The following is a 56,435-nucleotide window of genomic DNA, read 5'->3' on the forward strand; positions in this document are numbered from 1 at the left end:
GGCGAAGCGCTGGACCAGGTTGAGGCCGGCGAACGTCGCCATGAGGTGGGAGACCTGCACTGCCTTGGGATTTCCGCTCGTCCCCGAGGTGAAGATCATCATGAAGGCGTCCATCGCGGTGACCTCGCGGTGCGGGTTGAGCTCACCGGCGGCGTCGACGAATTCGCTCCATTGCGGTGTCGAGGAGTCGAGGATCTGCGTGGCGCCGAGGTCCAAGCCGTCCAGCAACGGCCGGTGTTCGGCGTCGGTGACTACGAACTGGCAGTCCGCGCGCCGGACGTCGGCGGCCAGCGCCTCACCGCGCCGGGTGGTGTTCAGTCCGCACAGGACGTAGCCGCCGAGCCCGGCCGCCGCCATCTGACTGACCATCTCGGGGGTGTTTCCCAGCAGGGCGCCGATGTGCATCGGGCGCTGCGGATCGGCGGCGGCCAACAAGGCGGCGGCCCGTGCCGCGGCGCCGGCCAGATACTGACGCCAAGTCCATTGCAAGTCAAGGTATTTCACCGCGACCCCGGGGTCGGACAGGCGCTTGCGCAGTAGCGCCTGAATCGTGTCGTCAGCCATCGGTCGAATTCACCTTCACTCCGCCCGTACTACGAGACGAGACGGTCCGTCTTATAGTAGCGGGCGGCTCGTCGCCGCCAAACCGCAGCGGCAGGCAGTTCCGGTGGACGCATGCTCTGCACCACCTCGCGTTGTGGAAATTTTCATGGCCATTTCGCCCAGGATTCCCGATCGGGGACCGCGTGTATAGCCGTTCCGTTCGCATTCCACGGCCATCATTGGACCCATGCTCTTGGAGTTGCACAGGTCGTTGATCCTGCTCAGGAATCGAGCGCGCGAATATCGCCTCGAAGTCGCACAATCGCGGTTGATGGGCGTCTCCGGCCGGCGGCGCCGCCGCGCTCAGACTGCCGGGCCGAAAGACCACGACCAAAGCTGGTGCCGCTCAACGCCGTTGGTAATCGAACCCAGCGCCCGTCGGCTGCCTAACCGCCCACCATCATCAGGCCACCGTCCACGGCCAGCAGTTGGCCGGTGATGAAGCCCGAGCCGGGGCCGGCCAGGAAAACCAGCATCGGACCGACGTCGCGGGCGGGCTCACCCAGCGTGCCGCCGAGCGGGATCATCATCTGCATCTGCTGGTCGATCAGGGCCGCGGCGCCCGGGCCGAGGAAATCGCGGAGCCGGTCGGCGCCCGCCGTCTGCACTGCGGGCGCAAGGGCGTTGACGGTGATGTTGTCGGAGGCCCAGGCCTTGGCGGCCGATCGCGTCCACGCCTGCACCGCGCCCTTGGTCGCGGCGTAGACGGCCGAGATCGGGCTGCCCATCACGGCTTCGGACGACCCGAAGTTGATGATGCGACCACCCTTGGGGTCTTGGTTCTTCATCACCGCGTAGGCGGCCTGGTTGGTGAGGATGGTCGCCTTGATGTTGGTGTCCAACAGAAATGAGATGTCGTCGGCGCCGATGTAACCCGGAATTCCCGCCTGCCACAGCCCGGCGGCGTTCACGAGTACGTCGAGTCCACCGAGGCGCTGCGCCGCCTCGCCGACCATCGCCGAGACGGCCTCGGCCTCGCGCACGTCGCACTGCAACCACTCTGCCGTCAGGCCGTCCGGCGGTGGCGTCTGGTGATAGGTCGCGGCGACGCCGGCCCCCGCCTCCGTCAGGACCGCAACGGCGGCCGCGCCGATACCGGTGGCGCCGCCGGTGACCAGGATTCGCCTGCCGAACAGGGGAGACGTCGGATCTGACATGACCAAGACGCTACCGCGAGCGGGGGCATCCGCCGCGGCGGCGTCACGCAGGTGAGCTGCGCACGGCGATCGTCGAAAGCAGATCGGCGAGCCGGTCGGGCTGATCGACCATGGAAAAGGTCCTGGCCCCCGCGATGACTTCGAGGCGGGCGTTGGGGATGGTCGCGGCGAGCCGCGCCCCGTCTTCCTGCTCGAAGAACACGTCGTCGGCCGACCACGCGATGAGGGTCGGCTTGTCGAAGTCGTACAGCCTGGCCGCCACCGTCGTCGTCACCTCCGTGCGCATCGAAAGTGTGAACTGCCGCAGATCTTCCGCGACCGCGGGAAGCGACAGCGTCGGGCGCACCCAGACCTCAGTGAGCTCATCGATGTTGCTATGCGCCAACCCATCGAACGCGCGCTTGCGTACCGCCGGCACTCGCATGGCCTGGGCCACGGCCCGGAACGTCGTCTTCGACTTGGCCGCCAGGATCACCGGCCTGAGGATCGGCGGCGGAAAGTGTTCGAACGCATCGCAACTCGTGAGCACCAGCGCGCCCAGCCGCTCGCGATGATGCACGGCCACCAGCTGGGTGAGGACGCCGCCGGTGTCGTTCCCGACCAGCACCACGTCCCGCAGGTCGAGCGCGGCGAGCACTTCGGCGACCATGCCGGCAACGCCGGTGATGGTCTGGTCGGCGCCGCGCCGCAGCGGCTCCGGATGCGCGCCCAACGGCCAGGTCGGCGCGATGCAGCGCAGACCGCGGGCGGCCAGGCGCTCACTGACCTGGCGCCACAACTGCCCGCCCATCATGTATCCGTGCACGAAGACCACCGGCCTGCCGTCCTCGGGTCCGGTTGCTTCGTAATGGATGGTTCCGGCACTAATGTCGATCGTCGACATAGCAAACTCCTAATTCAGAGATACACTTACAAACAGGCTGTCTGTTCGTAAGTTACCAACAGGTTGTATGGAAAGCAAGAGACGGACCCAGGAAGAGCGCTCCGCGGCCACCCGCGACGCGCTGATCGCGGCTGCCCGCAAGTTGTGGGGGCTGCGGGGCTACGCCGACGTGGGGACGCCGGAGATCGCCACCGCTGCCGGGGTCACCCGGGGGGCGATGTATCACCAATTCGCCGACAAGGCAGCGTTATTCCGCGAGGTCGTCGAGGTCGTCGAGCAGGATGTGATGGCGCGGATGGCCGTCGTGGTGGCCGAGTCCGGGGCCGCCACGCCCACGGAGGCGGTCCGGGCCGCGGTCGACGCGTGGCTCGACGTCTCCGGCGACCCCGAGGTGCGCCAGTTGATCCTGTTGGACGCCCCGAGCGTGCTCGGTTGGGCCGAATTCCGTGACGTCGCGCAGCGATACAGCCTCGGCATGACCGAGCAGATGCTCAGCGAAGCCATCCGGGCCGGCGAACTGGCCGAGCAGCCGGTGCGGCCTTTGGCGCACGTGCTGATCGGCGCGCTCGACGAAGCGGCCATGGTGATCGCCACCGCCGACGACCCGCGACGGACCCGTCGGGAAATCGGTCAGGTGCTGCATCGACTCATCGCCGCCATGTTTGCCGCTCGGTGACACCCAAAACCCGCAGGGGCCGGCCAACTTCCGTCAGTCTTCGCGGACACTGGCGACGCCCGCGATGACGCCTTGGATCAGCCGGTCCAGGTGCTCGGCATCGTCGACGGCCGGCTGGCCCGCAACGAAGGTCAGCATGATGCCGTTGATGAACGCGAGCGTGGCGATCGCCTGGTCGTCGATCAGTGCCGGATCCGGCGCGCTGTCGGCGGGATGCCACTGGGTGACGACATCGCGCGCCAGCGCGTAGAGCCGGTCGGCGGAGTCGCTTAGGGCTGCGGCCAGTTCCGCGTCCCGCCCGGCGAGCAGCGCGAGTTCGTAGCGCGCCTTGGCGCGGGTCAGCCAGGGTTCGCTGTTGACGTACATGACGATGCGGGCCAGGCCCGCGGTGCCGGTGAACTGTGTGCCGTGACCCTCGGCGAGTTCGGCCATCATCGAGAAGTCTGCGAGGTCGAGTTCGGCCAGCCGCGTCGCCATGGCGTGCATCAGCGCCTTGCGGGTCCGGAAGTAGAACGACGTGGTGCCGGCCGGCACGCCGGCGTGGCCGTCGACTTTCGGGTGACTGACCCCGTGCACCCCGTTGCCGCCCAGCAGTTCAATCGCGGCGTCGGCGAGCTGGCGGCGCCGCTCCGCCGCGTTGTGCTTTCTACGTGCAGCGATAACCCACAGTTTAGAACTGGCCGCAGTTCGGTGCCGTGGGCTCGCCGTTGAAGCGGGCGGCGATCCATTGCATGGCGGGTTCGCCGTCGACCAGCATTGGCAGCGCGTGGTTGATGATCAACTTGTTGAGAAAGGGCGGCTCTTCGTTGGTGCGGAATTCCACGTCGGCGCCCTGCGCGCACCAGTCGCGGCCCAGCTGATTGGCCGCGGTCCACGGCACCAGCGGGTCGTACCGGTTGCTGTCGATCATCACCGGCGCATTGGGTTTGAAGCGCCCGATCCGCTGCGCGTCGAACAGGGTGTTGAACGGTTCCTCGTTGACCAATTTGTAGATGTCTTCGGTGAAGTAGGGCTGCAGGTGACGAAACATGAAGTCCAGCAGGGTCTGTCCCACGCATTGGCGCGACACCGACTCCAGCATCGCCAGCCCGCGCGGCGTCATCTTGGAGCGGATGGTATCGGCGAATTCCGGGTAGGCGGCCATCACGCTGTTGAGCGCGTACCCGACGACACCGACCAGGACGCTGCCGTCGGCGTAGGGGAACAGCTCCTTGAGGTCGGCCGGCGGGGCGCCGGCGTAGGTGCCCACGATATGAAGGTCGGGGGCATATTGCGAGGCGAGTTCGGCGGCCGACGCCGAGGCGCCACCGCCCTGCGAGTAGCCCCAAAAGGCCACCGGGCCATGCGGATCCAACGACGTTCCGGGAAGCCGCATGGCGGCGCGGGCGGCATCGAGCACGGCCTGGCCCTCGGCCACCCGGCCCACATAGGTGTGCATCGACGGGGTGCCCAGGCCCTGGTAATCGGTCATCACGATGGCGAAGCCACGGGCGACCATGGTGGCGACGAACAGCTCCTCGTAGTTGAACATGATGTCCCAGCCACCCGAATAGTGGATGCCCTGGTTGAACATTCGCGACGGGGCGCACTGATTGCCCTGGCCCTGGGTGCCGGGCGCGTAACTGATCAGCGGCCGCGGTCCGCCGCCGGGCCAGTCGTTATAGGGCTCGAAGTAGGTGCCGGTGACCGCGATGGGGTTGCCGCGGGTATCGGTGCTGCGGTACATGATCCGGGTGCCGGTGGCCATGATCGCGCCCAGCTGGCCGGAGGGCTCCAGCACCAGCCGCGACGGCTCGGTGCGGATCAGGTCGCCGGGCTGGCCGGGCGGCAGGGGATCCGGCGGAAGATAGAAGTCCGCGTACTGCGGTTCGTCCCCGCCGTCGGCCCGCGCATCTCCGACTCCCACGAGTGCGGAAACAATTACCAGCAGTGCTGCGAAAACTCCCCCGGCCCGACGCATTACGGAACGGTAACAATCAGCGGGTCGCCAGCGGAAGGGAAATCTCTAATTTTTTAGAGATTGGTTTTCGCTACCGATGTTTCTGGCTGAAGAACTGCCAGATGGTGTCCGTGGCATCCAGCGCCGCTGACGGCGCCGGAATGCCGGCGACCTTTTCCGCCAGGGGACTCGGCTCACCGCCGGGCCATTGATGGCCGGCCCCCGCCACCGAGATCAGCTGCACGGTGCGCCCGTCGGCGCAGCCCGCAGTCTGGGTGGTTACGTCGCCGGCGGTGGTCGAGCTCGGCGCCCCGCATCCGTCGATGGCGCGCCAGGTGGAGTTGACGGATTCCACCGACGGGCCGTCGACGCGCGGGGATCCGTTGATCGCGAACGCCTTTCCGGGACCGCCGTCATACGGCACGCGGTCGTCGGCGGTGCCGTGGATCTGCAGGACGGATGCCGGCCGTGCCGCAGAGCAGTCGGTCAGCAGGGTGCCGGCCACCGGTGCGATCGCCGCGAAGGTGTCGGACTGGCAGCCCAGGCGAAGCGCCATCATGGCGCCGTTCGACATGCCCGTGACATAGATCCGCGCGCGATCGACCGGGATCTCCCGCTCGATGGCGCCGACCATCGCGGAGATGAATCCGACGTCGTCGGTGTTGAGGTGTCCGGGCTCGCCGCAACAGGTGCCCGCGTTCCAGGCCCGGTTGAGGCCGTCGGGGTAGGCGACCAGGAAGTGTCCGTCGTCCGCCTCGGCGTCCCAGTGGTAGGAACGCTCGGCCTGCGCGCCGTTGCCGAAGCCGCCGTGCAGCATCACCACCACCGGCACGGCCTCGCCGAGCCCCTGGGGCCGATAGAGGTGGAAGGTCCTGTTCGCTCCGCCCGACGAGATGCTTTGCGTGGATTGGCCCACCGGGATCGATTGCGCGCCCGGGATTCCCATCGCATGACCGCCACCGAGACATCCGCCCAGCACGACAACCAGAACGGGTGGCAGGCAAACGCTCGCCACCCGGATCCATCCCCATCGCATGAGCACAGCGTGGCACCGATCGCGAGTTTCGACAAGTAACTTGTCAATCTGCCTCCGGATGGCAGACTGTCGACATGGCACAGGAACCGGGTTCCGGGTGGGAGCCCACCGTTCCGGCGCTGGTGAACCTGGTCGCCGCCGCCGGGGGCCCGCACTTGCGCGCGGCCTTCGCCGCGGCCGGCCTCGACGGGATCCGCCCCGCGCAATCGGTCGCCCTGGTGCCACTGGCGGCGGGCGGATTGCACGCATCAGACCTGGCCGATCGCCTCAGGGTGAGTCGGCAGGCGGTGGCCCAGGCGATAGCGGCCCTGGAGCGGCATGGCTACGTCACCCGAGTTCCCGACCCGGTGGACGCGCGTGCCCGCATCATCGAGCTGACCGCGCGCGGCCGCCGGGCGCTGCAGGTAATGCGTTCCAACGCACTGGCTGTGGAGCAGCGGTGGACCGACGTGCTGGGCGAGCGACGGCTGGGGGAGTTACGCGAGACCCTGAAGGCGCTGCTCGCAAGTGAGGCCGAGACGACGCCGAAATCGGTTGACTAGCCGCCCGTTACGGCGTTTTGAGGAACACGTCGTTGAGCGTGACGGTGCGAAGGTTCCGGTCGCGGATGATGTCGACGAGTTGCGGATAGACATGCGTCACCGGCAGATGATTGAGGTGCCCGATCACGATGGACTGCGGTGTGAAGTACTGATCGGCCATCTGCACGATGTACTCCTCGGTGATCAACGTCGAGTCCGACAGCGATCCCGACCACAAAGTCGGGACCTTGTAACCGAGGTCGGCGGCCACCGCGTCGACGGCGGCGTTGCGCTTCCCGTACGGCGGCCGCCAATACGGCTTGGCGCCGATCCCGTAGGTGTTCTTCAGAAACCCATCGTTGCGTGAGAGCTGTTCGGCGGCTTGCTCTTTCGTCAGCGTGGTCAAGTCCGGGTGTGACCAGGTGTGGTTGCCGAGCTGAATCTGCCCGCTGTCCACTAACGGCCGCAGCATGTCCAGGTTCTCGGTCCACGAGTCGTAGATGCCGTTGACGAAATAGGTGAGCCGGATGTCGGTGTCCTTGGCGAACTGCGTGTAGGCCCGCACCACCTCGCTGTTGACGCCGTCGTCGACGGTCAGCGCGAGCAGATCGCCGTCGCCGGGAATCTTCATCAGGGCGCCGCCGCCGGGCAGCGGGATGCGGGCGCTCGGTGGCGGAGGCGGCAGCAGGGCCTGCGGGGCGGTCGGGCCGGAGGTCGGTATGTCGGCCGCCGGAGTCTGGGCGAACGTGCGTGGCTGCGGATCGACGATGAGCCGCGCAGCGCCTACCCCGGCGACGACCGAGGCGGCGAGCGATCCGAGGAACTGACGACGGTTCATAACTGACAAGCGAGGGCGTCGAACAAATGCGATAACAGAAATGGCGAATTCGGCCCGAGTATTCGCGCATTTATTGTGGCGTGCTGCCCAACCAGCGGGTCCGCGTGGGAACCGTCGTCGGTGCGAAACATCGAGGCCACAGCAGCGAACCGTACCATTCGTGGTGCTGATATGTCGGCTGCGTTACGGGAGGGTCAGCTGTGAATTCTCGCCGACTTCGGTTCGCGTCAGTGAACGCGAGTCGACCAGCGGCAATTAGCGCGGTTCGCCGGCGGCCCGTTGCGGCAGCTGGACCGGTTCGGTATTAGGGGTGCCGAGCGTCGAGGCCAGCCAGGGTAGCGCCGTGGCAAACGCCTCGGCGGCGAACGGCCAGTCGTGTTTGCCCGGCTGGGTGACCACAGCGCAGGCGATGCCGTTGGCGGTGCCGACGGCGCACAGCGAGTTCGCCGCGATGTCCTGGCCCTCGGGGTTGGCGGCCGGATCGCTGCTGGACGCGATCAGGGCCGGATTGCCTTCCTGCGCGACGTTGTGCGCCCCGTCCGAGCCGGGCACGTCGAACCAACCCGACAGGCCGTCGTAGTGACCGTGCTTCGTCATGACGGTGACCGGGTCGAAGGCGGCCCAGGCGTCGTGATTGCCGCCGAACAACCGGGCGACGGTTTGATCCTTGGAGCCGCCGTTGGGTCCGCGATCACCCGCGATGTCCACGAACGCGCTGAACAGCTCGGGATGCATGACGGCCAGGGTCACGGCGCAGGTCCCGCCCATCGACCATCCGGCGACGCCCCAGTTCGCCCGGTCGGCGCTGACACCGAAGTTCGACACCATGAAGGGCTCGATGTCCTTCGTCAGATGGTCGGCGGCATTCCCGCGGGTGCCGTTGACGCACTCGGTGTCGTTGTCGAAGGAACCGGTCGGATCGACGAACACCAACACCGGGGAGAAGCCGTGGTGTGCGGCCGCGAAGTTGTCGATGGCGGTGAACGCGCCGCCGGGGCCCAGCCAGTCGGCCGGGGTGTTGAACGCGGAGCTGATCATCATGACCGCAGGCAGCCGAGGCGGCGGATTGGTGTTGAACCATGCGGGAGGCAGGTAGACCAATTCGCGGCGGTGGGCGAAGTGCGAGCCGTTGTCGTCGATGTCCACCGGCACCACCACGCCCTTGGTCGGCTTGGTTCCGGCGACCTGCATCTCGGTCACTCGCAGCCGGTCGATCTGGTCGGGCAGTGGGACGGACGTCAGCTGATTCCACGCGGCGAGCGCGGTGGGGAAGTAGCCCACCCAGCCGTTCAGCGCCATGCCCGCGCACAGGACACACAGCGGTATCGCCAGCACCGCCACCCCGCGCCGCCACCAGCGGATTCCCCGCCACCCCACCAGGAAGACGGCGGTGGCCAGGCCACTCATCGCGATCCAGAGCCACAGCGTGGTCGGTGCCGGATCGCCAGCCACCCCGAGCGAAGTGATGTACCACCGGGCCAGCAGCGTCACCGCGACGCCCGCGGTCAGGGCCACCGGCAGCACCCGCTTGAGCCAGCTTCGTGTGCGCCATTGAATCGCGACGAGCAGCACGAGCAGCGCCAGGCCCTGCACGGCCGGTGGAAACCAGCCGTGCAACAGGGACAGTTGTCCGAAGAACTGCTCCAACGGTCGTGACCTTTGCTAGATCGATCGCTGCGCGCGGGTGAGGTGAGTATCGAAGGGCCGGTCGGGGTCACCGAAGGCGGCGGCCGGACCAACTATCCCACACCAACGTGGCCTGTCAGCCGACCGTTTCTGCGTGTGGGCCGACCGGATGCGCGCGGACCTGGATCCGCTGCTCACGCGTCGCCGATGACGCTGGTGAAAGAGCGCAGCCGCAGGCTGTTACCGACGACGAGGAGGCTGGAGGCCGCCATCGCGGCGCCGGCGAACATCGGGTTGAGCATGCCCAGCGCCGCGAGGGGGATGGCGGCCAGGTTGTATCCGAAGGCCCACACCAAGTTGGTCTTGATGGTGGCCAGGGTTCGCCGGGACAGCCGGATCGCGTCGACGGCGGCACGCAGGTCACCGCGGACCACCGTGAGGTCGGCGGACTGGATCGCGACGTCGGTGCCGGTGCCCATAGCCAGGCCCAGGTCGGCGGCTGCCAACGCCGCGGCGTCGTTGATGCCGTCACCGACCATGGCTACCACTTTGCCCTCGGATTGCAGGCGTTTGACCGCAGCGACCTTGTCTGCGGGCGTTGCGTCGGCGATGACCTGCGCGATGCCGAGTTCGTCGGCGATGTGGGCGGCGACGGTGCCGTTGTCCCCGGTTAGCAGCACCGGCGTCAAGCCCAGCGCGGTGAACTGCCGCACCGCCTCGGCGCTGGACGGCTTGACGGCGTCGGCGACCACGAGGATGCCTTGGGCCAGGCCGTCCCAGCCGACGGCGACAGCGGTCTTGCCCTCGCTCTCGGCGCGGTTTTTGGCCGCCGAGAGGGTCGCGTCGAGGCGGATTCCGCATTCGGTCAGCAGGCTCTCGCGCCCGACGACGACGGCACGACCGTCGACCATTCCGCGCACACCCTTGCCGTTGACCCCGATGAAATCGGCGGGTGCCGGGAGCGCGCCGAGTTGCGCCGTGGCGCCCCGGGCGATGGCCCGCGCGACGGGATGCTCGGAGGCGTCTTCCAGGGCACCGGCGTAGCGCAACAGGGTGGTGCGGTCGGTCCCGGCCGCGGCGATCGCGTCGACCAGGGTCATCTTGCCGGTGGTGACGGTGCCGGTCTTGTCGAGCACGATCGTGTCGACGTTGCGGGTCGACTCCAGCGCCTCGGGCCCGTTGATGAGCACGCCGAGCTGAGCGGCGCGGCCGGTGCCGACCAGCAGGGCGGTCGGGGTCGCCAGCCCGAGGGCGCACGGGCAGGCGATGATCAGCACCGCGACGGCGGCGGTCAGGGCGGTGGTGAGCGAGAAGCCCGCCGCGAGCCAGCCGGCCAGGGTCGCTACCGCCAGCGCCATGACCACGGGCACGAACACCCCCGAGACGCGGTCGGCGAGGCGCTGTACCCGGGCCTTGCCGGATTGCGCCCGCTCGACGAGCTTGGCCATCTGTGCGAGCTGGGTGTCGTCACCGATCCCGGTGGCCCGGACGACCAGCCGACCGCCCGCGTTGACGGTGGCGCCGGTGACGGCGTCACCCTCGCCAACCTCGACCGGGACGGACTCGCCGGTCAGCATGGAGGCGTCCACGGCCGAGGCACCCGCGACGACGATCCCGTCGGTGGCGATCCGTTCGCCGGGACGCACGACGAACTCGTCGCCGACCGCGAGCCGTTCGATCGGGACGCGGGTTTCGCTGCCTTGAAGGTCGGGGCGCAGCACCGCGACGTCCTTGGCGCCCAGCGTCAGCAGCGTGCGCAGCGCGGCGCCGGCCGTCCGCTTGGACCGCCTTTCGAAATAGCGCCCGGCGAGGACGAACAGGGTCACGCCCGCGGCGACTTCGAAGTAGACGTGGCACGGGGCGCCGTCGCGCCCGACGGTCAGCTCGAAGTCGTGCTGCATGCCCGGCTGGCCCGCCGTCCCGAGCAACAGGGCGTAGACGGACCACAGGAATGCCGCCAGGGTGCCGAGCGAGACCAGGGTGTCCATGGTGGCCACGCCGTGTTTGAGGTTGGTCCAGGCCGCCGCGTGGAACGGCCGGCCGCACCACACCACGACCGGTGTGGTCAGGGCCAGCGAAAGCCAGTGCCAGTGCGGGAATTGGAGGGCGGGAAGCATGGCCATGGCGATGACCGGGCCGGCCAGCACGATCGCGGTGATCAGACGCCGGCGCAGCGAGGTCAGTTCGGGGTCATCCGGCGCCGCCGCGTCCCGGGCGGGCTCCGGCGCGCGCTGCGGCACGGCGGCCCCGTAGCCGGCCTTTTCGATCTCGCCGATGAGAATCCGCGGGTCGTAACCGGCGGGGGCCGTCACGGTGGCCTTCTCGGTTGCGTAGTTGACGGTGGCGGAGACGTCGTCGAGCTTGTTCAGTTTCTTCTCGATCCGGGCCGCGCAGGAGGCGCAGGTCATCCCGGTGACGTCCAGCTCAATCAGAGGTGATGCGGGGTTATCGGGGAGGGCGCCCTCGTCGATCTGCCGTGGGGGCGTGCTCATGCGACCAAGACGGCCTCATAGCCGGCCTCGTCGACCGCGCCGAGGACGGCGTCCGCGTCGATGGGTTGTGCGCTGGTGACGACGAGCTTGCCCGTGGCGGCGCTGACCGTCACGTCGTCGATGCCCGGGATCTGGGCCACCTCGCTACGGACCGCGGCCTCGCAGTGGCCGCAGCTCATTCCGCTCACCTGATATTCGCTGGTGGGCATGCCGCTCCTTCTCGATCCCCCGGCAGTCTTGACCACACCATTCTGCCTGCCGGGCGGAGCGGCCTATTGCCGCAGGTGCGATCCGCCGCCGATGTACCAGACCTGACCGGTCATCCATTCGGCCTCGTCGGACAGCAGGAACGCGGTGATCGCGGCCAGGTCGTCCGGCCTGCCCAGCCGGCTGGTCTTGCCGAACATCAGGAAGGCCTGCTGCAGCGCGATGTCCGTTCTGTCGTTCCTGGGTCTCGCCCCCTTCGGGCAGCAGTGGTTTGTGCATGCCGCGCAGGTGCGGGTATTCGTCGGCGGCCGAACCGATCAGGATCATCGAGCCCCCGCGTTCGCCGTCGATGATGTCTCGGAACGCCTGCGGTGCGCCCGATCTGCGAACCCGAGATCAACCACCAGCTCGGCGTGGCCGCGTGCTCGGCACTCGAGCTGCCCCGCGAATTCGCGACGAAGATCGGAATCGTGTTGCGCGAAGAGGTCGCGCGGTTGACCAAATCAGGCTTCTGGCCGGCGGCCCGGATACGCTGCCGGGTAGCGGAAGGAGACATCATGACCGTCACTGTCGTCGACCGGGGTCCCCGCCAGGTGACCCGCAGGGTCGAGGTGGCCGCTCCCGCCGCGGAGCTGTTTGCGTTGGTGGCCGATCCACGCCGTCACCACGAGCTGGACGGATCCGGCACGGTGCGCGACAACATCACCGTGCCGGAACAACTGCTTGAGGGCTCGAAGTTTTCGACACACATGAAGATGTTCGGCCTTCCCTACCGGATCACCAGCACGATCACCGCACTGACGCAAAACGAACTCATCGAATGGCGCCACCCGTTGGGCCACCGTTGGCGGTGGGAATTCGAGAAGCTGTCGCCGACGCTGACCCAGGTCACCGAGACCTTTGACTACCGCGATGCCGGCACGCTCAAGAACAAGCTGAACTACTACGAGCGGATGGGCTTCGCAAAGGCGAACGCGACGGGCATCGAAGCGACGCTGAGCAAGTTGCGCGATCGCTACGCGGGGTGATCACCCCGCCGTCGGATCGGCTGCGTCCCAAGGCATCACGCCGGAGACCCAGTGGCTGAGTTCGCTGGCCTGGTCGTTGCGGTGCAGATGGCGTGGCGGCGTTGCGAAGGTGGAGTAGGGCCGGCAGCGGATGACGACGCGGTTCTCGCGTTCGCACATGTCCCGGATGTGCGGGCGGGCCTCGTCGCCGAGTGGTTGGCCGGACATCCGGCCGGCCACCGCCATCATCACGTCGACCGCCAGGTCCCGGTCTCGGTCGATGGTGGCGTCCGCGTAGACCTGCAGATAGGCGAACGGCCAGCGCTCGTCGAGGACGCACAGGCTCACCTTGGGATCGCGTTCGACGATGCGGGCCTTGCCACGGCCGGCCATCGTGGAGACGAGCAATTCGCCGGTGTCGGTGGGGATGTAGTACACGATCGACATCGCCGGGCCGTCGTTGCGGCGGCGGTAGCCGAATACACAGGTGCGATGTGTGCGCACGAACTCGCGTCGTTCGGACGGGAGCATGTCGCGGTCGGTGGGAGCGGTGAAGGGCTCTGCCGCCAGGGGGAGGAGCATGGCGAATGTTCCTTGCTGTCAAGGAGGTTGATCCATCCGTTATTTATGAATACAGTGTCTCCGTAATGTATGGGCGTGTCAAGCGGCAGGAGCGCCACGGTGAGTGATGTGAGTGACACCAACCGGCCGCGGCGCCGGTCCCGCGGCCGCCCGGCCCTGCCGGTGGAGCGCATCCTGGCCGCGGCCGTCGAACTCGTCGACGAACAGGGGCCCGAGGCATTGTCGATGCGCTCGCTGGCGCAGCGACTGAAGTCGGGTACGGCCACGCTGTACCGCCACTTCTCCAATCGGTCGCAACTGGTCTCCCTGGTGATCGACCATATCCTCGGGGAGGTCGACCTCGACGCGGAAGAGCTGGCCGCCCTGCCATGGCAAGACGCCTGTACCTTGTTCGCGCAGCACATGTTTGACGCATTGAGCCGGCACGGCAATGTCGCGCCCCTGTTGATCGAATACACGCCGATGGGGCCGAGCGCATTGGCCAACCGCGAGCGCTGCCTGGCCGTCCTGCTCGACAACGGCTTTCCACCGGCGGTGGCGGCCCACGCGTACGCGACGCTGGCCCGCTACGTCCTGGGCTTTGCGATCCAGCTGTCCGGCACGGCGGCGGACGACGGTGAACGAGACGCCGAACTCTCGGCGGTGTTTCACCGACTCGATCCGTCCCGCTTTCCCGCGACGGTCACCGTCGCCGACGACCTGCCCGTCCCGTTGGCCGACGAATTCGCTTTCGGGTTGCGGCTCATCGTCGCGGGCCTCGAGCGGTTGCGGAAGTGAACGCGAACGCGGCCTGAACCGTGGGTTGGGCGGATGCCCCGTTCTACCCCCGAAAGGACGTCGCCCGATGATCGACCACACCCTGGCGCCGGCGCTGACCCGGTGGGGACACCTCGGCAGCCGCTACGGCCTGGTGCTCGTCCTGGCGTGGATCGGAGTGGGCAAGTACGAGAAAATGGAAGCCCGGGTATTGATTCAGCACAGCCCGTTGATGAGCTGGGTCTACGACGTCTTCAGCGTCACCTTCGTCGCGCGTGCACTCGGAACGATGGAAATCGTTGCCGCCCTTCTCATCGCGCTGCGGCCGCTGTGTCCGCGGGTGTCGGCCGCGGGCAGCGCACTGGCGGTGGTGTTGTTTTTGGGTACGCTGAGTTTTCTGTTCACCGCCCCCGGTGTTGTCGTAACCCACGCCCACGGCTTTCCGGTGCTCTCGGCGCTACCGGGCCAATCTCTGCTCAAGGATCTGGTCTTGCTCGGCGTCGCGTTGTGGACGTTGGGCGAATCACTGACGGCCGTCGGTAAAGAGCGTTCCCCGCAGTAGTCCCTTGGCCGAATCGAGCGTCGCGGCGTAAGCGTCCGGGCCGAGGCTGGCCGCCCGTTCCGTCAGCCCGCGCGTCAGCGCATGGATCGCATTCACCGCGGCGTGAGGATCGGTGCCGGCGGGCAGCGCGCCCTGCGCTCGGGCGTCCCCGATGATCTCAGTGATGGTGTCGCGCAATGCTTTCGGCCCGGATTGTTGCAATCGGGTGCCGTGTTCGTGGCCGATCACGCGCATCGCCCGCTCGAAGGCGGCCAGGTCGGGATAGTCGCGCATCAACCGGCTCGACTCGTCGAGCACCGCGGCGAGGCGATCGACGACGGTGTCGGCCCGCGCGGCGGCGGCCCGCAATCGGGGGAGTGCGATCCGGTCCATCTCGCCGACGGTGGCCTCGAGCAACTCGGACTTGTTCGCAAAGTAGTGATACAAGGTGGCGCTGGTTATGTCTGCGGCGCGGGCGATCTCACGAATCGTCGCCCGGGTGCGTCCCGCCTCGGCCACACAGCGCATCGCCGCGGCGATGATCCGTGCCCGGGTCTGCTCGGCATCGGCGCCCACCGGCCGGCCCAATTGCGGCCCAGTGACGGTCATCCCGCGCCCTGGGTCCGTCGGTCACCCACCGCGTACCTCCGCGCCGACACCGAATTGATCGTCCGATTATATTCGATCTGTCGGAACTATCGGCCGACGGACAGGATGCGACCAGTGCAGGCAGCACCGTGACACGGGCGCAACGCGGGCGTCCGGTCGGTGCCAGCGGCGAGGAGACACGCCGGCGGATCATCGTCGCCACCATGCGGTGCGTCGCCACGGCGGGGTACGCCCGCGCGACGATTCGCGAGATCGCCCGCACCGCGAACGTGACCAGTGCGAGCCTCTACAACTACTTTCCGACCAAGTCCGAACTGATGAAGGCCGCGGTGGCCGCACGGACCGACATCGCGGTGCCGCGACTGTGCCGGGCGGCCGCTGGCCCGGGCGACGCGATCGCGCGCCTCGAAGCGGTGCTCGACGAATCGGGCCGGCTGATGCGTGAGTACCCCGACCTCGCGGCGTTCGAGTGGGTGATCCGGGCGGAGAACGCGATCGCCGTCGACGCCACGGCAACGGGCGAGTTTCAGGCGTTCCGCGGAATCATCGACGGCATAGTCGAGGGCGCGTTCCGCGAGGGCGGGCTCGCCGGCCGTGCCGACCGGAGCGGCGTCGCCGAGGCGGTCTACGCGCTGATCTACGGCCTGACCGAGTTGGCGGCCACGCTCGCGCCCCACGACTATCACGCGGCACTGGCGTCGGCGAAGCAACTGATCAGGGGCACCCTGCTCGGCACGGGTTCGCCGGCATAGTCGCCGGTAAACGGTCTTCTGCGCCGGCGCGCCCTTGATATGATCAAGCGATTGATTATAGGGTCGAGGCCACGGAGAGGACCCGAGGCCGTGACCCAGACCGTTGGCCAGACGCTTGACGTCGACGCGCTGCGACGCAGGTACGCCGAAGAACGTGCGCGCCGCATCCGCGCGGACGGCATTGCCCAGTACGTGGAGATGGCCGGCGCGTTCGCCCGGTTCGGCGAAGATCCGTGGGCCGACGGGGACCACGCCCGCGAGCCACTCACCGATGAGGTGGACGTGGCCATCGTCGGCGCCGGATTCGGCGGGCTGTTGACCGGGGCGCGGCTACGTCAGCTCGGCGTCGAAAGCGTGCGGCTGATCGACCGGGCGGCCGACGTCGGTGGCACCTGGTATTGGAATCGTTATCCCGGAATCGCGTGTGACGTCGAGTCGTATGTGTACATGCCGCTGCTCGAGGAGCTGGGCTACACGCCCACCGAAAAGTATGCGAAGGGCCCGGAGATCTTCGCGCATTGCCGGCGGATCGCCGAGCACTACGACCTCTACCGCGACGCTTGCCTGCAGACCGATGTGCGGGAAATCCGTTGGGATTCAGCGGAATCGCGGTGGATCATCCGCACCGACCGGGGTGACGAGATGCGCGCCAGGTTCGTGTCCATGGCCAACGGCTATCAGGCCAAACCGAAGCTCCCGGGCATCGACGGACTCGGCACTTTCCGCGGGCACGCCTTCCACACCAGCCGGTGGGACTACGCCTACACCGGCGCGCAGCTGCAGCATCTGGCCGACAAGCGCGTCGGCATCATCGGCACCGGCGCCACGGCGATCCAATGTGTACCGCACCTGGCCGCTGCCGCCCAGCGGCTCTACGTCTTTCAGCGCACCCCGTCCTCGGTGGACGTGCGGGCCAACCGCGCCACGGATCCCCAGTGGGCCAACGCTTTACAGCCCGGCTGGCAGCGCGAGCGGATACAGAATTTTCAGATCCTCACCGCCGGAGGTCAAGCCGACCAGGACCTGGTCGCCGATGCCTGGACGAGCATCACCCGCAAGCTGCCGGTCATGCGTCACGACGGAGACGGCCTCGCCGATCCCGAACAGCGCGGCCGCGACATCGAGCTGGCCGACTTCGCCAAGATGGACGAGATCCGGGCGCGCGTCGCCGCGATCGTCGCCGATCCCGCCACCGCCGAGGCGCTCAAACCGTGGTACGGGTACTTCTGCAAACGTCCCTGCTTCCACGACGAGTATCTGCAGACGTTCAACCGAGATAACGTGACCCTGGTCGACACCCGCGGCCGCGGGGTGCAGCGGATCACCGAAACCGGCGTGGCGGTCGACGGCGTGACCTACGAACTCGACTGCCTTATTTTCGCAACGGGTTTCGAGGTGGGCACGGATTATTGTCGCCGCACCGGATTCGAGTTGATCGGCCGCGACGGCGTGACGCTGACCGAACACTGGGACGACGGGGTGCGCACCTTCCAGGGCCTGTGCACGACCAGATTCCCGAACTGCTTCATCGAAAGCATCGCCCAGGCAGGCCTGACGGTGAACTTTCCGTACCTGCTCGACGTGCAGGCCGGCCACGTCGCGTGGATCATCGCGACCGCACTCGCCGACGGCATCACCGAAATCGAGGCCGCACCCGACGCCGAAGCCGCTTGGGTCGACACGGTGCTGGCCCGCTCGGTCGCGAGCGCGGAGCGCGCCAAGACGTGTACGCCCGGCTACTACAACCGGGAAGGCAAGGCCGACGCCAAGACTCGACAGGGCAGCTTCTTCTTCGGCGCACCCACCGAGTACGCCGACATCCTGGAGCAGTGGCGGGCCGACGGCGACCTGAAAGGCCTACTGGTCCGCCGCGCCGGGGACAGACCGTGACAAGCCGAAAAGCCCGTGCGCTCTATGCCATTGGGCGGCTGCGGGCGGCGACCCGGCGCCGGCGCGGGCCGAAGGTGGCCATCATCGGCGCCGGCTTCGGCGGTCTGGGCGCGGCCATCGCCCTGCGCCGCGCGGGCGTCGACGACCTGGTGATCATCGAGGGCGCCGACGGCGTCGGCGGCACCTGGCGGCGCAACACCTATCCTGGCGCCGCCTGCGACATTCAGAGCCACCTGTACTCGTTTTCCTTCGCCCCCAACACATCCTGGAGCCGCACCTATGCGCGGCAGCCCGAAATACTGGCCTACCTGGAATCGGTGGCCGACGATTTTGACCTGCGCCGCCATCTCCTGCTTGACACCATGGTGCGCTCGGTGCGCTGGGACCCGCACGCCGGCGCGTGGCATTGCGAGCTGGAGCGCGACGGTCAGCCGGCCACATTGACCGCCGACGTCGTCGTGTGTGCGGTCGGCCTGTTCGGCTCCGCCAAGCTCCCCGATATCGAGGGGCTGCGCGACTTCGCCGGCCCGGTGCTGCACACCGCCGCATGGGATCACGACCTCGATCTGGCCGGCCGGACCGTCGCGGTGATCGGCACCGGCGCCAGCGGGGTACAGTTGGTGCCCGAGCTGGCGAAGACCGCCGGCCGTGTCACGGTCTTCCAGCGCACCCCGCCGTGGATGGTGCCCAAGGACGACCGCCCCTACAGCGCAACGGAATTGGCCCGCTTCAAGCGGAGCCCCCTGGCGCTGCGCCGCACCCGCTGGCAGATCTGGAAGTTTCAGCACGACAACACCGCGACCTTCGTCGACGACCCCGTGGTGATGGCGCGCACGCAGATCGCGGCGTCGTTCCTGTCCCGTACCGTCGACGACGAACCGCTGCGCCGGGCACTGACGCCGGAGTATCCGTTCCGCTGTAAGCGGGTGCTGCTGGGCGACGACTACTACCGGGCCTTGCAGCGCGACAACGTCGAGCTGGTCACCGACCCCATCGCGCGTATCGGCCCCGCCTCGGTGATTACCGCGTCGGGTGCGGAAGTCGACGTCGACGCGATCGTGCTGGCCACCGGTTTCGAGACGTCTCGCTACCTGTCCGGCATCGACGTCGTCGGCGCCGGTGGGCGCAAGCTGCACGAGCACTGGGGTGACGACCCGTGCGCCTACCTGGGGGTCGCGGTCAGCGGATTCCCGAACTTCTTCATGCTCTACGGCCCCAATACCAATCAGGGCGGCAACTCCATCGTCTACATCCTCGAGGCCGGGGCGCGGCTGGTCGCCAGTGCGGTGAGCCGGCTGGCGCGCCGCGGCGGATACCTCGACGTGCGCCCGGAGGCCGAAAAGCGTTACAACGAGGCGCTTTCCGCGGACCTGGAGCGCACCATCTGGACGCAGTGCGACAGCTACTTCCGATCGCCGTCCGGCCGGATCGTCACCCAGTGGCCCTACACCGAGGTGGAGTATGCGCGCCGGACCTGGCGGCTGCGGGCACGGGAGTGGGCCCACGGTAGGGCGCCGAACGGACGGACGACGCTGCCTGAGACCGAAACCGACAGCACCACGAACCTGTGGCCCGCAGCTAGGTCGGGCCGCAGAGGATCAACCGTTTGATCGTATGGCGGAACAAGATCCGGCGGCACATCAGCGCGCGGGATCGTCGGCGACCTCGATATCACCGGCCGCTGCCGCGGCGCGCAACTGGTGGAAGTCGTCGAGTGATTTGTCGGCGTAGCCATACGACCAATCGGCCACCGCGTCGTGCACGGCGCTACTGGTGCCGACATATCCCCGCAGAATGGACGCGTTGGCACTCTGCGCGTGTGCTCGGGCCAGCAGCACCGCACAGGCGAGGACGTATTCGGAGAAGATCGAGGCCGACAGGCCTTCGATGTCGATGCTGCCCTTCATGTCGTGAAACTGGCGGACGTAGTAGTCGCGGCCGTCCTTGCGTGTCGTCCCCAGGAACACATCCGACATCGCCTGCAAGATCAGCTGACCGTCAATCACGCGCACGCCTTGGCCCTTGGCCTCGACCGCCGCGGTGAGGGCGTCCGGCTGCGGCCAACCGCCGTATTCGTCGAGCACCGATCGAGTGGCCTCTTTGATCTGGATGATCAGCGGTGTTCCGTTGGGGCCGACCAGAATGACCAGATAGCACCGGGTACCGACGCTTCCTACGCCGACGACCCGAAGCGCGATGTCGGTGACGCGAAAGTGCGACAGCAACAACGCCACGTCGGCCGGAACCGCGGCCAGATATTCCTGAACCGACTCGATCAAGGGCGCTTCAATGTCCTCCTCGACGTGCTGCAGGACGGGAGGTGCCTCACGCAGGCGCGGGGTGCCGTCCGCGCCAATCTCCATAATCTGCTTGAAGACTCGCTCTGACGTTCGCGTGCGTGCCCGGGAGATCGTCTTCTGGATCACCGCCTGCAGGCCCTTGGACATCGTTCCGGTGTAGTGCTCGGGTTCCACCCGTAGGTAGTAGCGGTCCAGAACGTTCATCTCCTCGAGCATCGCCTCGAGGCTGGTTTGATAGCCCGTCAACGCCTCTTCGACACAGCGGCGGATCGCCTTGCCCGGGTATTTAGCGTGACGGCCACCGATGATAGCGCTGGTGATCAGGCGTTTGACGTCCCACTCCGCGGGTGCGACGGCGGCCTCGTCGAAGTCATTCAGGTCGAAGACGATCGAGCGATGGGGGGCGGCGTACAGGCCGAAATTCGAAACGTGCGCATCGCCGCAGCACATGACTTCGATCCCGCTGGACGGGCTTGTGGCGAGGTCGGCGGCCATGACCGCCGCCGAACCTCGGTAGAAGGAAAACGGGTCGGCGAGCATGCGCGCAAACCGGAGCGGGACGAGTTCCTCTAGCCGATCGGCGTTTTGGGCGACGAGAATTTCGGTCGCTGTTCGGGTGGATGGTGTCAGCTGCGCGAGGGACCGTCTAGGCGCGGTTTTGCGCAGCGCCCGCCCGCGTGCCAGATCCTCGCTCGGAACCTCGACGTCGATCAGGCGGTCACGCAATGCCCGTTGCGGCATTTGACCAGCATAGTCACCGCGGCGGGCATTCACGTCAGGCTGATTCTCATGGCTGTCGCCGGGTGGCCCGATCGTTGACATTCTTAAAAATGTTCGGTGCCACACGGGGCCGTTTGGCACATCATCATGATCGGTGATGGGAGGTGTGGCTGGCGTGGTGAACTGCTGCCCCCCGATGCGCACTTCGAGCTGTACTACCTGGTCTAGCCGGCGGCGGACGCCCTGGCGCGTTCGGTCATCGAGGCGATCACGCCACCGTCGTTGAGAATGTCTGTGCCGGTGAGGTATCCGGCCTTCTCGCTGGCGCAGAAGGCGAGCAGCTCGGCCACCTCTTCCGGCTTGCCCCACCGCGGGACGGCGGCGTTGGCGACCATCGCACCCGCGCCGGCCTGCTCCTCGAGCCGGCCCATCTCGGTGTCGATGGAGCCCGGTGACACCGAGACGATGCGCAATCCGCGGGCGTTGAATCGCTCGGCCTGCGACTGGCTGTACCACTTCACGAAACTCTTGCTCACGGCGTAGGCGAGGCCGGAGCGCGCCCCCTCGGGAGCGATGCTGCACGCCGCCAGCATGGCGTCCATGAAGGCGCCCGTGTCGTTGAGCGCTTGCGGAAATTGTTCTGCCGGAACGATTTCGGCGGGCAGCATGTGCGCCGCCATCGATGCCACGTTGACGATCACCGCGCCCTCGCCGGCGACCGCGAAGAACTCCTCGTTGACGTTGACGGTGCCGACCGCGTTGGTCCTCATGACGTAGTCGGCGGCGCCCATGCTCGGGCTGACCCCGGCGGTGTGGATGACGGAGACGACCGTGCCGAGGCTGCCCGCGGTGCCGAGCAGGTCTGCGACGGCGCGCCGGTCGGTGACATCGCAGTCGACGGCCGTCGCGGCGAACCCGAGGTCCTGCAGGGTCGTGGCCGCAGCCGCCAACCGGTCCTGCCTGACGTCACACAGCACCAGGGCGTGGTCGCGGCCGACGATTTTCGCCGTGGCCAGGCCCATGCCGCCCGCGCCGCCTGTGATCACCGACACTCGATTCATACCTGGACCGTATACGCAGAATGCTGTCGAACCCGGGCGGGGGAGCGGTCGTCGGAGTGACGGAGGCCTACCGCGGGTGGGCGGAACCCTCCGGTTCGTGGTGTGGGTGACCGCTGTGCCGGATGGCCCTGCCGAAGAACGGCGCCCTGACGGTGGTGAACAGGTGGCGGCGGTTGATGATCAGCCCGGCGACGGCCACCGCGGTGTAGACGCCGCAGAGCAGCAGCCGCCCCTGTGTCGAGAAGATCGGGAACTGGACCACGAACAGCCCGAGCAGTGTGCACGCCGCGGCGCGATGGAACCTCAGCGCCAGGATCAGCGCCACCCCCATCATGGTCTGGGTCGCGGTGAGCAGCACCTCCTCCACCTGCCGGGAGTCGAGGTGCAGGGAGAACCCGCCGCCGCCCAGCAAGTGGGCGATGGGCAGCGACCCGATCAGCAGGGTCCACTGGTTGACCTTGGAAGAGATCAGCGTGGCGATGGCCGCCGTGCCCTTGCCGCGAGTGGCGAAGATGGTCGCGATGATGAATTCGGGCGCCTCGGAGGCCAGCGGGGCCAGCCACTGCACCAGCAGGAAGCGATTGATGCCGAGTTCGGTGCCGGCGGCGACCAGGTTGTCGGCAAAGGGCTTGGCGCACAGCAGGATCACCCCGCCCGACACCAGGAACAGGCCGACCACGGTGACTCGCCGCCGGCGATCGGGCAGGTCACCCAAGGCGGCCGCGGTGCCGATCAGGTCGGGCTCTTCAACGTCGCCGTGGCTGATCTTGTAGAGGTAGAACCCGAACCAGGCCAGCAACGCCAGCCCCAGCCCGAAGTGGATCTGCCCGCTCGCCGGGATAACGAACGCGAGGACGCCGGCGATCAACAGGAATCCGAGTTCGACGCGGTTTGCTGGCTCTAACGTCAAACCGGTGGTCTTTTCCGAGCCGGACTTCCGCGCGACCAGGATGCTCACCAGCACCACGACGGGCCAGCCCAGACCCATCAACAACCGGTTGGACCCGGTCATGTTGGCGGCGGCGTACTGCGTGTAGTCCGCGTTGTGGCCGGACACGTAGGCGTAATAGAGGTCGACGGCGTATTCGGGCAACACCGCGATCAGGGCGAGCAGCGCCGTGGCCAGCCCGCCGGAGACGTCGATCTGCGCGGCCTCGGCCGCCCACGCCAGCAGAAAGCTGGCCCCCACCACGGCGGCCCCGAAGATCAGCAGGGCGAGCACCGCGCCGGTGTGCAGGCCCGCGATGCGGACAACCACGGCCGGGACGACGAATGCGCCGGTGATCAAGCCGGAGCGGGTCAGGGTGCGGCGCCGCCAGAGTGCCGTCGTCGAGACGGTGGCTGCGGGCCTGTCTATGGCGAGCATCGTCATCCTTCGCACTGCCGATCGGCCTCTACGTCGGCTCGGGTGCCGTGGTGAACCGGTTACCCAAGGTACCCGCGGCGGCGGGGGTCAGCAACGCAGCGGGGATGCGAACGGGCCGGTGCACCCGAGCCCATATTTGCTGAACAGGGCACTGCAGTTGCACAAGTTAGGCTGCCCTGATTTGTAACTTTGGCAAACCTCGCCGCCATACGTACGACGCACAGCGAACGCCCGAAGTTCCCGCCGATTGCGGCTAGGCGTCCGGGCCCATGGCTGCGGCGGCGGCCTGCGCGAAGAGCTCAACGGCCTGATTGCGGCTCAGCGATGCCAGCAGCTGCGCCGCGGCGCGCATGGTGTCGCCCACCATCAGGGTGGGGCCGTTGCCGAGGTTCTCGAATGCCTCGGCGACGACGTCGGGCACGGCCGCCGCGTCCGGGGGCACCTCGTCGGGGGACCCGATCAGACCGCGGGTGTATTCGAGTTGGCGCAATGCCGGCGTGTTGGTCTTGCCCAGGATGAGGGCCAAAACGTCGACACCCTTGTCGTGGAGTTCGGCCCACAGCGCCTCGGCGAAGACCATGTCGAACGCCTTCGATGCGCCGTAGGCGACCATGTTCGCCCCGCCGGCCAGCCCGGCCCCGGAACCGAAGATGACGATGCCGCCGCTGCCTCGCGCCACCATCGCGGGGCGCGTAATGGTGACACAACTGCATGGGCACCATGCAGTTACGCTGCACCATCGCCTCGGCCGCTTCGATCGGATTGGCAAGGAAGGGCTCGAAATTGGGGTCGGCACCGGCGCAGTACACGAGCGTGCCGATCTCCAGGTCGCCGGTTGCCGCGGCCACCGCCGAGGCGGCACCCGGCTGCGCGAGATCGATTGCGGCGGTTCGGGTCTGCGCCGACGTCTTGGCCTCGATCTCGGCCGCGACGCGGTCGAGCGCGGCTTGCCGGCGGGCCAGCAGTACCACGTTGACACCGCGCTCGGCGAGCCCTTCGGCGAACGCCGCACCCACACCGTCGGAGGAGCCGGCCACCAATGCCCAGGGCCCGTATTTCGTCGCGAATGTCATCTACCCGCCTCCGACCGTCGTGATGCGAACCTGCGTGTAGCGCCGGCGGGCGATGCGCCACCCCGCCGGCGTGCGCACGATGTCGTCGTCGTAGAACCCGATCGCGTTGACACCAGAGTTGTTGTCGCCGGCCATGATCAGGCCGTCGATGTAGGTGCGCGCAGTGGCGTTGTCGCCGTCGAGGGTGATGGCCTGGTTGGTCAGGCGGTGCAGCGTGTGTCCCGCCAGGGCGTGCACCTGCTCCATGAAGTCGGCGACGGCGTCGACGCCGTTCCAGGTGCCGATCTCGCCGTAGTCCAGTTGGCAGTCGTCGGTGAAGACGGTACGGAACAGCGGCCAGTCGCGCCGGTCGATCCCCGTGGCATAGCGCACCAGCAGTTCGGAGATGTCCTGGCGGTCATCGCGTTCGCTCACGGGAGGTCTCCATTCGGGCGGACGACGATCCGGGGCGGGCCGTCGGACCTGCGGGCCTGATCGAGGGCCTCGGGCACCTCGTCGAGGCCGATGATCTTGCCGACGCTCGGCAGCGGGTCCAGCCGGCCCGCCCCGATGGCGTCCAGTGTGCCGTACCAGTCCTGCGGGTGCGGACCGCCGCCGAACTGAATCGTCACACCTTGCCGGGTGGCGGTGGTGATGTCGAGGGTGTCGCCGGTGTACCAGCCGCCCGCGCAGTAGATGCGGGTGCCCATTTCGGCGGATTCGACCAACTTCTGAATCAGCCCGGACGCGCCCACGCATTCGAATACGACTGCCGGCCCGGGCAATCCGCGGTGCGCGCGCACCTCGTTGAACGCATCGAACGGCGACTTCTCGCCCGGGTCGACCAGCACGTGCGCGCCGAAGCGGTCACGGGCCAGCTGGCGTCGGTCGGCCTTGTAGTCGGCTACGACGATGGGGTCGATGCCGCGGCCGGCCAGGGCCGCGACGGCCGAGAGCCCGATCGTTCCCGCACCGATGACGACGGGGATCTCGCCGGGCTGCAGCTGCGCCGAGCGCACGTAGAACTCGCCGACGGCGAACGCGTCGGTCAATGCCACGGCGTCGCTGGACACCTCGCCGGGGACGGGTTTGGCCGCCACCTCCGAAACCACCAGCAGCTCAGCAAAACTGCCCTGCGCCTCGGGATGCTGACCGATGATGCGCATTCCGCCGGCGCCGCCGTCGACCAGGCGCACCGGCATGGCCGTCACGCGCGTACCGACGGCGAACTGGTCGGTGCAGTTCGGCCCGTGCCCGACGACCTCGCCCACGAATTCGTGGCCGAGCACGATGTCGCGGCCGGTGTCGTACAGCGAGCGACCGGTCGGATCGTCAATGGCGAGTTCGGGATGGTCCATGAAATGCACGTCGGACGCGCAGATCGCGGTGCTCAACGTGCGCAGCAACAACTCACCCGGCCCGGGTTCGGGGTCCGGCGTCTCGCGGACCTGTAACCGACCGTCTCTTAACACCACAGCGCGCAAATGCACCAACTTTCTCGAATAATCGATATACAATCTCGGATGTTCGTACAACTGTAAAAACGCCGTCGTAAAGGAGTCAAGCGATTCGCGGTTCGACGTCAGCGCCGACCGCGCGCGTGCTCGATGTCGTCGAGCTGCTGGCGCGGTCCGGAAACGCGCGGCTGCGCTTCTCCGACGTGGTGCGCGAGCTGGATCTCACCCAGGCGACCGCGCACGCGATCCTGAAGACGCTGTGCGATCGCGGGTGGGCCAGTCGCGATCCGGTCGCCAAGACGTTCGCGCTCGGTCCCGCGCTCGCGGTGGTGGCCGCCCGCACGGACACCGCCCGGCCGCTCGCGCATGCGGCGCGGTCCGCGGCCCTGCGGCTGTCCCGGGAAGTCGGCTATGCCTGTTCGGTGGTCGAGAAGTTCGGTGATTCGTTGGTGGTCACCGCCTTTGAGGGTGAACCTGCCACGCAGCCGTCGGGGATTCCGGGTGATCGCATCCCGTACGCGCCGCCGTTCGGCGTGGCGATGGCGGCCTGGGACACCGAGGAGGAACAACGCGGGTGGATCCGGCGGGGCGCCGGTGACAATGCCGACCGGGCCCAGCGCCTGCAACAGGTCCTGGCGCACACGCGCGAACGGGGATTCGACGTCGACTGGACGACGCCGGCGCTCGCGCAGGCCGTGCAGGTGGTCGGCACCTTGGACAGCAGCGAGATGCCGATTCCGGTGCGCCACATCCTGGACCAGCTGCTGGTCGAGTTCACCACCATCGGATTTCTTTCCGACGACAACCCGGGCCGGCGCAAGCAGCCCGTGGTGACCATCGCCGCGCCGGTTTTCGACGAACGGGGACACGTGGCCCTGATGGTGGCCGTGCACCCGCTGTGCGCGCTGAGCGCGCGACAGATCCGCGACATCGGAAAACACCTGACCGACGAGACGGCCGCACTCAGCGGATCGCAACCGCAGATCGATACCGCCATGTAGCGCATCGCACACGCGATCGGACCCGTGCGTCGGGGTAGCCTCGCCCGGGAGGCGAAAAGTGGTGGCACATAACTATGTTGTGGACGAGCTGGCCGAATTCGTCGTCGGCGCGCGGCAGGCGGATCTGACCGGGCAGCCGCGCGCACTGTTGAAACGCAACGTGCTCGACAGCCTCGCGTGCGCCGTCGGTTCCCTGGACGGGGAACTCATCCCGACGATCCGTGACCACAGCGCCCAGTTCGGTGGCGCCCCCACGGCCACCCTGGTCGGTGGCGGGCGGGCGTCGGTGGACCAGGCCGCGTTCTTCAACGCGGTGCTGGTGCGCTATCCCGATCTGCTCGACACCTATCTGACCGTGGGCGGTCTCTGCCATCCCGCCGACAACCTCGGCGCCGTGCTGGCCGTGGCCGAGCACACCGGCGCCAGCGGGGCCGACTTCCTGCTGGCGCTGGCGATCGCCTACGAAATCCAATGCCGTTTCAGCGCAAAGGTTCCCGTGATGGCGCGCGGGCTCAACCACGCGCTGCAGCTGTCGATGTCGGTTGCGGCCGGCAGCGCAAAGCTACTGGGACTGAGCGCCGAACAGACCGCCAACGCCATCGCCGCCGCGACGGCCGACAACGTGTCGCTGGCGACAGTCCATGCCGAACCGGTGTCGAACTGGAAGGGCATCTCGCCGGCGATCACCGGTATGCGCGCCGTCTACACGACGATGCTGGCCGCGCGCGGCATCACCGGCCCCAAGTCGCTGTTCGAGGGCCCACACGGGCTGGTGCAGCTGTTCGACCAGCCCATCGATCTGCACACCGGCGACCGGAGCCTGCGCTGCGTCGAAGAGACGTACCTGAAGCAGTACTGCTCACTCATCCACGGCCAGGTCGTGATCGACGCCGTGCTGGCCGTTCGGACCGACAACGGTTTGCGCGGTCCGGACGTCGCCCGGGTCGTCCTCGAGGTCTTCCAGGGGGCATACGACTTCGCCGGTGGGGGCGCCTACGGCGACAAAGAACATCCGATCACCAAGGAGCAGGCCGACTACAACCTCAAGTACCTGACCGCGGTCGCCCTGCTCGACGGCGGCGTCGGCCCCGAACAGCTTGAGAATAAACGTGTTCTGCGAACCGACGTCCAGGACCTGTTGTCGCGCGTGGAGGTCAGGCCGGCCGACGATCTGACCGCCGACTATCCGCAACGCACGGCGGCGCGCGTGCACGTGGTCGCGAACGACGGGCGAGAGTTCAGCCGCGAGCAGTCGGATTACGAGGGATCACCAACCTGCCCGATGTCCTGGGAACGCGTCGTGGACAAGTTCGGTTGGCTTGCCGAACCCTTCTGTGACGAGCCGCTGCGTGACGACATCGTCGCCGCGGTGGCCCGTCTCGACGACATCGGAGTCGCCGAGCTCACCGGACTCCTCGGGTCGGTGCTTCCCACCGCCCGGTGCGCGCGCAGCGAGCCGCGCTTCTGACGCGCATCGTGCGCGCCCCCTTGCGTGGCCGACCGCCCGCCATGAATGATCCGGCCATGGGGAAAGAACACCGCCACAACCGGTGGGAGCTGGTCACCTGCGCCGTTGCCGGCCACGTCACCTATGCACCCGACGACAAGTCGCTCGCCGAGCGGCTGAGCGGTAACACCGGGCTGGGCGAAGTGTGGCGCTGCTTGCGGTGCGGCGAATTCACCGTCGGCGAGCCCCACGGACGCGGCCGCGCCGAGGACGCACCGATGATCATGCGCGGCAAGGCGTTACGTCAGGCCATCATCATCCGCATCCTCGCGGTGGAGCGCTTGTTCCGGGCGGTGGTGATCGCGCTGGCGGCCTACGCGGTGTGGAAGTTCCGCGGGGCGCGGGGCGCGATCCAGGCCACCCTCGATCGCGACCTGCCGATCTTTCGCACCGCGGGCTTCAAGGTCGACCAGATGACCATCGTGCACGAACTGGAGAAGGCGCTGGCCGCCAAGCCGTCCACCCTGGCCGTGCTCACCCTGATGCTGGCCGGCTACGCACTGATCGAGGTCGTCGAGGGGGTGGGCCTGTGGCTGCTGAAGCGCTGGGGCGAATACTTCGCGGTGATCGCCACCTCGGTCTTCTTGCCGCTCGAGATCCACGACCTGGCCAAGGGCATCACGATGACCCGGGTAGTGACCTTCACCATCAACGTCGCCGCGGTGATCTACCTGCTGGTCTCGAAACGACTGTTCGGGCTGCGCGGCGGCCGCCAGGCCTACGACGAGGAACGGCGTGGCGAGCAGCTGCTCGACGTCGAGAAGGCCGCGACGGCGAGCTGACCCGCCCGCCGGGCGCCGACGGTCATGCCCGCGTGTCCTTGGGCTGGATGAAGATGCCCTCGGCTTCCACGGTGACGCCGTCCTCGTCGGCCAGGTGGCCGACGGCGAAGATCTTTGCCCCATCGACGCGCTCGACGCGAGCCTCGGCCCGCAGTCGCCGGCCCAACGCCGTGGGACGCCGGTACCGCAGGGTCAGGGTGCCGGTGTACGCGGGCTTGTCGGGCTGATGGGCCGTCGCGCCGAGCACATGATCGAGCACCAGGGCACACACCCCGCCGTGAACGGTGTCCGGCGGGCCTTCGTAGGCGGCGCCGAGCACGAACTCCGACCACACCAGGCCGTCGGGATCGTGATGGATGACCAGCGGCGGCGCCATCGGGTTCCGCAGTCCCACCACCGCGTTGCCCCACGCAATGGTCTGGCCGTCGGGGGTGCGGTGCACGCCGAACGGCCCGGGTCGCAGCTCATCGCTCAGTTCGCTTGTCGCACTGTCGATTCTGGCTATCGCCGCCGCCACAGCCGTCGGCCCGGCTTCGGTGCGGATGCTGATGTCGAGGAGTCGGCGGACCGATTCGGCCAGCGGCGCGTAAACCGACTCGAGCTGGCTGAAATCGATGCAGGGCGTCGGGTCATGCACCTTGGCAACTTAACAGGGCGACCACTGGGTGGGCAGCGCCCGTCGGAGCGGCCCGTTGCCCGGGCATACTTCCCAGAGAACGGAGGAGTCAATGGGGACCTACGCCATTACCGGGTCGGCTTCCGGGATGGGCCGCGAGACCGCCCGGCGTCTTCGGGACAACGGGCACAGCATCATCGGTGTCGACATCAAGGACGCCGACGTGGTCGCCGACCTGTCGACGCCCGATGGGCGCAAAGCGGCGGCCGACCGCGTCGTGGAGCTCTCGGGCAACAGACTCGACGGTGCCGTTTTGGCGGCCGGCCTGGGCCCCAGCCCCGGCCGCATCCGCAAGATCGCTGCGGTCAATTACTTCGGGGTCGTCGAATTGCTCGCCGCCTGGCGTGCCGCGCTGGCAGCCACTGAACGCGCGAAAGTCGTTGTCGTCGGTAGTAATTCGACAACCACCATACCCGCCGTGCCGCGCCGTGCGGTCAGAGCGCTGCTCGCCCACGACGCCGATAAGGCGGTGCGAACGGTGCGGCTATTGGGTCCGGCCGCGCCAACGATGATGTACGGGGCGTCCAAGATCGCGGTCAGCCGTTGGGTGCGGCGACACGCGGTGCGTCCGGAGTGGGCCGGGGCGGGAGTGCGCCTGAACGCGCTGTCTCCCGGCGCGATCATGACACCGCTTTTGCAGGAGCAGTTGTCGGACCCGAGGCAGGCCAAGGCCGTCCGGTCGTTCCCGGTCCCGGTAGGCGGCTTCGGTGACGCAGGGCACATGGCCGACTGGATGTGCTTCATGCTGTCGGACGCCGCCGATTTCCTATGTGGCAGTGTAGTATTCGTAGACGGCGGTACCGACGCATATTTCCGCCCCGATGACTGGCCGAAGGCCTTGCCCGCCCACCGATTGCCCGGTTATCTGCGCAGGTTCAAGGGTTTTCACTAGCCGCACCATTGCGTGACTTCCGTTGCGTCACGGATGTGTCGTACACCACAAATCGGCTTTTCGTGGCGTTTACCGCGGCGCGACGCCCTAGTAAAACGGGTGCGGTGCGATTGAATGATTCGGCGCACATGCCGAAAGAACAAAGGACTAATCGTGGCAACACTTCCGGCCTGGGTCAGCCAGGCTCCCGCCACTGTCGACGTGGTCGCGCCACTGAAGGCGCGCGCGTTCGGTGTAGTGCACGCGGTGCTCAGAAGCGGGCGGCGCCCGGTGGACCCGGGCCCGCGCCTGATGCCCAAAGGCGTCGAACGCTGCTGACGGCGCCGTCGCCGATCCCCGCGAAAGCCTGGCCGAGATCCGGCGGGCAGCCGAAGACGTCCTACCGGGGGCCCGCATCCGTCGAGGGCTTTACTACAGGTACCGCCTGCGCTGGCGAAACGCCTGACGCCGCCGCCCGATCGCGTTCACGCCGCCGGGCCCGGGAGGCCCGCAGATTGACGGCGTTGCCGCACGTCTTGACGTCGTGCCAGACGCCGCTGTTGTTCTTCGAGCGGTCGTAGAACGCCGACCCGCACCGGTGGTTGCGGCAGTGCTTGATCCGCCGCCAGGTGCCGGCGTGCTGGCTCAACAGGATCTCGCCCCACAGTGCCGACGCGAGCCAGCGCCAGCCGCTGCCGGCGGGATCCAGCCGCACCTCACCGGACTCGGACAGCGCGAAGGATGCCGCGACGCCGCCGGGACCGCGCCCATTCGGCGCTTCGCCGTCCACCAGCTGCTCAATGCCGGCACGCACGGCGCGAAGCCTGGCGAGGTCCGCATCGCCCAGCTCCGGGGGCTCCAGGTCCGCGCCGCGTGCGGCCGACCACGCCCGCACCGCGGCGGCCGCCCAGTCGGCGGCGAGCTTCGGGTCGGCCAGTAGGTCGGGCCCGTACCCGTCGATGGCCCTCGTGTTCAGGAAGTCCTGGACCAGGCCCAGGCCGCCGGGTGCCGCGGCGCACCCGTATCGCTGTGACGCAACCCACGGAAAAGACATAGCCAAATATTAGTTGACTGTGTCATCCGGGTCAATTAACGTGACGCACGCAAAGCAGTGTTGCCTAAGTCGAAGGAGCGAGATCATGGTCAACGTCAAGGGGTCGACGGTGGTGGTCACCGGTGGACAACGCGGGCTCGGCAAGGCCATCGTGGCGGAGTTGTTGGAACGCGGCGCGGCCAAGGTCTACGCCACCGCCCGGGCGCCGCAGCCTAGTCCGGACCCGCGCGTGGTCAGCGTCGAATTGGAGGTCACCGACGCGGATTCGGTTGCCGCGCTGGCGGTCACGGCATCGGACGCCGACATCGTCATCAACAACGCCGGTGTGCTCGGCGCCCGGAGCCTGCTTACCAGCGACATCGACGAGGTGCGGGCGGTTTTCGAGACGAACTACTTCGGCGCGCTGCGCGTCGCCAAGGCGTTCGCCCCGGTCCTGGCCGACAACGGCGGTGGCGCACTGGTCGACATCGCCTCGATCCTGTCGTGGATGCCCGGATCCGGCGGGTATGGCGACTCCAAGGCCGCACTGTGGTCGACGACGAATTCGCTGCGCATCGAGCTCGAGAAGCAGGGCACCCTGGTGGTCGCCGCGCACCTCAGCTTCACCGACACCGAGATGACCTCCGCCTTCGACGCACCGAAGAACGACCCGCGCCAGGTGGCGCGCGCGATTGTCGACGGCATCGAGGCGGATGACACCGAGGTGCTGGCCGACGACGACACCCGCTACGTCAAGGCGGCGCTCTCCGGACCGATCGAGGCGCTGCCGCGGATGGGGTGACCCAGGCCCTTGCGGTGGCTCACTACTGGTCGGAGCACAGACCACCGGGTTGTCCCGGCACGACCACCGTCGCACGCGCGCGCCGGCGCGGCGATGCCAAAGGCGCCAACGGGCCGGCCCAAAGTCACCGGAGCATCGACCGGCCGGGCGTGTTTGGATAGCACCATGTCGGATTCGGAACTCGATCGCGTCGTGAGCGCCACCCGCGTGGTGTCGGCGAACGCCGCCCGGATTTTCGAGCTGATCGCCGATCCGTCGCGCCAGCCGAGCTGGGACGGCAACAACAATTTGGCTTCGGCCGCCGCCGGCCAGCGCGTTCATCGGGTCGGCGACATCTTCAAGACCACGCTGACCAACGGTGCGGTGCGGGAGAACCACGTCACCGAGTTCGTCGAGGGCAGCAAGATCGCTTGGCGCCCAGCCGAACCCAACAAGCAGCCACCGGGCCACCTGTGGCGCTGGGAGCTCAGCCCGGTCAACGCCGAGCTGACCACGGTGACCCACACCTACGACTGGACGGAGCTGGCCGACGCCACCCGCCTCGAGCGGGCCCGTGCGACGACGGCCGACATGTTGCGCGAGTCGATGGACCGGCTCGCCCTGCTGGCGCAAAACCTCGAGAAGTAGCAGTCAAACCCGGCCCCGGGATGCGTGCGGGTCGGTAACGTCTCACCCATGCTGTTCGCAGCATTGCGGGATATGCAGTGGCGAAGGCGGCGCCTGGTGATCGCGATCATCAGCACCGGGCTGGTTTTCGCCATGACCCTGATCATGATCGGGCTGGGCAACGGTTTTCGAGTCGAGGCCGAGCGCGCGGTCGACTCGATGGGCGTCGACGCGTTCGTGATCAAGTCCGGCGCCGCGGGACCGCTCCTGGGAGCCACGCCATTCGCCGAAGCCGAATTGAGCCAGGTGGCCGCCGCGCCCGGCGTCACCGCTGCGGCGCCACTGGCCTGTGCGGCGACGACGGTCGTCGAGGGCACGACGAGGCGAAGCGTCACCGCGTTCGGGTCGCCGGAGCGCGGACCGGGCATGCCGCACATGTCGCGAGGCCGCGCACCATCGACGCCGGACGAGGTCGCGGTCTCCAGCACCCTGGGCCGGCAGGTAGGTGAGGACCTGACGGTCGGTGCGCGCACGCTGCGGATCGTCGGCATCGTGCCCAACTCCACAGCACTGGCCAAGACACCCAACATTTTCCTGACCACGCAGGGCTTGCAGCGCTTGTCATACAACGGGCAGCCAACGGTCACATCGATCGCGATCAAGGGCACACCCGAGCAGGTGCCGGCCGGCTACCAGCTCGTCGGCCGGAGCGCCGGCATCAACGACCTGCTGCGCCCCGAGCTCGTCGCCATGGGCGCGATCACGATCGTGGCCGCGATGATGTCGGTCGTGGCGGTGCTGATCGTCGGATCGGTGGTGTACCTCTCCGCGCTCGAGCGGCTGCGCGACTTTGCGGTGTTCAAGGCCATCGGTGTGCCGACACGGTCGATCTTGGCAGGGCTCGCGCTGCAGGCCGTCGTCGTCGCGCTGCTCGCGGCGCTGCTGGGCGTCCTGTTTTCGGCGTTGCTTGGGCCGGTGTTCCCGATGATCGTCGTGGTCCCCTCCAGTGCTTATGTGGCGATACCGTTTGCCGCGGTCGTGATCGGCCTGCTGGCCAGCCTCGCCGGCTTCAGGCGTGCGGTCGCCGTCGATCCGGCGCTCGCATTTGGAGGTCCCTGAGCGATGAGCGATCTGAGTATCAAGGATCTTGTCGTTGAATATTCCAGCGGCGGGTACGCCGTTCGGCCGATCAACGGTTTGAACCTCGAAGTGCCGGCCGGGTCGCTCGTGATCCTCCTCGGGCCCAGCGGCTGCGGGAAGACGACGTTGTTGTCCTGTCTTGGCGGCATTCTGCGGCCCAAGGCCGGGGCCGTCGAGTTCGATGGCGTCGACGTCACCAAGCTGGAGGGTGGTGCCTTGGCGCACTACCGGCGCGACAAGGTGGGCATCGTGTTCCAGGCGTTCAACTTGGTGCCGAGCCTCACCGCCCTGGAAAACGTGATGGTTCCGCTGCGTGCGGCCGGTAACTCGCGCGCGGCCGCACGCAAGCGGGCCGAGGAACTACTGGCCAGGGTCAACCTCGAAGAGCGAATGAAACACCGCCCGGGTGACCTGAGCGGCGGGCAGCAGCAGCGCGTCGCGGTCGCGCGCGCGATCGCCCTGGATCCGATGTTGGTCCTCGCCGACGAACCGACCGCTCACCTCGACTTCATCCAGGTGGAGGAGGTGTTGCGGCTGATCCGCTCGCTTGCGCAGGGTGACCGCGTGGTGGTCGTGGCCACTCACGACAGCCGGATGCTGCCGCTGGCCGACCGTGTCGTCGAGATGGCGCCGGCGGTCTCGTCGACGAATCGACCCCCTGAAACCGTGCGGCTGACGGCCGGCGAGATGTTGTTCGAGCAATGCACGATGGGCGAGCTGATCTACCTTGTCTCCGACGGCGAACTCGATATTCTGCGCGAATTAGCCGACGGCGGTGAGGAATTGGTCAAGGTGGCCAAGCCGGGCGACTACTTCGGCGAAATCGGCGTGCTGTTTCACATGCCGCGCTCGGCGACGGTGCGCGCCCGCACCGACGCGACCGTCATCGGCTACACCGCCCAGGCGTTCCGCGAGCGGCTCGGTGTCTCGGGGTTAGGCGAGCTGATCGAGCACCGGGAGCTTGCCAGCGGCTGATTGGCGGCGATTCAGCCCTTCTTGGCGCGCACCCACTGAAACGTGCCGAGGTTCTTCACTCGCACGCTGGCAAAACCGTTGTCCTCCAAGGCATCGCCGATTTCGTCGTCGCTGAACGCGTGCGCGCCGACATTCGGCAGCAGCTGCCAGTACCGGGCCAGCCGGCCGGCGGTCGGGACCATGACGGCCAGCCTGCCGCCGGGCCGCAGCACGCGCGCGATCTCGGCGAGGGCGACCGCCGGATCCGGCACCAGTTGCAGCACCGCGGTCGACACCGCGACGTCAATAGTGCCGTCGCGCAGCGGAAGTCGTTGTGCGTCGGCCTTGATGAAGCCGACCTGCGGCCCGGCCTCATTGCGCACGGCGCGGGCGAGCATCGGCTCGGAGATATCGACTCCAAGGCCCAGCCCCTCCGGGCCGGCGGCACGCGCCAGCGACGCGGTGACGTTGCCCGGACCCGAACCGACATCCAGCGCGATGCCCCCCTGCGGAACGTCCAACCACTCCAGCGGCAGTTGCCACGCGCTGATCCAGCGCCGGGAAAGCGCTTGGGCGTTGTCGTAGAGCATCGATCCGATCGGTGACGCCCACGCCGCCTGGATCGGACCGGTGTTCTTCTCGACGCCGCCGTCCTGGCCCGCGCCGAGCAGGTCGAGATAACCCCGGCTCACGTCGGGATCGGCCGGCGGGTCGATGAGTAGGTCCAGCGCTCGCCGGAGCGCGGGAGGCAGCGAGATGTGCACGTCGGTCATGCGTACTCCTTCGATCAAATGCCAAGCCAGACGCCAGGAATCGAACGGTAAGCCGCGAAGCCTCGGCTCCGGTAAGTCCCCGTCCGCAGCCTACGCCGAGGCCCCCGACGCTTCGATCGCTGCGAGTTGACCGCCTGGTTACCGGCGGACGACGGCGTGCTCGCGGACCAGGGCGTACAGCCGCCAGTAACCGGGCACGCCCTTGAGCGCGCTCTCGCCGCGGTCGCCGAACCTGTGCCGGGAGCCGGTGACGATGTCGCGTAGCGTGGACGACACCAGTACCTCGCTGGGCCCGGCAAGCGCCGCTACGCGAGCGGCGATGTGTACGGCCATGCCCGCGACGTCCGTGCCGCGCACCTCGACCTCGCCGGCGTGAATGCCGACCCGCACCTCGATGCCCAGTACGTGAACGTCGTCCACGATGGCGTCGGCGCAGGCGATCGCCGCGCTTGGGCTGCTGAACGTTGCGACGAATCCGTCTCCAGCCGTGTTGACTTCGCGGCCACCGAAGCGCTGCAGTTCGTGGCGCACGATCCTGTCGTGGTTGTCCAGCAGGTCGAGCCAGCGGTGGTCACCCAGGGCCGCGGCGCGCTCGGTGGATCCGACGATGTCGGTGAACATGATCGTGGTGAGCAGCCGCTCGGCGTCGGAGCCGCCACGCACCCCGGTGATGAACTCTTCGATCTCGTCGAGCATGGGCGCGGTGTCGCCGACCCAGTACAGGGCGTCCTCGCCGGGCAGTTCGACGAGGTGCGATTCGGCGATGTGCTCGGCGAGGTAGTGCGCGTGCTCGACGGGGCTGAAGCCGGGGTTGTCGCGATGCAGGATCAGCGTCGGCACCGTGACGCGAGGCAGCCGGTCGCGGACATCGCCCTCCCTGACCTTATTGATGAACGCACGGGCCATGCTGGGTGACGCGGCCCGGTTGCCGGCCATGTCCCACCACGAGCGGAACGCGGCGTCATTCGCCATGGAGGGCGCGATGATGCCGAGCATGTCGAAACCCTGCTCGACGGCGTCCGGCTCCATCCCGACCGACGTGAATCGCTCGGCGGCATCGAGCTCGGCGCCGATGGGGTAGTCGGGACCCCGCAGCGTTCGCGCGGCGCCGTTGGCGATGACCAGGCTGTTCACTCGATCGGAGTGGTCGGCGGCGAGAACCACACCGGCCAGCGTGGTGAAACCCGGGGCGAAGACAGTGGCTCGCTCGCAACCGACCGCGTTCATGACCGCGATCGCATCCTGCGCCCACGATTCCGGGCCCAGCATGTCCAGCGAGGGAACCCGGGACGACAGGCCGATCCCGCGCTGATCGAAGCGGATCACCCGGCAGAACGACGCGAGCCGGCGATGGAAGCGGTACATCGACGGCTCGAGGTCGACGCAGTCGATCGGGATCAGCGGGCCCGGCAGCATGAGCAGGTCCATCGGACCATCGCCGAAGACCTGATAGGCGATGTCGATCTCGCCGCAACTGGCGTACCGGGTCCGCGGAGCCGCAGAACTCCCAGCCACGACTCAAGGCTAGTGCAGGGTGTCGACAATTCGAGGCCCGTTAGCAGGCCTGCCGATGATCGGAACCAGATAGCGCGCGGCGTACTCGCGCACCGCAGCCGGGTCCGACGTGTCGAGCCGGTCGGTGGGAAAGACGATGATGCCGAGGGCGACGCGCAGCAGGATGTCGGCGATGTTGTCCAGGTCGGGCTCGGCCAGGTCGGCGCCGCATCGCCGCAGGGTATGGGCGATGCCGTCGGCGAACTGGCGAATCGGGAAGGCCTGCGACCGGGAGAACATGCCGAACAGCTCGGGTTCGCTTTCGGCGATCCGCGAATACAGCGGCGAGTCCTGCACCAGGCGCACCCCGAGCGCGAACGCCTCGATCACCGCCTGTCGCGGATCGCAGCCCGTGGTCGCCCGGTCCAGGGTGCTGAAGAAGAGCCCGGCCTCGCGCCGCACCACGCGGGCGAACAGGTTCTCCTTGGTCGGGAAGCGACGGTAGATCGTGCTGCGGCTGACCCCGGCCCGGGCGGCGATGTCGTCGATGTTGGCGCGGCGCACGCCGTAGGTCTCGAACACGCTGCGCGCGGTGTCCAAGATCGTGCGATCGAGATCGGTGAGCGCATCGGCACTGGCAGAGCCCGGTTCGGGCTGCATGATTGGCGGCATCGTATCAACTCCTCGGCGGGGTCACCGCCGGCTTTCCGGGCGCTCGGGAGCCGCCGTGCACCGCCGGCGAGCGATTGCTAGGCTCTGAAACAAAGATACGTATTTGTGTCATTGATTCACAACGTCTGGCGCGACGAGGAGGTGGGCATGACCGCCCAGAACGACGAGCTGACCGCACCGAGCGCGGGGTCGCGGTTCGACACCGGCGTTCGCGAAGCGATGCCCATGCCGATCGACGACGAGGCTGCCAACACCGCACCGCGGCTGGGTCCGGATTCGTTGATCTGGAAGTTTTACGGGGACAACCGGACTCAGCTCTTCGGATTCCAGCGCACCGCCGGGGTGGAGAACTGCATCGAACAACTCGCCCAGGGCGTGCTGGACCACTCCGTCATCTTCAGCGACACGCTGGGCCGGGCCAAGCGGACAGCGCCGCCCCTGATGAACACCGTCTACTCCGACGAACCCCACGAGTGGGGCCGCAAGGTGCGCGACTTCCACAAAACGATCAAGGGCACCATCAGCGACGGCTCGAGGTACCACGCGCTGAATCCGGAGCTGTTCTACTGGGCGCACGCCAGCTTCGTCGACCAGGTCATCTACAACACCGACACGTTCATCCGCAGGCTGTCGCGCGCGGAGAAGGAACAGATCTTCAACGAGGGCAAGCTCTGGTACAGCCTGTACGGCGTCAGCGACCGCGGACAACCGCAGACCTACGACGATTTCCTGGCCTACTGGGGCGAGATGCTCGACCGGTTCGTCCCGCACAAGACCGTGCTCTACGGCACCGGCTACATCCGCAAGGGCATCCCCGGCCCGCGCCGGATTCCCAAGCCGGTGTGGAAGATCCTGTCGGCGCCGCTGAACGCCTACACCCGGCTGGTCGTGGTCGGCACCCTGCCGCCCCAGATGCGCGAGGTGTGCCAGCTGCAGTGGGACGCCAAGAAGGAGAAGCGCTTTCAGCGCTTCGCCGCGGCCATCCGGGCGCTCAACCCGCTGTTCAACCGGCTGCCCGTCCGGGTGCTCTACACGAGCTGGGCGGCCGCGGCGTGGCAGCGCGCCGGCGTCGACCCGCGCGCGCTGCACAACCGGCCGGCCGCGTAACGGATTACTCGTCGCCCGCGTTTGTCGTGACACCGCGCGGGTGCATAGGGCATCGTGGTTAGCCGGCTCCGCATTGGGGCATTCCGCTCCGTCGGCCGAATGGGCCGGTCGAGCGAGCCGATGGCAGGGCGACCCGAAGGAGAACCGCGATGCAAATGACCGGCAATACCGTTCTGGTCACCGGTGGCGGCAGCGGCATCGGCCGCGGCCTGGCCGAGTCTTTCCACCGCTTGGGCAACCAGGTGATCATCGCGTCCCGGCGCAGCGACCATCTGCGGGCCGTGGCCGAGGCCAACCCGGGCATGCAGACCCTGTCGCTCGATCAGGGTGACCCCGCCGACATCCGGCGATTCGCCACCGAGCTGACCGACCGCTACCCAGACCTCAACGTGGTGGTCAACAACGCTGGGATTCAGCGGGTAGAGGACCTGACCGGCAGCAACGTCGGCCTGGCCGAACAGAGCATCGTCGTCAACCTCCTGGGCCCCCTCCGGTTGACCTCGGCCCTGCTGCCGGCGCTGCTGCGCAAGCCCCACGCCACGATCCTCAACGTCACGTCCGGGCTGGCCTTCATGCCCAGCGCGCTCACCCCGACCTACTGCGCCGCCAAGGCGGCGCTGCACTCCTACACCGAGTCGCTGCGGTTCCAGCTGCGCGACACCTCGGTGCAGGTGATCGAGATCATCCCGCCGCACGTGCAGACCGCGCTGCAGGGCGAGCGGGGATTCGACCCCCGGGCGATGCCGCTGGAGGACTACATCACCGAGACGATGACGCTGCTGCAGACGCAGCCGGACGCCAAGGAGATCGTGGTGGAGCGCGTCAAGATGTTCCGGTACGCCGAGCGTGACGGCACCTACGACGACATCTATCCGCGTTTCAACGAGGCGATCACCGCCCTGCTCGGCAGTTAGGCTCGCGCGGCGTGCCTAGCCCGGCTACCTCCGCGATCCGGCATGGCGCTGAACATCACGTGCACGCCGATGAAACTCCTTGTGAAATAAGGCGATAAAGCGATACCAGGACGTGAGTGAAGGCCCGGTGTCCTTGGCGTAGCGGTCCGCGATGGGACAAGATCGAGGACATGGCCGAAGTCGACCTCTCCCTGTTGGACGTCCCGCGCGCGGCACCGGTCGAGGATGCCGAGGCCTATCTGCGCGCGGCGATCGCCTGGCACTTCGGTGACGACACCGGGTCGCCGTTCTGGCTGCGGACCGCCGGCGCACTGGACTTCAACCCGTTGACCGACATCAACACCTTTGCCGATCTGCGGTTGTTTCCCAACCTAGTCAACGAATTGCGCAGCGTCCCAGTGGAGGATCTCATTCCACGCGGTTACCTCGCCCAGGGATCCGCGCCACCGGTGCCCCAGATCTTCGAATCCGGCGGCACCACCGGCGCCCCGAAACGCACTGCGCAACTGCCGGATTGGGTCGCGCAGATCATCGAATGGCAAACCGAGGACTTCGCCACGGGCGGCTTCCGGCAGGGCCAGGGCTTTCTCTGCCTGATGCCGAGCGGGCCACACGGCGTCGGCTACTTCTCCCGGCTGGTGTCGCAGCGGCTCGGCGCGGCCTTCCACGCGATCGACATCGATCCGCGCTGGGTCAAAAGGATCGCCGCCCGCGCCGCCGACGTGGCGGCCTACGTCGACCACGTCGTCGAGCAGGCCGTCTTCGTGTTGCAGACTCAGAACGTCGCCAATCTGCAGACCACCCCGCCGCTGCTGGAAGCCATGGCCCGCGACGATCGGGTGGTCGAGCTGGTCAACGACAAGATCCGCTACCTGCTGCTCAGCGGCGCGCATGTGGATGCCGACACACTCGACGTGCTGCGCGGCATCTTCCCCGCGACCACGATCACCATGGCGTTCGGCAGCACCATGGTGCTGTCGCAGGCGGTGACCCGAACCGTCGACGGCGACACATTCGTCTTCGACCCCCGCACCCCGTACGTGGTGTTCTGGGTGGTCGATCCCGACACCGGGGAGCGGGTTCCCTACGGGCAGCAGGGCCAAGTGGTGATGAACCACGTCAGCAAGGGCATGTTCATACCGAACAACCTGGAGCGCGACCTGGCGATCAGGATGCCCGGGCCGGCGGGCGAACTCAGTGACTCGGTCAGCGAGGTGCGGCCGGTGGCCACCTTCGAGGGCGAGGCCGTCATCGAAGGCGTGTACTGAGCGTGGCGGGTGAAAACATCGGCGCCGCAACCGGTTTAGTAGCGCTGGACGCGCTCGGCGCTGACGGCGAGTACCGGACCCGCAACAGCGACGTGATCACCACCACCGCGGGCGTCGCCGTCGCGGAGCTGAGCATGGTTCCGCCGCTCTACGTTTCGCGCACGCTGGGCGCGCAGCGCAAGGCCGCACCGCTGCCGCTCGCCCAGCGCGCGGCGGCGCTGTCCCGGGCGGCCGACATCTTCAGCAGCGGCGTGGTAGCCGGACTGGATTTCGAGGCCTATGTCGGGTTGGCGAGCCGGATCTCGGGCATGCCGATCGCCATCACCCGCGCCGGGGCGCGGGGCGTGGCCGACGCGGTCGCCAGCGCGTTCGATGCGGTGCGACCGGCTCAGCCGGTGGGGGCGACGCTGGACTGGCGCGACGAGCGCACCCGCGCGGGCGGCGCGCTGTGGGTGCGCCGGGGTGAAGTGTTCGCCGTGCACGCGGCCGGAAACGGCCCCGGCGTCCATGGGCTCTGGCCCCAGGCGCTGGCGCTGGGCTACCGGGTCGCGGTGCGCCCATCGCGGCGCGAACCGCTGACGGCGCATCGGCTGGTGTGCGCGCTGCGGCAGGCCGGGTTTCGCGCCGAGGACGCCGTCTATCTGCCCACCGACCATGCCGGGGCCGACGAAATCATCCGGTCCGCCGACCTCGCCATGGTCTACGGCGGCCAGGACGTGGTCGACAAGTACGCCGGCGATCCGGCGGTGATCGTGAACGGACCGGGGCGCACCAAGATCCTGATCACCGCCGACCGGGACTGGCGTGACCATCTGGACGTCATCGTCGATTCGATCGCCAACCACGGCGGCATGGCGTGCGTCAACACCACCGCGGTGCTCTGCGAGGGCGACGCCACCGCTCTAGCTCGGGCGATCGCCGAACGACTGGCGGCCATCGAGCCACTGCCCACCGACGACGAGCGGGCGAACCTGCCCACTCAGCCCGTCGAGAAGGCGCGCGCCCTGGCAAACTTCCTGGCGGCCAAGGCCGCCGGGTCAACCCCGCTGCTCGGCGCCGATCAGGTGGTCGCCGACCTCGGGGACGGCTATGCCGCGCTGCGCCCCGCCGTCCATCTGCTGGCCGAACCCGACGTCGACACACTCAACCTCGAGCTGCCCTTCCCGTGCGTGTGGGTGTCGGCCTGGACGCGCGAGGCCGGAATGCGGCCGTTGCGGCATTCGCTCGTCGTCACCGCGATCACCGGCGACGAGACGCTGATCGACGATCTGGTCGCCGAACCGACCGTCGGCAACGTCTACTGCGGACACCATCCGACGTGGTTGCACGCACCGCACATTCCGCACGACGGATTCCTGGCTGACGCCCTGATGCGCAACAAGGGCTTCATCAGGGATTAGCCGGGAATCCCCGTCGGGCCGTTACTCTCCGAAGCCGCCGTGCGGCGACGCGACCGACTGTGCGCCGGGCCCGCCCGTACCCAAGTGGCTGGAGGCGAAGGCGACTCCCTTGTCGATCATCGCGCCGTCGTCGGCGTAGGTGTCGTGTGCGGCGAAGTTGAGACCGTCGGAGCAGACCGGGTCCTCGGTGGCGCACACCTTGACCGTCTTGTCCTGGTAGAGCGGGCCGATGACCACGGGCGGTTCGTTGAGGAAGTTCATCGCCCGCACGTTGGGCATGCCGAACAGCACGACCGAGGAGACGTGGCTGGCCACGTCGGGGCTGAGCGGTTTGGGCACGGTGTTGGGGTCGATGCCGTCGGGCACGGCGGCCGAGGTGACAAAGCCCATGACGGCCGCGCCCTGCGAGTAGCCGCCGAGCACCATCTTGGTGTTGGGGCAGTCGTGGGCCATCGAATTGACGTGCGCGCCCGCGTCTCTGACGCCGTCGATGCCGGTATCCCATTGGTCGCTGGCGGGGTAGTTGACCGGATACACATCGAACGACCGCCCGCCGACGCGCTGATGCAGCGCATCGACGAAGGCCTGACCGGTGGGGCCGACCCCCGGCGCTTCACCGGTGCCACGGGCGAACACCACTTGCACGTCCGGACACTGGGCCGAGGCAGAGGGGATAACGGAAGTGGACAAGGCCGACACGGCCACGCCCGACGCTGCGAGAACTACTGCTGAACCGAGGGAACGAACTAATTGACGCGCAATCATGCCGCCATTGTGCCCAGCCAACACGCCCCCTAAACACCCGAAACACCGAAATTACCGTGGTCTCATAAAATAACCGCCGCTGATGCGGACGGGCTGAGATTGGTTGTGCGCGGCGCTCATCACGGGTGAGCGCTCGGGCGGCCGCCGCCCACCCGTCGCCGGGGTCGCTCGGGAGCCGTCTTCGCCGGGGCGGAGCGCGGGCCCGGACTGCAATGTGGTCTGCTACTTGAAGTTACCGGACCGGGGTACGGTGAAGCAGCCGCCGACCCCGGCAAGCGGCTCGAGTGAATGCGGCAGCGAAGTTGAACGCAATAGCGCAGGCCCTGAACACGGTCACGGACCACGTGGCCAACCCGGCCCGGGTATCGGACCCGGACAAGTTGCGGGACACCGTCCTCGGCAAGACCGTCTTGGTGACGGGCGCCTCCTACGGCATCGGTGAGGCGACCGCGCGCAGCCTGGCCGCGGCGGGGGCGACCGTCGTGGTGGTCGCCCGGTCCGAGGAACGGCTCCGCGACCTCGCGGCGTCGATCAACGCCGGCGGAGGTCGCGCGGTCGCCTACCCGACCGACCTCACCGACGAATCCGCGGTGAGCGCCCTGACCAAGCAGATCACCGAGGAGCACGGCCCGCTCGACATCGTGGTGAGCAACGCTGGCAAGTCATTGCGCCGCTCGCTGCATGACCAGTACGACCGGCCGCACGACTTCCAGCGCACCATCGACATCAACTACCTGGGGCCGGTGCGGCTGCTGCTCGGGCTGCTGCCGGCCATGCGCGGCAACGGCAGCGGGCACATCGTGAACGTGTCGAGCGTCGCGGTACGGGTGGCGCCGGGTCCGCAATGGGGTGCCTATCAGGCGTCCAAGGGCGCCTTCGACCGGTGGTTGCGCAGCGTCGCGCCGGAGCTGCATACCGACGGCGTCGATGTCACCACCGTCTACTTCGCGCTGGTCCGCACCAGGATGATCGCGCCCACCCCGCTGCTGGGCAGCCTTCCGGGACTCTCACCTGACGAAGCCGCCGACGCCATCGCCAAGGCGATCATCGAGCGGCCCCGGACCATTGCGCCGCCTTGGGTGCTGCCGGCCGAGTTGGCCTCGGTGCTGCTGGCCGGGCCCGCCGACTACGCGGCCCGGCTGTGGCATCGCCGGTTCTTCAGCGAGCCCGACACCGACGAGGCCGACGATGGCGAATGATCGCGTGGTCCCCACCGCCGCCCGGGCCCTGCTGCGCTCCGGTCTGCTCACCCCGCCGGCGCCGCTCGCGGGTTTCCGGCTCCTGCGCGAGGTTCGCCGGGGCGGCACCAATCCCTACACGTTGCTGGCGGTCACCACCGCCCGTTGGCCCGACCGGACCGCGATCGTCGACGACGACGGCGCGCTGACCTATCGCCAGCTGCAGCGAGCGACCGAGTCGCTGGCCCGGCGGCTGGCCGCCGAAGGCGCTGCACCCGGGCAGGCTATCGGGGTTATGTGCCGCAACGGACGCGGTTTCGCAGCGGGCGTTTTCGCCGCGGCCCTGCTGGGCGCCGACGTCGTGCCGATGAGCACGGAGTTCCGCAGCGACGCGCTGGCGGCCGCCGTCGAGGCCCACCGCATCTCGACCGTGGTCGTCGACGCTGAATTCGCCGAGCGGGTCCGGAGTGCGGACGACTCGGTCGTCACGGTCGATCCGGCGACGGTCGGCACCGACGAAGGCGCTCGCCCGGACGTCGCCACCCCCGGCCGCATCGTGCTGCTGACGTCGGGCACCACCGGGAAGCCCAAGGGCGTGCCGCGCACACCGCAGATGCGCTCGGCGGTGGGCGTGTGGGTGACGATCCTCGATCGCACCCGGTTGCGCACAGGTTCGCGGATTTCGGTGGCAATGCCCATGTTTCACGGGCTGGGACTAGGCATGCTGATGCTGACCTTCGCGCTCGGGGGCACCGTCCTGACCCGCCGTGAGTTCGACGCCGAGGCCGCGCTGGCCCAGGCGTCGCTGCACCGCGCCGACGCCTTCACCGCGGTGCCGGTTGTGCTCGCGCGAATCCTGGAGCTGCCCGAGCAGGTGCGGGAGCGAAACCCGCTGCCCTACTTGCGCACGGTGATCTCCAGCGGCGACCGCCTCGACCCCACTCTGGGCCAGCGGTTCATGGACGCCTATGGCGACATCCTCTACAACGGCTACGGCTCCACCGAGGTCGGCATCGGCGCGCTGGCCACGCCGGCGGATCTGCGCGAGGCCCCCGAAACCGTCGGGAGGCCCGTCGTCGGGTGCCCGGTGCGCATCTTCAACAAGAACGACAAGCCGGTCGGGCCGCGGGTCACCGGGCGGATCTTCGTCGGCGGCGAATTGACCAGCGAGGGCTACACCGATGGCGCGGCGAAAGCCGTTGTCGACGGCATGACCAGCACGGGTGACATGGGCTATCTGGACAACGCCGGCCGGCTCTTCATCGTCGGCCGCGAAGACGACATGATCATCTCCGGCGGCGAGAACGTGTATCCGCGTGCGGTCGAGAATGCGCTGGCCCAGCACCCCGCCATCGCCGACAACGCGGTCATCGGGGTCCCCGACGAACGGTTCGGTCAGCGCCTGGCGGCGTTCGTGGTCGCGCAGCCGGGCGGCGAGATCGACGTGGCCGAGCTGCGCGAGTACCTGAAGGGCCGGGTCTCTCGCTTCGAACAGCCCCGCGACATCAACGTCGTCGACAGCATCCCGCGCAACCCCGCCGGCAAGGTGCTGCGCAAAGAACTGTCCGACTGACGGCTCACTTCTCGCCGGGCTCCAGGGCGGCGACCTGCTTAGCCAGCCAGTTGGGTGCCAGCGCTGAGATCGCGGTGGCTCCCGCCGTGGATCCCAGCACGCCCGACCAGGCGACCGGCCCCAGCGGTGTGCACCCGAAGAACTGGCTGATCACCGGGGTCTGCACGATGCCGACCAAAACGCCCGCGCTGCCCAGCGCGGTGGCGACGACCAGTGGGCTGTGTCGTCGGGTCAGCAGCGTCTGCGCCAGCTGCGTCGACACCAGAGCGGTCAATCCCATGGTCGCCGTGCGACGTTCGGTGCCCGGTGTCCAGCGCCCGATGGCCCAGGCGGCCGTTGCCCCGGCGGCCGTGACCACGCCGCGGGTGGCGATCTGGCGCATCAGTGGGGCATCGAGTGAGGGGGTGGGTCCGGTCAGCACGGCGCGCTGGTGCTGGCGCCGCGCCTCTTCAGCTTCTTCGGGGGACTCGTATTCGGCTTCGTCGGGCTCGACGTACTGCGAGGTGACCGCGACCGCGAGCGCGGGGAACATATCGGTGAGCAGGTTCACCAACAGCAGCTGACGGGTCCCGACCGGGGCCCGTCCGTCGCCGAAGGCGGTCCCGATGATGGTGAACAAGACCTCGCCCACGTTCCCGCCGACCAGAATCGTGACGGCGTCCCGCACCCCGGACCACATGCTGCGCCCCTCGACCAGGGCGTCGAGCAGCACACCGAGATCCTCGTCGGTCAACACGATGTCGGCGGCGCCGCGGGCGGCCGACGAACCGCGACCGCTCACGCCGATGCCCACGTCGGCCATCCGGATGGCGGCGGCGTCGTTGGCGCCGTCGCCGACCATCGCGGTCACCCGCCCGCAGCGCTGCAGGGCGGCCACGATCTGTACCTTCTGCTCCGGGCTGACGCGCGCGAAGACCTGCACATCGGCGACGAACTTGGCGCAGGCGTCCTCGTCCAGGCCGGCGAGTTCGGCGCCGGTGACCACCCGCGCGTCCTCGGGCAGACCCAGCTGACGGGCGATCGCCCGGGCGGTGATGGGGTGGTCGCCGGTGATCAGCACCACGTCGCGGTCGGCGTCCAGCAGCGCTTCGATCAGCGGTCGCGCCGATGGTCGGGCGGTGTCCGCCAAACCGATGTAGCCCAGCAGCTCGAGGTTCTGCGCGGCGGCGTCTACGGCGTCGGCGTCGGTGTCGTCGTCCTCGGTCTCGTGCTTCCACACGCGCTGCGCCACCGCAAGCACTCGCAAGCCCTGCTCTGCGAGACCGTGTACCACCGCCTCCGCCCGCCGCTGGTCAGCCTCGGGGTCGGCGAACTTGCAGCGCGGCAGGATGACTTCGGGAGCTCCCTTGATGATCAGCATCGGCGCGTTCGAACCGTTGCCAGTAATACCGATCGCGGCGGCGAAGCCGCGGCTCGACTCGAAGGGCACCTCGGCGAGCATCGTCCAGTCCGCATCGTTGTGGCCGTTGAGTGAGGCCGCCGCCGTGACGATCGCCTCGTCGGTGGCGTGCGCATGACCCTGGCCTTCTTGCGGCCGAGTGGACGCCCGCGCGGCGGCCCGCAGCAGGTTGGCCGAGACCGGATCGGTGAGCGCGGGGAACGGCTCATGCGGGTCGACGTCGGCCGGCACGGCGCACACGACGCGCAACCGGTTCTCCGTGAGGGTTCCGGTCTTGTCGAAACAGATGGTGTCGACGCGGCCCAACGCTTCGATGGTGCGCGGCGCGCGGACCAGGGCCCCGCGGGCCGTCAGCCGCTGGGCGGCCGAGAGCTGGGAGAGGGTGGCCACCAACGGCAGGCCTTCCGGCACGGCGGCCACTGCTATCGCGACGCCGTCGGCCACCGCCTGGCGCAGCGGCGCCCGGCGCAGCAGCGCCAACGCCGATACCGTGGCACCGCCGGCAAGCGTCAGCGGGAGCACCTTGCTGGTGAGGTCGCGCAGCCGAGCCTGTATTCCGGCCGAGGTTTCGACGCTGGCGACGGCCGAGATCGCGCGGTGCGCGGCGGTCCCGACCCCGGTGGCCACCACGATCGCCCGGGCACGTCCGGCGACGATGGTGCTGCCTTCGAACAGCATGCTGGCGCGGTCGGGGTCGTTGACGGCGACCGGGTCCACCTGCTTGTCCACCGGCAGTGACTCGCCGGTGAGCAAGGACTCGTCGACCTCGAGATCTTCGGCAACCAGCAGGCGGGCATCGGCGGGCACCACTTCGGGTGCGGCCAGGTCGATGACGTCGCCGGGTCGCAGTGACTTCGCGGACACGGTCACCGTGCGGGTGGCGTGCCGGGCCGCCTCGAGCCGGCGGCGCGTGGTCGCGACGGCCGGAACGACGACCCGGCGCACCATCTGGTCCTGCTCGGCGAACAACTCGGCGGCCGCGGACTCGGCCCGAAGTCGTTGTGCCCCACCGGTTATCGCGTTGACGGTCATGACACCCGCGACCAGCAGCGCGTCGATGTTGCTGCCGACGATCGCCGACGCCGCCGCCCCGACGGCCAGGATGGGAGTCAGCGGATCTGCGAGCTCGGTGCGGGTGGCGGCGGCCAGCCGGACCGCACTGTGCAGCGGCCCACGCAGCGGCGCTAATGCCGGACTGTAGGAAAGATCGTCGAGGCGTCGCCGCCACGACGACTCGGTCTCGACCGCCAGCGGCCGCGCGCCACCGGCCAGCCGCGAGTAGACGATCTCGGGATCCAGCGCATGCCAGGCGGTGAGTGGTTGGGGAGTGGGATCGGGCAGCCGCAGCACCCGGGTGGCCGAGAAGCTTCCCGCCACCAGCGCGGTGGCCGCGGCGGCGTTGACCGGGTTGAGCCAGCGCCGGAAGCTCACCGGGCTGGTGCCCTGTTGCTCCTCCTCACCGGTGACCAGCAGCAGCCCGGCCAGAGTGGTGCCGCCCTGAGCAAGGTGTACCGCCGACTCGCTCGCTGAGCGGGCGACCGGAATCGCCGACAAGATCCGCACCGCGTCTGCCAGGTCGGTGCCGGTGATGATGTCCGCGGTCCACGGCGTGGCGGCCCGCGGATCGTCAAGCGCCACACCGACGTCGGCGATCGCAAGCGCGGCCAACGTATCGGTGGACGCGAAGTCTCGGTGTAGCGCGGTGATCAGCAGAACCGGTCCACGGTCGGCCCGTAGCTCGCGCACCACGTTCAACAGCGGGGTTCCGGGCGGATGCGTGGCGCCGACACTGGCGGTGAGATCCTCGGTGCCGGCGACATGACGCAAAACCACCCGAGCGCCAGTCCGGTTCGCGGTCTGGAAGAGCGGGATCGCGTAGGGGTCGACCTCCCAGCCCACCTCGACACTGCCGACGCATTCGCCGTCGACAATGAGGTCGGCGGATTCGAGACCCTGCGCGGGCGTGGCCGACGGCCCCTGGGAGGGAACCCACCTCAACCGCGCCCCGGTGGCCGGCAACTCGTCCGGGTCGGGCTCGGGGGCCTCTTCCCCGTGCAGCAGCGCGTCGGCCACCTCATAGACCCGGTCGTCATCCCAGCCGGGTGCATCGCCGTGGACACGCAAGACGGCGCGGTGATCGCCGCGCAGCGCGGCGCCGTCGATGACGACCACCTTCACCCGGTCCAGGCGGCGCAAGGCGCCCGGGTCGAGCACCAGTTGGCCGGCGTTGGCGAGGCCACGACCCAGTACCGCCGCGAACGCCTGGTGGCCCATGTGCGCGGCTCGCGGCACCCCGGCCTCGATCGCTTCGGCCGCTGCTTCGGTGCCGCCGCCGGCCACCAACGTGCTGACCGCCGCGATCAAGGAGCCGTTGGCCGCCGCATCGACATAGCTCTCCACCGGCCCGGCCATCGAGCCTTTTTCCTTATCCATCGCGGCATCGACGGCTCCGCCGACCACGACATGCGAGGCCTCCCCGGCCGCGGCCGCCGCCCAGCTGTGCCGGGCCACGTTCGACTTGGCCGAGGAGATGACCGGGACCACGGGTGCTTGTGGCCGCTCGGGCGACGCCAGCCGCGGCTCTCGATCCCGCCAGACGCGGCGGTGTGCGGCGGCCTCGGAGATTTGCAGGGTGCGTTGGGTGAGATCAAGCATCGGTGTGCCCCACGCCTGGGTGAACCCGTTGGCCGCCGCCGTCGTCGCCGCGAGCGCGATATCGGTGCCCACCCGGCCCAGCCGCGATTCCAGGATCGCCACCATGCGCGGCTGATGATTGATGAGGGCGGCCGCGGCCCGAGTGGTCACCGGTGCCGCGGGCAGTTGGGCCACCCATCCGGTGAATGCGGCGCTCATCGCGACGAAGTCCATGGCCGCGGCGGTGAGCGGCACCAGAATCGCCAGGGGGTTACCCGGGTCGGCGAACGGCGCCGAACGCGGAGCCGACTCCGACTTCGTCGAGGCGATGTCGGCGGCAACCGCGGCGACCGTTGACCGCACCTCGGTCAGGACGGCGTCATGGTCCGCGTCGTCGGCGAGTTCGACGACCAAACGGCCCAGCGCGCCCTCGACGTGGGCCTTAGCCACTCCGTCAATCCGGCGAACCGGCTCCTCGACTACCGCCGAATATTCCTGCCAGCGGAAGAACGGCAACAGCGGGTCGAGATCCAGGTGCACGCGCTGCCCGCTTTGCCAGCGCACCGGCGGCAGGATGGTGCCGGGGGAACCGTCGGCGGAACTGTTCAGCCCGATTGCCCGGCCGGTCGATTGAGCCATCAATTGAAGCACCGGGCCGGCCAGCTCCGTCACCGGGCTGGTCAGTGTCTGCAGCGCGCCCGCCGCGCCGGCCGCAGTAGACACGCCGGCCCGCACCGCCTGCGCGGCTCCACCGGCTACGCCAGCGACGACGCTGGAAACGCCCGGAATCTTCACTCATCACCCTTCGATTACGTCTACCGCGCCTAATGATCCTGGCGTGTGGAGTACCTGTCCACACGTGGGCGGGAAGGTAAAACCGTGCGACGACACCTCGGACGATGCAAGCCGATGCACGTCGGGCCTCCCTTAGCGAGCAAGGGTGCGATTACGTCCCTGCTCCAAGGTTACCGGGTTGGTGACAAACCAAACGTGCTGAACAGACCGGGGTCGAGGAAGACGGTGATGCCGGCGACGCCGGTAGCGCCGGTGGTCAGCACGTGAATGGAATGGGCTCGCATCTTCCCGTCAGCGCTGCGCCGGTACTCGGCAACGGCGGGTTGCGAATTCGCGGCCGTCGGGATCATCGCAATGTCGCCGGGCTCGGCCAGGGCGCGTCCGGCAAGGAATCGCAGCACGGCGTCCCGTCCGGTGAACCACACTGGCATCGGCGGCATTTCGAGTTTGACGTCGGCTTGCAGCAGCGCGGTCAACGCGGCCATGTCCGCGTTTTCGAATGCCGCGCAATACCGGTCGAGCAATTCGCGACGCTCCGCATCGCCGGGCTCGGACATGCTCTCCTCGGTGGGGGACAGTTCGGCGAGGTGGGCCCGGGCGCGCTGCAGCGAACTGTTCACCGCCGCGGGCGTGGTCTCGAGCAGTTCGGCAACCTCGGCGGCGCTGAACTGCACCACGTCGCGCAGGATCAACACCGCGCGCTGCCGCGCCGGAAGCTCCTGAAGGGCCGTCATCACGGCCAGCCGCACGCTCTGCTTGGTGGCGAGGTCGTCTTCGCGGCTCTTGAACATCAGCGCGTCGGGAATGGGCTCCAGCCAGGCGTGCGCGCCGGCCTTCGCGTCGAAATCCCCGTCCGGGTCGATCGAGCCGTCCCCCACGCCCATCGGCAGCACGCGGCGGGCGCGGTTCTCCAGCGCCCGCAGGCAGGCTGTCGTCGCGATCCGATACAGCCACGTCTTCAGCGCCGCGCGTTCCTCGAATGCCGCATAGCCGCGCCAGCCTCGCAGATACGTCTCCTGGACCAGGTCCTCGGCGTCGTGCACCGAGCCCAGCATGCGGTAGCAATGCGCGATCAGCTCGGCCCGAAAAGGCGCCGCCTGCTCGACGAAATCCTCCTGCGCCGGCACGACCCAACTCCTTTCGGCTGCGAGGGAACCTACTCCCATAGAGACATCCCGCCCCCGAAAGTCATCGGTCCGCGGGCGATGAATCCCGATGTCGCGCCGTATCTGAATCGGTGAAGGCGCGGCCACGGCCGCAGACCACGTCAGAGGGCGAGGACGACCATGAACCAGCCCAGTACCGCCCACGCCGAAGGGCTCGCCGGCACCACCGCGATCGTGACCGGAGCCGGCCGCGGATTCGGCCGTGCCATCGCCGCCGCGTTGGTGGCCGCCGGTGTGCGCGTCGTCGGCGTGGCACGCACCCGATCGCAACTCGAGGAGGTACGCGCCCAGCTCGGCGACGCCTTCACTCCGGTGGCGGCCGACGCCGCCGACCCGGCGACGGCCGAACGGCTGATCGACGAGCACCGGCCGCGCACCCTGGTGCTGTGCGCCGGCGCGACGCCGCCGATGATGCCGCTGCAGGAACAGACCTGGGAGACGTTCAGCGAGAACTGGAACTCCGACGTCGCGCAGGCGTTCCACTGGTCTCGCCAGGCGCTGCTGCGCCCGCTGGCGCCGGGCAGCTCGGTGATCGTGATGTCCAGCGGCGCCGCGTTGAACGGGTCGCCGCTGTCGGGCGGCTATGCGGGGGCGAAGGCGACCGTCAGGTTCATCACCAGCTATGCCGCCATCGAGGCGCAGCGCGCGGGGCTCGGGATCGGGTTCACCGCCGTGCTGCCGCGGTTGACGCCGGCCACCGCCCTGGGGGCGGCCGCCGTCGCGGCCTACGCCGACCGCCAAGGCGTCGATGTCGACTCCTTCGTGCGGGCCGGCGGGCCGGCGCTCAGCGCCGAGCAGGTGGGCAAGTCGGTGCTCGAGATCGCCACCGGCGGGGCTGCCGGCCAGGACGCCTACCTGCTCACCTCCGCGGGCCTCTCGACGCTGGCCTGAACATCCGAGAACCGAAAGGCACACATCGATGAACACACCGCCCATCGTGTCCGCCCAGCAGTGGGCGAGCGCGCACCAGCAACTGCTGGTCAAGGAGAAGGAACTCACCCGGGCCCATGACGCCCTCGCGGCCATGCGGCGCCGGATGCCGTGGACGGCCGTGGACAAGCGGTACGAGTTCGACGGACCCGAGGGCAGGGTCGACCTGTTGGGTCTGTTCCAGGGCAGGCGTCAGCTCGTCGTGTATCGCGCCTTCTACGGAGCCGACATCGACGGCTGGCCCGCCCACGCGTGCCGGGGCTGCTCGATGATCGCCGATCACGTCGGCAACCTGGCCCACCTGAACGCACGCGACACCACGCTGGTGTTCGCCTCGCGCGCGCCGCAGGCCGACATCGAGCGTCTCAAGGCGCGGATGGGCTGGAAGATGCCGTGGTACTCGATCACGGATGACTTCGACGCCGATTTCGGGGTGAACGAATGGCACGGCACCAATGCCTTCATCCACAACGGCGACCGAATGTTCCGCACGTACTTCATCAACAACCGCGGCGACGAGGCGCTCGGAACCACGTGGAGCTTCCTCGACATGACCGCGTTGGGCCGCCAGGAAAACTGGGAGGATTCGCCCGGGGGCTACCCGCAGACCGCTCCCTACGAGTGGTGGGACTGGCACGACGCGTACGGCGAGCACGAGCCGTCACGCTGGTTCGGTGAGCCCGACCCGGACGATCCCAACAACCAACGGCCGCCGCGCGAGAACTGAACGGCGTCAGTCGAATTCAAACGGAAGGGGCCGCAAAACACGAATGCGCGGTAGCCGTCGGGCGGCTACTCGCGCATTATTCTCCGGCGACCGGAATTTGTCAGAGAATTCGGTGGTGTGCCCTGTCGACCTGGTACCCGACCGGGAATGACTTCTCGATGACCTGCAGGTGGTGGTCAACCCTGGATTCCAGCTCCAGAACCACACAGCTATCGCCGAGCGCTTTTGATTCGAGAACTATGTACCGCTGACCACAATCGGTGATCGGGTCGCCCGAGTGCAATTTCTCGACCGGCACCGACTCCGGAGTTGCATCTGCCTCCATCCATGACACGTTAGGTCAATTCCGTGGGGGAGGGAATAGACCGCTATCCGGTGCCGGCGCGCCGCTGCTTGAAAAACACGCTGACGTGAGAGATCAATCCGTCGTTGTCTTGCTCGAACAGAATGCATTCGGGCCACGTGGTCGCGACGCTGTCGATCTCGAACGTCTCGGACAGCTCGGCATACGACACCCGGCTGTCCACGTGCGAGACCCGCCGCACGTGCAACCGATGGCCCTCCAGCTCGGTGCATACCTTGCGCAGAAACGCGACATAGCGCGCCTTGCCCTCGACCACGTCGCAGAACGGCCCCTCCCGGGTCAGGCCCTCCTCGGCTATGGTGTCGGCCAGTCCGTCCCAGTCGTGAGCGGCCAGGCTTTCCAGGTAGCGCTCGACCACTTGACCTTGGGCGCCCATGTCTTCTCCCTCGCTCGTGGGTCCACGGTAAGCGCGGCGCCCCCGGTCGGGCTAGGTTGCTTTCATGAGCTGGTGGACCGTCCATGCCGACCGGACGCTGTCTGAACAGGTGCCCGCGCCGCCCGAGGCCGTCCGCGGCTTCTACGTGGACCTGAACAACATCAAGCTCGTGCACCCGCTGATCGTGTCCGTGGAGACGGTGTCCCGCAGTGAAACCCTGGACGGCTACCAGCAGACCTACCGCGTGATCGACCGAATTCCGTTGGGGCCGTTGACCATACGAACCAGCTATCAGGCCCGGCTGCGGGTGCCCGTCTGCGGCGACGTGCTGACCGCAGCCGATCAGTCGCCCGGGGTGCGGCTGCGCGGCGCGGTGAGTTTCGAGCCCGTCGACGGCGGCACCCGGGTCACCGAACGGATTTCGATCACCGCGCCGCGGCCGCTGGCCGGGGTGACCATCCGCGAAGGGGTCAAGGCGCACGTCAAGATGCTGGCCGGCATCCGGAGTCACTTCGAGTCCGGTTGACCGCTTGCGTGAGGTCTGGGATCACATGCCGGCGAAATCGATCACGCCGCGAATATTGCGGCCTTCCCGCAGGTCTGTCATCGCCTCGTTGATCTGGTCGAGCCGATAGTGGCGGGTGACCAACTCGTCGAGTTTCACCGCCCCGGCCTGGTACATCGACAGCAGCATCGGCACGCTGGTACGTGGATTCATCCCGCCGTACAGCGCTCCCCGTAGTTGTTTGGCCGACAGCACCATCTCCTGCAAGATCAGCGGAACCACGGGCTCGGTGTAGGGGGTGATGCCGGTGACCACGCATATCCCTCCCTTGCGAAGCAGCCTCATCGCCAACGGGATCAGCTCCACATGCAGCACACCGGGGGTGGCGATGACGCGGTCGGCCATGACGCCGACGGTGATGTCGGCCACCAGAGGGATGGCCTCCTCGGCGGAAGCCGCGGTGTGCGTGGCACCGAAGATCTTGGCCGAATCTCGTTTGTATTCAATGGGATCCACAGCGACGACATATTTCGCGCCGGCGGCGCGCGCCCCTTGTAGGGCGTTCATTCCGACGCCGCCGGTGCCGATGACGACGACCGTGTCACCGGGCTCGGTGCCCGCGGAGACCGTTGCGGAGCCCCAGCCCGTGCTGACGCCACACGACACCAGCGAGGCCGCGTGGAATGGGATCGCGTCGTCGATTTTGATGACGGACCTTTCGGTTAGCACCGCATATTCGGCAAACGTGCCGAGTTGGCCGTAAGCCATGAGGTTTTCGTCGCCGAGATGCCGGCGGCAGGTTCCGTCGGTGGGCATCTCCCTCGAGAACAAACTTGCCCCGGCGTCGCAGATGTAGCTCTGACCGTTCACGCAGAACCGGCAATTACCGCACGCGGGAATGAACGACATCGCCACGTGGTCACCCGGCCGCACCGTCGTCACGCCGGGCCCG

53 protein-coding genes and 3 pseudogenes (2 of these 56 cut by a window edge) are annotated in these 56,435 nt (G+C 68.2%); 26 read left to right on the forward strand and 30 right to left on the reverse strand.

Annotated features, from left to right (window positions below; genetic code table 11):
- The 3 genes and pseudogenes from fadD1 to B8W69_RS17250 form a co-directional block, all read right to left on the reverse strand.
- Window positions 1–564, reverse strand: a pseudogene (gene fadD1 / locus B8W69_RS17240) (fatty-acid--CoA ligase FadD1); its annotated part reaches 1,035 nt to the left of the window's first position; the annotation flags it as partial.
- Between the two features lie 425 nt (window positions 565–989).
- On the reverse strand, window positions 990–1,760 hold the full coding sequence (locus B8W69_RS17245; protein ID WP_085291022.1) for an SDR family NAD(P)-dependent oxidoreductase: 771 nt from the start codon (window positions 1,758–1,760) through the stop codon (window positions 990–992).
- 43 nt (window positions 1,761–1,803) lie between these two features.
- Window positions 1,804–2,643: an alpha/beta fold hydrolase gene (locus tag B8W69_RS17250; protein ID WP_085291023.1), complete on the reverse strand. Its 840-nt coding sequence runs from the start codon at window positions 2,641–2,643 to the stop codon at window positions 1,804–1,806.
- 67 nt (window positions 2,644–2,710) lie between these two features.
- Between B8W69_RS17250 and B8W69_RS17255 the strand changes: the two genes are divergently transcribed.
- Window positions 2,711–3,319, forward strand: a complete 609-nt coding sequence (locus B8W69_RS17255) for a TetR/AcrR family transcriptional regulator (RefSeq protein ID WP_085291024.1) — start codon at window positions 2,711–2,713, stop codon at window positions 3,317–3,319.
- Between the two features lie 33 nt (window positions 3,320–3,352).
- On the opposite strand, the gene B8W69_RS17260 is transcribed toward B8W69_RS17255, so the two are convergent.
- The 3 genes from B8W69_RS17260 to B8W69_RS17270 form a co-directional block, all read right to left on the reverse strand.
- Window positions 3,353–3,913 carry a TetR/AcrR family transcriptional regulator gene (locus B8W69_RS17260; protein WP_085291025.1) on the reverse strand — a complete coding sequence of 187 codons (561 nt, stop codon included), beginning with the start codon at window positions 3,911–3,913 and terminating at the stop codon, window positions 3,353–3,355.
- 76 nt (window positions 3,914–3,989) lie between these two features.
- Entirely contained in the window at window positions 3,990–5,279 is a 1,290-nt protein-coding gene (locus tag B8W69_RS17265; RefSeq protein WP_181447428.1) for a lipase family protein, read from the reverse strand.
- Between the two features lie 70 nt (window positions 5,280–5,349).
- Window positions 5,350–6,294, reverse strand: a complete 945-nt coding sequence (locus tag B8W69_RS17270; RefSeq protein WP_085291027.1) for an extracellular catalytic domain type 1 short-chain-length polyhydroxyalkanoate depolymerase — start codon at window positions 6,292–6,294, stop codon at window positions 5,350–5,352.
- 74 nt (window positions 6,295–6,368) lie between these two features.
- Between B8W69_RS17270 and B8W69_RS17275 the strand changes: the two genes are divergently transcribed.
- Window positions 6,369–6,836, forward strand: coding sequence for a MarR family winged helix-turn-helix transcriptional regulator (locus B8W69_RS17275; RefSeq protein WP_085291028.1), 468 nt, complete (start codon window positions 6,369–6,371; stop codon window positions 6,834–6,836).
- A gap of 7 nt (window positions 6,837–6,843) precedes the next feature.
- On the opposite strand, the gene B8W69_RS17280 is transcribed toward B8W69_RS17275, so the two are convergent.
- The 5 genes and pseudogenes from B8W69_RS17280 to B8W69_RS17300 form a co-directional block, all read right to left on the reverse strand.
- Complete coding sequence (locus B8W69_RS17280; protein ID WP_085291029.1) at window positions 6,844–7,653, reverse strand: polysaccharide deacetylase family protein; 810 nt, start codon at window positions 7,651–7,653, stop codon at window positions 6,844–6,846.
- A gap of 255 nt (window positions 7,654–7,908) precedes the next feature.
- Window positions 7,909–9,300 carry an alpha/beta hydrolase gene (locus B8W69_RS17285; RefSeq protein ID WP_085291030.1) on the reverse strand — a complete coding sequence of 464 codons (1,392 nt, stop codon included), beginning with the start codon at window positions 9,298–9,300 and terminating at the stop codon, window positions 7,909–7,911.
- A 173-nt stretch (window positions 9,301–9,473) separates the two neighbouring features.
- The gene (locus tag B8W69_RS17290; protein WP_085291031.1) at window positions 9,474–11,771 is read right to left on the reverse strand and encodes a heavy metal translocating P-type ATPase; all 2,298 of its coding nucleotides are present in this window, start codon (window positions 11,769–11,771) and stop codon (window positions 9,474–9,476) included.
- Window positions 11,768–11,980 carry a heavy-metal-associated domain-containing protein gene (locus tag B8W69_RS17295; RefSeq protein ID WP_064886031.1) on the reverse strand — a complete coding sequence of 71 codons (213 nt, stop codon included), beginning with the start codon at window positions 11,978–11,980 and terminating at the stop codon, window positions 11,768–11,770. Before B8W69_RS17295 ends, B8W69_RS17290 begins: the two co-directional genes overlap by 4 nt.
- Before the next feature lie 63 nt (window positions 11,981–12,043).
- Window positions 12,044–12,230, reverse strand: a pseudogene (locus B8W69_RS17300) (SDR family oxidoreductase); the annotation flags it as partial.
- Window positions 12,231–12,535: 305 nt separating this feature from the next.
- Here B8W69_RS17300 and B8W69_RS17305 point away from each other — a divergent pair.
- Entirely contained in the window at window positions 12,536–13,006 is a 471-nt protein-coding gene (locus B8W69_RS17305; protein ID WP_085291087.1) for an SRPBCC family protein, read from the forward strand.
- Here the strand turns inward: B8W69_RS17305 and B8W69_RS17310 are convergent, their stop codons facing one another.
- Window positions 13,007–13,567: a pyridoxamine 5'-phosphate oxidase family protein gene (locus tag B8W69_RS17310; protein ID WP_085291032.1), complete on the reverse strand. Its 561-nt coding sequence runs from the start codon at window positions 13,565–13,567 to the stop codon at window positions 13,007–13,009.
- A gap of 162 nt (window positions 13,568–13,729) precedes the next feature.
- Here B8W69_RS17310 and B8W69_RS17315 point away from each other — a divergent pair, with 162 nt between their 5' ends.
- Both B8W69_RS17315 and B8W69_RS17320 read left to right on the forward strand, forming a co-directional pair.
- Window positions 13,730–14,344 carry a TetR/AcrR family transcriptional regulator gene (locus tag B8W69_RS17315; protein WP_085291088.1) on the forward strand — a complete coding sequence of 205 codons (615 nt, stop codon included), beginning with the start codon at window positions 13,730–13,732 and terminating at the stop codon, window positions 14,342–14,344.
- Between the two features lie 67 nt (window positions 14,345–14,411).
- Window positions 14,412–14,885 (forward strand): YkgB family protein, encoded by a 474-nt coding sequence (locus B8W69_RS17320; protein ID WP_085291033.1) that lies wholly within the window; start codon window positions 14,412–14,414, stop codon window positions 14,883–14,885.
- On the opposite strand, the gene B8W69_RS17325 is transcribed toward B8W69_RS17320, so the two are convergent.
- Window positions 14,847–15,473 carry a TetR/AcrR family transcriptional regulator gene (locus tag B8W69_RS17325; RefSeq protein ID WP_085291034.1) on the reverse strand — a complete coding sequence of 209 codons (627 nt, stop codon included), beginning with the start codon at window positions 15,471–15,473 and terminating at the stop codon, window positions 14,847–14,849. The genes B8W69_RS17320 and B8W69_RS17325 overlap by 39 nt on opposite strands.
- Window positions 15,474–15,601: 128 nt before the next feature.
- On the opposite strand from B8W69_RS17325, the gene B8W69_RS17330 reads away from it, so the two are divergent.
- The 3 genes from B8W69_RS17330 to B8W69_RS17340 all read left to right on the forward strand — a co-directional run bounded on the left by B8W69_RS17330 (window position 15,602) and on the right by B8W69_RS17340 (window position 19,725).
- Window positions 15,602–16,225 carry a TetR/AcrR family transcriptional regulator gene (locus B8W69_RS17330; RefSeq protein WP_085291035.1) on the forward strand — a complete coding sequence of 208 codons (624 nt, stop codon included), beginning with the start codon at window positions 15,602–15,604 and terminating at the stop codon, window positions 16,223–16,225.
- A gap of 90 nt (window positions 16,226–16,315) precedes the next feature.
- On the forward strand, window positions 16,316–18,115 hold the full coding sequence (locus B8W69_RS17335; protein WP_085291036.1) for a flavin-containing monooxygenase: 1,800 nt from the start codon (window positions 16,316–16,318) through the stop codon (window positions 18,113–18,115).
- Window positions 18,112–19,725, forward strand: coding sequence for a flavin-containing monooxygenase (locus tag B8W69_RS17340; protein WP_245843284.1), 1,614 nt, complete (start codon window positions 18,112–18,114; stop codon window positions 19,723–19,725). Before B8W69_RS17335 ends, B8W69_RS17340 begins: the two co-directional genes overlap by 4 nt.
- Before the next feature lie 30 nt (window positions 19,726–19,755).
- Here B8W69_RS17340 and B8W69_RS17345 read toward each other — a convergent pair whose 3' ends face one another.
- The 6 genes and pseudogenes from B8W69_RS17345 to B8W69_RS17370 all read right to left on the reverse strand — a co-directional run bounded on the left by B8W69_RS17345 (window position 19,756) and on the right by B8W69_RS17370 (window position 26,089).
- Entirely contained in the window at window positions 19,756–21,156 is a 1,401-nt protein-coding gene (locus B8W69_RS17345; protein ID WP_085291037.1) for a DUF2252 domain-containing protein, read from the reverse strand.
- A gap of 203 nt (window positions 21,157–21,359) precedes the next feature.
- On the reverse strand, window positions 21,360–22,196 hold the full coding sequence (locus tag B8W69_RS17350; RefSeq protein WP_085291038.1) for an SDR family oxidoreductase: 837 nt from the start codon (window positions 22,194–22,196) through the stop codon (window positions 21,360–21,362).
- A gap of 67 nt (window positions 22,197–22,263) precedes the next feature.
- On the reverse strand, window positions 22,264–23,568 hold the full coding sequence (locus B8W69_RS17355) for a calcium:cation antiporter family protein (RefSeq protein WP_085291039.1): 1,305 nt from the start codon (window positions 23,566–23,568) through the stop codon (window positions 22,264–22,266).
- Between the two features lie 247 nt (window positions 23,569–23,815).
- A pseudogene (locus tag B8W69_RS17360) lies at window positions 23,816–24,635 on the reverse strand (SDR family NAD(P)-dependent oxidoreductase).
- Complete coding sequence (locus B8W69_RS17365; protein WP_085291040.1) at window positions 24,636–25,049, reverse strand: nuclear transport factor 2 family protein; 414 nt, start codon at window positions 25,047–25,049, stop codon at window positions 24,636–24,638.
- On the reverse strand, window positions 25,046–26,089 hold the full coding sequence (locus B8W69_RS17370; protein WP_085291041.1) for a zinc-binding dehydrogenase: 1,044 nt from the start codon (window positions 26,087–26,089) through the stop codon (window positions 25,046–25,048). Before B8W69_RS17370 ends, B8W69_RS17365 begins: the two co-directional genes overlap by 4 nt.
- Window positions 26,090–26,214: 125 nt before the next feature.
- On the opposite strand from B8W69_RS17370, the gene B8W69_RS17375 reads away from it, so the two are divergent.
- From B8W69_RS17375 to B8W69_RS17385, 3 genes are all read left to right on the forward strand, one after another.
- Window positions 26,215–27,072 (forward strand): helix-turn-helix domain-containing protein, encoded by an 858-nt coding sequence (locus B8W69_RS17375; protein WP_085291042.1) that lies wholly within the window; start codon window positions 26,215–26,217, stop codon window positions 27,070–27,072.
- Window positions 27,073–27,151: 79 nt separating this feature from the next.
- Window positions 27,152–28,540: an MmgE/PrpD family protein gene (locus B8W69_RS17380; RefSeq protein ID WP_085291043.1), complete on the forward strand. Its 1,389-nt coding sequence runs from the start codon at window positions 27,152–27,154 to the stop codon at window positions 28,538–28,540.
- Window positions 28,541–28,596: 56 nt separating this feature from the next.
- Window positions 28,597–29,361: a DUF2127 domain-containing protein gene (locus B8W69_RS17385; RefSeq protein ID WP_085291089.1), complete on the forward strand. Its 765-nt coding sequence runs from the start codon at window positions 28,597–28,599 to the stop codon at window positions 29,359–29,361.
- A gap of 22 nt (window positions 29,362–29,383) precedes the next feature.
- Here B8W69_RS17385 and B8W69_RS17390 read toward each other — a convergent pair whose 3' ends face one another.
- Window positions 29,384–29,998, reverse strand: a complete 615-nt coding sequence (locus tag B8W69_RS17390; RefSeq protein WP_085291044.1) for a PaaI family thioesterase — start codon at window positions 29,996–29,998, stop codon at window positions 29,384–29,386.
- A 91-nt stretch (window positions 29,999–30,089) separates the two neighbouring features.
- Here B8W69_RS17390 and B8W69_RS17395 point away from each other — a divergent pair, with 91 nt between their 5' ends.
- Both B8W69_RS17395 and B8W69_RS30675 read left to right on the forward strand, forming a co-directional pair.
- The gene (locus tag B8W69_RS17395) at window positions 30,090–30,929 is read left to right on the forward strand and encodes an SDR family oxidoreductase (protein WP_085291045.1); all 840 of its coding nucleotides are present in this window, start codon (window positions 30,090–30,092) and stop codon (window positions 30,927–30,929) included.
- A 153-nt stretch (window positions 30,930–31,082) separates the two neighbouring features.
- Window positions 31,083–31,247 (forward strand): hypothetical protein, encoded by a 165-nt coding sequence (locus B8W69_RS30675; protein WP_165762635.1) that lies wholly within the window; start codon window positions 31,083–31,085, stop codon window positions 31,245–31,247.
- A gap of 61 nt (window positions 31,248–31,308) precedes the next feature.
- Here the strand turns inward: B8W69_RS30675 and B8W69_RS17400 are convergent, their stop codons facing one another.
- Window positions 31,309–31,899, reverse strand: a complete 591-nt coding sequence (locus B8W69_RS17400; protein WP_085291090.1) for a CGNR zinc finger domain-containing protein — start codon at window positions 31,897–31,899, stop codon at window positions 31,309–31,311.
- Between the two features lie 148 nt (window positions 31,900–32,047).
- Between B8W69_RS17400 and B8W69_RS17405 the strand changes: the two genes are divergently transcribed.
- The 4 genes from B8W69_RS17405 to B8W69_RS17420 all read left to right on the forward strand — a co-directional run bounded on the left by B8W69_RS17405 (window position 32,048) and on the right by B8W69_RS17420 (window position 35,464).
- Entirely contained in the window at window positions 32,048–32,743 is a 696-nt protein-coding gene (locus tag B8W69_RS17405; RefSeq protein WP_085291046.1) for an SDR family oxidoreductase, read from the forward strand.
- Between the two features lie 165 nt (window positions 32,744–32,908).
- Window positions 32,909–33,370 carry an SRPBCC family protein gene (locus B8W69_RS17410; protein ID WP_085291047.1) on the forward strand — a complete coding sequence of 154 codons (462 nt, stop codon included), beginning with the start codon at window positions 32,909–32,911 and terminating at the stop codon, window positions 33,368–33,370.
- A gap of 48 nt (window positions 33,371–33,418) precedes the next feature.
- Window positions 33,419–34,468: an ABC transporter permease gene (locus B8W69_RS17415; RefSeq protein ID WP_085291048.1), complete on the forward strand. Its 1,050-nt coding sequence runs from the start codon at window positions 33,419–33,421 to the stop codon at window positions 34,466–34,468.
- Window positions 34,469–34,471: 3 nt separating this feature from the next.
- Window positions 34,472–35,464, forward strand: coding sequence for an ABC transporter ATP-binding protein (locus B8W69_RS17420; RefSeq protein WP_085291049.1), 993 nt, complete (start codon window positions 34,472–34,474; stop codon window positions 35,462–35,464).
- An 11-nt stretch (window positions 35,465–35,475) separates the two neighbouring features.
- On the opposite strand, the gene B8W69_RS17425 is transcribed toward B8W69_RS17420, so the two are convergent.
- The 3 genes from B8W69_RS17425 to B8W69_RS17435 form a co-directional block, all read right to left on the reverse strand.
- Window positions 35,476–36,216, reverse strand: a complete 741-nt coding sequence (locus B8W69_RS17425) for a methyltransferase domain-containing protein (RefSeq protein ID WP_085291050.1) — start codon at window positions 36,214–36,216, stop codon at window positions 35,476–35,478.
- A 138-nt stretch (window positions 36,217–36,354) separates the two neighbouring features.
- Entirely contained in the window at window positions 36,355–37,731 is a 1,377-nt protein-coding gene (lipJ, locus tag B8W69_RS17430) for a bifunctional lipase/adenylate cyclase LipJ (RefSeq protein ID WP_085291051.1), read from the reverse strand.
- A 9-nt stretch (window positions 37,732–37,740) separates the two neighbouring features.
- Complete coding sequence (locus tag B8W69_RS17435) at window positions 37,741–38,370, reverse strand: TetR/AcrR family transcriptional regulator (protein ID WP_085291091.1); 630 nt, start codon at window positions 38,368–38,370, stop codon at window positions 37,741–37,743.
- A 159-nt stretch (window positions 38,371–38,529) separates the two neighbouring features.
- Here B8W69_RS17435 and B8W69_RS17440 point away from each other — a divergent pair, with 159 nt between their 5' ends.
- The 4 genes from B8W69_RS17440 (at window position 38,530) to B8W69_RS17455 (ending at window position 43,071) form a co-directional block, all read left to right on the forward strand.
- Window positions 38,530–39,489: an oxygenase MpaB family protein gene (locus B8W69_RS17440; RefSeq protein ID WP_085291092.1), complete on the forward strand. Its 960-nt coding sequence runs from the start codon at window positions 38,530–38,532 to the stop codon at window positions 39,487–39,489.
- A 149-nt stretch (window positions 39,490–39,638) separates the two neighbouring features.
- On the forward strand, window positions 39,639–40,403 hold the full coding sequence (locus B8W69_RS17445) for an SDR family oxidoreductase (protein ID WP_085291052.1): 765 nt from the start codon (window positions 39,639–39,641) through the stop codon (window positions 40,401–40,403).
- A 170-nt stretch (window positions 40,404–40,573) separates the two neighbouring features.
- Window positions 40,574–41,671, forward strand: a complete 1,098-nt coding sequence (locus B8W69_RS17450; protein WP_085291053.1) for an acyl-CoA synthetase family protein — start codon at window positions 40,574–40,576, stop codon at window positions 41,669–41,671.
- Between the two features lie 2 nt (window positions 41,672–41,673).
- Window positions 41,674–43,071: an aldehyde dehydrogenase family protein gene (locus B8W69_RS17455; RefSeq protein ID WP_085291054.1), complete on the forward strand. Its 1,398-nt coding sequence runs from the start codon at window positions 41,674–41,676 to the stop codon at window positions 43,069–43,071.
- Between the two features lie 21 nt (window positions 43,072–43,092).
- On the opposite strand, the gene B8W69_RS17460 is transcribed toward B8W69_RS17455, so the two are convergent.
- Entirely contained in the window at window positions 43,093–43,836 is a 744-nt protein-coding gene (locus tag B8W69_RS17460) for a cutinase family protein (RefSeq protein ID WP_085291055.1), read from the reverse strand.
- A 302-nt stretch (window positions 43,837–44,138) separates the two neighbouring features.
- Here B8W69_RS17460 and B8W69_RS17465 point away from each other — a divergent pair, with 302 nt between their 5' ends.
- Window positions 44,139–45,035 (forward strand): SDR family NAD(P)-dependent oxidoreductase, encoded by an 897-nt coding sequence (locus B8W69_RS17465; protein WP_439330625.1) that lies wholly within the window; start codon window positions 44,139–44,141, stop codon window positions 45,033–45,035.
- The gene (locus tag B8W69_RS17470; RefSeq protein WP_085291057.1) at window positions 45,025–46,587 is read left to right on the forward strand and encodes an AMP-binding protein; all 1,563 of its coding nucleotides are present in this window, start codon (window positions 45,025–45,027) and stop codon (window positions 46,585–46,587) included. Before B8W69_RS17465 ends, B8W69_RS17470 begins: the two co-directional genes overlap by 11 nt.
- 4 nt (window positions 46,588–46,591) lie before the next feature.
- Here the strand turns inward: B8W69_RS17470 and B8W69_RS17475 are convergent, their stop codons facing one another.
- Both B8W69_RS17475 and B8W69_RS17480 read right to left on the reverse strand, forming a co-directional pair.
- Window positions 46,592–51,415, reverse strand: a complete 4,824-nt coding sequence (locus B8W69_RS17475; protein WP_085291058.1) for a cation-translocating P-type ATPase — start codon at window positions 51,413–51,415, stop codon at window positions 46,592–46,594.
- Window positions 51,416–51,585: 170 nt separating this feature from the next.
- Window positions 51,586–52,542: a sigma-70 family RNA polymerase sigma factor gene (locus tag B8W69_RS17480; protein ID WP_085291059.1), complete on the reverse strand. Its 957-nt coding sequence runs from the start codon at window positions 52,540–52,542 to the stop codon at window positions 51,586–51,588.
- A 159-nt stretch (window positions 52,543–52,701) separates the two neighbouring features.
- Between B8W69_RS17480 and B8W69_RS17485 the strand changes: the two genes are divergently transcribed.
- Complete coding sequence (locus tag B8W69_RS17485) at window positions 52,702–53,472, forward strand: SDR family oxidoreductase (protein WP_085291060.1); 771 nt, start codon at window positions 52,702–52,704, stop codon at window positions 53,470–53,472.
- A gap of 28 nt (window positions 53,473–53,500) precedes the next feature.
- Complete coding sequence (locus B8W69_RS17490; RefSeq protein ID WP_085291061.1) at window positions 53,501–54,238, forward strand: DUF899 domain-containing protein; 738 nt, start codon at window positions 53,501–53,503, stop codon at window positions 54,236–54,238.
- A gap of 100 nt (window positions 54,239–54,338) precedes the next feature.
- Here B8W69_RS17490 and B8W69_RS17495 read toward each other — a convergent pair whose 3' ends face one another.
- A complete protein-coding gene (locus B8W69_RS17495) occupies window positions 54,339–54,563 on the reverse strand; it encodes a hypothetical protein (protein ID WP_085291062.1) in 225 nt (74 codons plus the stop codon).
- A gap of 43 nt (window positions 54,564–54,606) precedes the next feature.
- Window positions 54,607–54,978: a nuclear transport factor 2 family protein gene (locus B8W69_RS17500; protein WP_085291063.1), complete on the reverse strand. Its 372-nt coding sequence runs from the start codon at window positions 54,976–54,978 to the stop codon at window positions 54,607–54,609.
- Window positions 54,979–55,042: 64 nt separating this feature from the next.
- Here B8W69_RS17500 and B8W69_RS17505 point away from each other — a divergent pair, with 64 nt between their 5' ends.
- Window positions 55,043–55,504: an SRPBCC family protein gene (locus tag B8W69_RS17505; RefSeq protein WP_085291064.1), complete on the forward strand. Its 462-nt coding sequence runs from the start codon at window positions 55,043–55,045 to the stop codon at window positions 55,502–55,504.
- 21 nt (window positions 55,505–55,525) lie between these two features.
- Here the strand turns inward: B8W69_RS17505 and B8W69_RS17510 are convergent, their stop codons facing one another.
- Window positions 55,526–56,435 carry the 3' portion of an NDMA-dependent alcohol dehydrogenase gene (locus B8W69_RS17510; protein WP_281255237.1) on the reverse strand. 251 nt of this gene lie beyond the right edge of the window, so 910 of the gene's 1,161 nt are visible here — the last part of the coding sequence; its start codon lies beyond the right edge, outside the window — the gene reads right to left on this strand; its stop codon occupies window positions 55,526–55,528.

The organism is Mycolicibacterium vulneris, assembly GCF_002104765.1.
GTDB lineage: Bacteria > Actinomycetota > Actinomycetes > Mycobacteriales > Mycobacteriaceae > Mycobacterium > Mycobacterium vulneris.

Excerpts from the sequence above, each read along its gene's own strand:
- B8W69_RS17405 (WP_085291046.1), top strand. The coding sequence starts at position 32,048 with ATGGTCAACGTCAAGGGGTCGACGGTGGTGGTCACCGGTGGACAACGC.
- B8W69_RS17425 (WP_085291050.1), bottom strand. The coding sequence starts at position 36,216 with ATGACCGACGTGCACATCTCGCTGCCTCCCGCGCTCCGGCGAGCGCTG.
- B8W69_RS17415 (WP_085291048.1), top strand. The coding sequence starts at position 33,419 with ATGCTGTTCGCAGCATTGCGGGATATGCAGTGGCGAAGGCGGCGCCTG.
- B8W69_RS17420 (WP_085291049.1), top strand. The coding sequence starts at position 34,472 with ATGAGCGATCTGAGTATCAAGGATCTTGTCGTTGAATATTCCAGCGGC.
- B8W69_RS17495 (WP_085291062.1), bottom strand. The coding sequence starts at position 54,563 with ATGGAGGCAGATGCAACTCCGGAGTCGGTGCCGGTCGAGAAATTGCAC.
- B8W69_RS17270 (WP_085291027.1), bottom strand. The coding sequence starts at position 6,294 with ATGCGATGGGGATGGATCCGGGTGGCGAGCGTTTGCCTGCCACCCGTT.
- B8W69_RS17355 (WP_085291039.1), bottom strand. The coding sequence starts at position 23,568 with ATGACGATGCTCGCCATAGACAGGCCCGCAGCCACCGTCTCGACGACG.
- B8W69_RS17385 (WP_085291089.1), top strand. The coding sequence starts at position 28,597 with ATGGGGAAAGAACACCGCCACAACCGGTGGGAGCTGGTCACCTGCGCC.
- B8W69_RS17490 (WP_085291061.1), top strand. The coding sequence starts at position 53,501 with ATGAACACACCGCCCATCGTGTCCGCCCAGCAGTGGGCGAGCGCGCAC.
- B8W69_RS17345 (WP_085291037.1), bottom strand. The coding sequence starts at position 21,156 with ATGCCGCAACGGGCATTGCGTGACCGCCTGATCGACGTCGAGGTTCCG.
- B8W69_RS17435 (WP_085291091.1), bottom strand. The coding sequence starts at position 38,370 with ATGCAGCCCGAACCGGGCTCTGCCAGTGCCGATGCGCTCACCGATCTC.
- B8W69_RS17290 (WP_085291031.1), bottom strand. The coding sequence starts at position 11,771 with ATGAGCACGCCCCCACGGCAGATCGACGAGGGCGCCCTCCCCGATAAC.
- B8W69_RS17445 (WP_085291052.1), top strand. The coding sequence starts at position 39,639 with ATGCAAATGACCGGCAATACCGTTCTGGTCACCGGTGGCGGCAGCGGC.
- B8W69_RS17440 (WP_085291092.1), top strand. The coding sequence starts at position 38,530 with ATGACCGCCCAGAACGACGAGCTGACCGCACCGAGCGCGGGGTCGCGG.
- B8W69_RS17265 (WP_181447428.1), bottom strand. The coding sequence starts at position 5,279 with ATGCGTCGGGCCGGGGGAGTTTTCGCAGCACTGCTGGTAATTGTTTCC.
- B8W69_RS17275 (WP_085291028.1), top strand. The coding sequence starts at position 6,369 with ATGGCACAGGAACCGGGTTCCGGGTGGGAGCCCACCGTTCCGGCGCTG.
- B8W69_RS17310 (WP_085291032.1), bottom strand. The coding sequence starts at position 13,567 with ATGCTCCTCCCCCTGGCGGCAGAGCCCTTCACCGCTCCCACCGACCGC.
- B8W69_RS17470 (WP_085291057.1), top strand. The coding sequence starts at position 45,025 with ATGGCGAATGATCGCGTGGTCCCCACCGCCGCCCGGGCCCTGCTGCGC.
- B8W69_RS17505 (WP_085291064.1), top strand. The coding sequence starts at position 55,043 with ATGAGCTGGTGGACCGTCCATGCCGACCGGACGCTGTCTGAACAGGTG.
- B8W69_RS17250 (WP_085291023.1), bottom strand. The coding sequence starts at position 2,643 with ATGTCGACGATCGACATTAGTGCCGGAACCATCCATTACGAAGCAACC.
- B8W69_RS17450 (WP_085291053.1), top strand. The coding sequence starts at position 40,574 with ATGGCCGAAGTCGACCTCTCCCTGTTGGACGTCCCGCGCGCGGCACCG.
- B8W69_RS17325 (WP_085291034.1), bottom strand. The coding sequence starts at position 15,473 with ATGACCGTCACTGGGCCGCAATTGGGCCGGCCGGTGGGCGCCGATGCC.
- B8W69_RS17255 (WP_085291024.1), top strand. The coding sequence starts at position 2,711 with ATGGAAAGCAAGAGACGGACCCAGGAAGAGCGCTCCGCGGCCACCCGC.
- B8W69_RS17500 (WP_085291063.1), bottom strand. The coding sequence starts at position 54,978 with ATGGGCGCCCAAGGTCAAGTGGTCGAGCGCTACCTGGAAAGCCTGGCC.
- B8W69_RS17280 (WP_085291029.1), bottom strand. The coding sequence starts at position 7,653 with ATGAACCGTCGTCAGTTCCTCGGATCGCTCGCCGCCTCGGTCGTCGCC.
- B8W69_RS17295 (WP_064886031.1), bottom strand. The coding sequence starts at position 11,980 with ATGCCCACCAGCGAATATCAGGTGAGCGGAATGAGCTGCGGCCACTGC.
- B8W69_RS17485 (WP_085291060.1), top strand. The coding sequence starts at position 52,702 with ATGAACCAGCCCAGTACCGCCCACGCCGAAGGGCTCGCCGGCACCACC.
- B8W69_RS17245 (WP_085291022.1), bottom strand. The coding sequence starts at position 1,760 with ATGTCAGATCCGACGTCTCCCCTGTTCGGCAGGCGAATCCTGGTCACC.
- B8W69_RS17460 (WP_085291055.1), bottom strand. The coding sequence starts at position 43,836 with ATGATTGCGCGTCAATTAGTTCGTTCCCTCGGTTCAGCAGTAGTTCTC.
- B8W69_RS17320 (WP_085291033.1), top strand. The coding sequence starts at position 14,412 with ATGATCGACCACACCCTGGCGCCGGCGCTGACCCGGTGGGGACACCTC.
- B8W69_RS17350 (WP_085291038.1), bottom strand. The coding sequence starts at position 22,196 with ATGAATCGAGTGTCGGTGATCACAGGCGGCGCGGGCGGCATGGGCCTG.
- B8W69_RS17395 (WP_085291045.1), top strand. The coding sequence starts at position 30,090 with ATGGGGACCTACGCCATTACCGGGTCGGCTTCCGGGATGGGCCGCGAG.
- B8W69_RS17410 (WP_085291047.1), top strand. The coding sequence starts at position 32,909 with ATGTCGGATTCGGAACTCGATCGCGTCGTGAGCGCCACCCGCGTGGTG.
- B8W69_RS17305 (WP_085291087.1), top strand. The coding sequence starts at position 12,536 with ATGACCGTCACTGTCGTCGACCGGGGTCCCCGCCAGGTGACCCGCAGG.